At 39.5% G+C, this 57,671-nt stretch carries 53 protein-coding genes (1 of these 53 running past the window's edge); 15 read left to right on the top strand and 38 right to left on the bottom strand.

What is annotated here, in order from left to right; translation table 11 throughout:
* Together P6N53_RS08990 and P6N53_RS08995 are read left to right on the top strand one after the other, a co-directional pair.
* A partial coding sequence (locus P6N53_RS08990) for a hypothetical protein (RefSeq protein WP_373323026.1) occupies positions 1–499 on the top strand: 499 nt, incomplete at its 5' end.
* A gap of 342 nt (positions 500–841) precedes the next feature.
* Positions 842–3,589 (top strand): AAA domain-containing protein, encoded by a 2,748-nt coding sequence (locus P6N53_RS08995; protein WP_304542511.1) that lies wholly within the window; start codon positions 842–844, stop codon positions 3,587–3,589.
* Positions 3,590–4,452: 863 nt separating this feature from the next.
* Here P6N53_RS08995 and lgt read toward each other — a convergent pair.
* The 3 genes from lgt to P6N53_RS09010 all read right to left on the bottom strand — a co-directional run bounded on the left by lgt (position 4,453) and on the right by P6N53_RS09010 (position 7,173).
* Complete coding sequence (gene lgt, locus P6N53_RS09000; protein WP_304542512.1) at positions 4,453–5,238, bottom strand: prolipoprotein diacylglyceryl transferase; 786 nt, start codon at positions 5,236–5,238, stop codon at positions 4,453–4,455.
* Between the two features lie 137 nt (positions 5,239–5,375).
* Complete coding sequence (locus tag P6N53_RS09005; protein ID WP_304542632.1) at positions 5,376–6,686, bottom strand: 4Fe-4S binding protein; 1,311 nt, start codon at positions 6,684–6,686, stop codon at positions 5,376–5,378.
* Positions 6,687–6,714: 28 nt separating this feature from the next.
* Positions 6,715–7,173 (bottom strand): hypothetical protein, encoded by a 459-nt coding sequence (locus tag P6N53_RS09010; protein ID WP_304542513.1) that lies wholly within the window; start codon positions 7,171–7,173, stop codon positions 6,715–6,717.
* A gap of 191 nt (positions 7,174–7,364) precedes the next feature.
* Here P6N53_RS09010 and P6N53_RS09015 point away from each other — a divergent pair, with 191 nt between their 5' ends.
* Positions 7,365–8,399, top strand: a complete 1,035-nt coding sequence (locus P6N53_RS09015) for a GGDEF domain-containing protein (RefSeq protein ID WP_304542514.1) — start codon at positions 7,365–7,367, stop codon at positions 8,397–8,399.
* Between the two features lie 159 nt (positions 8,400–8,558).
* Here the strand turns inward: P6N53_RS09015 and P6N53_RS09020 are convergent, their stop codons facing one another.
* Positions 8,559–8,933 (bottom strand): hypothetical protein, encoded by a 375-nt coding sequence (locus P6N53_RS09020; RefSeq protein ID WP_304542515.1) that lies wholly within the window; start codon positions 8,931–8,933, stop codon positions 8,559–8,561.
* A 274-nt stretch (positions 8,934–9,207) separates the two neighbouring features.
* On the opposite strand from P6N53_RS09020, the gene sigI reads away from it, so the two are divergent.
* Together sigI and P6N53_RS09030 are read left to right on the top strand one after the other, a co-directional pair.
* Positions 9,208–9,918 (top strand): RNA polymerase sigma-I factor, encoded by a 711-nt coding sequence (sigI, locus tag P6N53_RS09025; RefSeq protein ID WP_304542516.1) that lies wholly within the window; start codon positions 9,208–9,210, stop codon positions 9,916–9,918.
* Positions 9,919–9,935: 17 nt separating this feature from the next.
* The gene (locus P6N53_RS09030) at positions 9,936–10,880 is read left to right on the top strand and encodes an anti-sigma-I factor RsgI family protein (RefSeq protein WP_304542517.1); all 945 of its coding nucleotides are present in this window, start codon (positions 9,936–9,938) and stop codon (positions 10,878–10,880) included.
* Positions 10,881–10,967: 87 nt separating this feature from the next.
* Here the strand turns inward: P6N53_RS09030 and P6N53_RS09035 are convergent, their stop codons facing one another.
* Entirely contained in the window at positions 10,968–13,436 is a 2,469-nt protein-coding gene (locus P6N53_RS09035; protein ID WP_304542518.1) for a heavy metal translocating P-type ATPase, read from the bottom strand.
* Between the two features lie 281 nt (positions 13,437–13,717).
* Positions 13,718–13,852: a hypothetical protein gene (locus P6N53_RS09040; protein ID WP_304542519.1), complete on the bottom strand. Its 135-nt coding sequence runs from the start codon at positions 13,850–13,852 to the stop codon at positions 13,718–13,720.
* Between the two features lie 300 nt (positions 13,853–14,152).
* Between P6N53_RS09040 and P6N53_RS09045 the strand changes: the two genes are divergently transcribed.
* Both P6N53_RS09045 and P6N53_RS09050 read left to right on the top strand, forming a co-directional pair.
* Positions 14,153–14,497 carry a hypothetical protein gene (locus P6N53_RS09045; RefSeq protein ID WP_304542520.1) on the top strand — a complete coding sequence of 115 codons (345 nt, stop codon included), beginning with the start codon at positions 14,153–14,155 and terminating at the stop codon, positions 14,495–14,497.
* 370 nt (positions 14,498–14,867) lie between these two features.
* Entirely contained in the window at positions 14,868–15,602 is a 735-nt protein-coding gene (locus tag P6N53_RS09050) for an AAA family ATPase (RefSeq protein ID WP_304542521.1), read from the top strand.
* A gap of 17 nt (positions 15,603–15,619) precedes the next feature.
* On the opposite strand, the gene ybaK is transcribed toward P6N53_RS09050, so the two are convergent.
* The 4 genes from ybaK to P6N53_RS09070 all read right to left on the bottom strand — a co-directional run bounded on the left by ybaK (position 15,620) and on the right by P6N53_RS09070 (position 21,314).
* Positions 15,620–16,231, bottom strand: a complete 612-nt coding sequence (ybaK, locus tag P6N53_RS09055) for a Cys-tRNA(Pro) deacylase (protein WP_441315722.1) — start codon at positions 16,229–16,231, stop codon at positions 15,620–15,622.
* A gap of 138 nt (positions 16,232–16,369) precedes the next feature.
* Positions 16,370–18,757 (bottom strand): S-layer homology domain-containing protein, encoded by a 2,388-nt coding sequence (locus P6N53_RS09060; protein WP_304542522.1) that lies wholly within the window; start codon positions 18,755–18,757, stop codon positions 16,370–16,372.
* 201 nt (positions 18,758–18,958) lie between these two features.
* Positions 18,959–20,416, bottom strand: coding sequence for a sensor histidine kinase (locus P6N53_RS09065; protein ID WP_304542523.1), 1,458 nt, complete (start codon positions 20,414–20,416; stop codon positions 18,959–18,961).
* Between the two features lie 211 nt (positions 20,417–20,627).
* Positions 20,628–21,314: a response regulator gene (locus tag P6N53_RS09070; protein WP_304542524.1), complete on the bottom strand. Its 687-nt coding sequence runs from the start codon at positions 21,312–21,314 to the stop codon at positions 20,628–20,630.
* 233 nt (positions 21,315–21,547) lie between these two features.
* Here P6N53_RS09070 and P6N53_RS09075 point away from each other — a divergent pair, with 233 nt between their 5' ends.
* Positions 21,548–22,171, top strand: a complete 624-nt coding sequence (locus P6N53_RS09075; RefSeq protein ID WP_304542525.1) for a trimeric intracellular cation channel family protein — start codon at positions 21,548–21,550, stop codon at positions 22,169–22,171.
* Between the two features lie 190 nt (positions 22,172–22,361).
* Here P6N53_RS09075 and P6N53_RS09080 read toward each other — a convergent pair whose 3' ends face one another.
* The 3 genes from P6N53_RS09080 to P6N53_RS09090 all read right to left on the bottom strand — a co-directional run bounded on the left by P6N53_RS09080 (position 22,362) and on the right by P6N53_RS09090 (position 25,398).
* The gene (locus P6N53_RS09080) at positions 22,362–22,958 is read right to left on the bottom strand and encodes a hypothetical protein (protein ID WP_304542526.1); all 597 of its coding nucleotides are present in this window, start codon (positions 22,956–22,958) and stop codon (positions 22,362–22,364) included.
* A 233-nt stretch (positions 22,959–23,191) separates the two neighbouring features.
* Positions 23,192–24,718 carry a sensor histidine kinase gene (locus P6N53_RS09085; protein WP_304542527.1) on the bottom strand — a complete coding sequence of 509 codons (1,527 nt, stop codon included), beginning with the start codon at positions 24,716–24,718 and terminating at the stop codon, positions 23,192–23,194.
* On the bottom strand, positions 24,715–25,398 hold the full coding sequence (locus P6N53_RS09090) for a response regulator transcription factor (protein WP_304542528.1): 684 nt from the start codon (positions 25,396–25,398) through the stop codon (positions 24,715–24,717). Before P6N53_RS09090 ends, P6N53_RS09085 begins: the two co-directional genes overlap by 4 nt.
* Positions 25,399–25,671: 273 nt before the next feature.
* On the opposite strand from P6N53_RS09090, the gene P6N53_RS09095 reads away from it, so the two are divergent.
* The 6 genes from P6N53_RS09095 to P6N53_RS09120 all read left to right on the top strand — a co-directional run bounded on the left by P6N53_RS09095 (position 25,672) and on the right by P6N53_RS09120 (position 32,668).
* A complete protein-coding gene (locus tag P6N53_RS09095) occupies positions 25,672–25,860 on the top strand; it encodes a hypothetical protein (RefSeq protein ID WP_304542529.1) in 189 nt (62 codons plus the stop codon).
* 614 nt (positions 25,861–26,474) lie between these two features.
* The gene (locus tag P6N53_RS09100) at positions 26,475–28,295 is read left to right on the top strand and encodes a flagellar assembly protein A (RefSeq protein WP_304542530.1); all 1,821 of its coding nucleotides are present in this window, start codon (positions 26,475–26,477) and stop codon (positions 28,293–28,295) included.
* Positions 28,296–28,306: 11 nt separating this feature from the next.
* The gene (locus P6N53_RS09105) at positions 28,307–28,777 is read left to right on the top strand and encodes a universal stress protein (RefSeq protein WP_304542531.1); all 471 of its coding nucleotides are present in this window, start codon (positions 28,307–28,309) and stop codon (positions 28,775–28,777) included.
* 172 nt (positions 28,778–28,949) lie between these two features.
* Entirely contained in the window at positions 28,950–30,569 is a 1,620-nt protein-coding gene (locus P6N53_RS09110; protein WP_304542532.1) for an ATP-binding protein, read from the top strand.
* Positions 30,562–31,176, top strand: a complete 615-nt coding sequence (locus P6N53_RS09115; RefSeq protein ID WP_304542533.1) for a response regulator transcription factor — start codon at positions 30,562–30,564, stop codon at positions 31,174–31,176. The genes P6N53_RS09110 and P6N53_RS09115 overlap by 8 nt, the downstream gene beginning before the upstream one ends.
* A 19-nt stretch (positions 31,177–31,195) precedes the next feature.
* Positions 31,196–32,668 carry a PAS domain-containing protein gene (locus P6N53_RS09120; RefSeq protein WP_304542534.1) on the top strand — a complete coding sequence of 491 codons (1,473 nt, stop codon included), beginning with the start codon at positions 31,196–31,198 and terminating at the stop codon, positions 32,666–32,668.
* 41 nt (positions 32,669–32,709) lie between these two features.
* On the opposite strand, the gene P6N53_RS09125 is transcribed toward P6N53_RS09120, so the two are convergent.
* The 13 genes from P6N53_RS09125 to P6N53_RS09185 all read right to left on the bottom strand — a co-directional run bounded on the left by P6N53_RS09125 (position 32,710) and on the right by P6N53_RS09185 (position 45,030).
* A complete protein-coding gene (locus P6N53_RS09125; RefSeq protein ID WP_304542535.1) occupies positions 32,710–32,856 on the bottom strand; it encodes a hypothetical protein in 147 nt (48 codons plus the stop codon).
* Positions 32,857–32,868: 12 nt separating this feature from the next.
* On the bottom strand, positions 32,869–33,996 hold the full coding sequence (locus P6N53_RS09130; RefSeq protein WP_304542536.1) for a YeiH family protein: 1,128 nt from the start codon (positions 33,994–33,996) through the stop codon (positions 32,869–32,871).
* Positions 33,997–34,128: 132 nt separating this feature from the next.
* Entirely contained in the window at positions 34,129–34,845 is a 717-nt protein-coding gene (locus P6N53_RS09135) for a winged helix-turn-helix domain-containing protein (RefSeq protein WP_304542537.1), read from the bottom strand.
* Between the two features lie 170 nt (positions 34,846–35,015).
* The gene (gene mdh / locus P6N53_RS09140; RefSeq protein ID WP_304542538.1) at positions 35,016–35,942 is read right to left on the bottom strand and encodes a malate dehydrogenase; all 927 of its coding nucleotides are present in this window, start codon (positions 35,940–35,942) and stop codon (positions 35,016–35,018) included.
* Positions 35,943–36,065: 123 nt separating this feature from the next.
* Positions 36,066–36,791, bottom strand: coding sequence for a fumarate reductase iron-sulfur subunit (locus P6N53_RS09145; RefSeq protein WP_304542539.1), 726 nt, complete (start codon positions 36,789–36,791; stop codon positions 36,066–36,068).
* 15 nt (positions 36,792–36,806) lie between these two features.
* Entirely contained in the window at positions 36,807–38,627 is a 1,821-nt protein-coding gene (locus tag P6N53_RS09150) for a fumarate reductase flavoprotein subunit (RefSeq protein WP_304542540.1), read from the bottom strand.
* Positions 38,624–39,259, bottom strand: a complete 636-nt coding sequence (locus P6N53_RS09155; protein ID WP_304542541.1) for a succinate dehydrogenase/fumarate reductase transmembrane subunit — start codon at positions 39,257–39,259, stop codon at positions 38,624–38,626. The genes P6N53_RS09150 and P6N53_RS09155 overlap by 4 nt, the downstream gene beginning before the upstream one ends.
* A 209-nt stretch (positions 39,260–39,468) precedes the next feature.
* Positions 39,469–41,016 carry a phosphoenolpyruvate carboxykinase (ATP) gene (locus P6N53_RS09160; protein WP_304542542.1) on the bottom strand — a complete coding sequence of 516 codons (1,548 nt, stop codon included), beginning with the start codon at positions 41,014–41,016 and terminating at the stop codon, positions 39,469–39,471.
* A 130-nt stretch (positions 41,017–41,146) separates the two neighbouring features.
* Entirely contained in the window at positions 41,147–41,701 is a 555-nt protein-coding gene (locus P6N53_RS09165) for a Fe-S-containing hydro-lyase (protein ID WP_304542543.1), read from the bottom strand.
* 12 nt (positions 41,702–41,713) lie between these two features.
* Positions 41,714–42,556 carry a fumarate hydratase gene (locus P6N53_RS09170; RefSeq protein WP_373323028.1) on the bottom strand — a complete coding sequence of 281 codons (843 nt, stop codon included), beginning with the start codon at positions 42,554–42,556 and terminating at the stop codon, positions 41,714–41,716.
* A 267-nt stretch (positions 42,557–42,823) separates the two neighbouring features.
* Positions 42,824–44,191, bottom strand: a complete 1,368-nt coding sequence (locus P6N53_RS09175; RefSeq protein WP_304542545.1) for a sigma-54 interaction domain-containing protein — start codon at positions 44,189–44,191, stop codon at positions 42,824–42,826.
* Positions 44,192–44,275: 84 nt separating this feature from the next.
* Positions 44,276–44,668 (bottom strand): DUF3147 family protein, encoded by a 393-nt coding sequence (locus tag P6N53_RS09180; RefSeq protein ID WP_304542546.1) that lies wholly within the window; start codon positions 44,666–44,668, stop codon positions 44,276–44,278.
* Positions 44,669–44,670: 2 nt separating this feature from the next.
* Entirely contained in the window at positions 44,671–45,030 is a 360-nt protein-coding gene (locus P6N53_RS09185; RefSeq protein WP_304542547.1) for a DUF3147 family protein, read from the bottom strand.
* Positions 45,031–45,307: 277 nt separating this feature from the next.
* Here P6N53_RS09185 and lexA point away from each other — a divergent pair, with 277 nt between their 5' ends.
* Positions 45,308–45,946: a transcriptional repressor LexA gene (lexA, locus tag P6N53_RS09190; protein WP_304542548.1), complete on the top strand. Its 639-nt coding sequence runs from the start codon at positions 45,308–45,310 to the stop codon at positions 45,944–45,946.
* Between the two features lie 25 nt (positions 45,947–45,971).
* Here the strand turns inward: lexA and P6N53_RS09195 are convergent, their stop codons facing one another.
* The 12 genes from P6N53_RS09195 to mutL all read right to left on the bottom strand — a co-directional run.
* Positions 45,972–46,382 (bottom strand): MerR family transcriptional regulator, encoded by a 411-nt coding sequence (locus P6N53_RS09195; protein WP_304542549.1) that lies wholly within the window; start codon positions 46,380–46,382, stop codon positions 45,972–45,974.
* Positions 46,383–46,550: 168 nt separating this feature from the next.
* Positions 46,551–46,874 carry a DUF4387 domain-containing protein gene (locus tag P6N53_RS09200; protein WP_304542550.1) on the bottom strand — a complete coding sequence of 108 codons (324 nt, stop codon included), beginning with the start codon at positions 46,872–46,874 and terminating at the stop codon, positions 46,551–46,553.
* A 1-nt stretch (position 46,875) separates the two neighbouring features.
* Complete coding sequence (locus P6N53_RS09205; protein WP_304542551.1) at positions 46,876–48,243, bottom strand: acyclic terpene utilization AtuA family protein; 1,368 nt, start codon at positions 48,241–48,243, stop codon at positions 46,876–46,878.
* 70 nt (positions 48,244–48,313) lie between these two features.
* On the bottom strand, positions 48,314–49,594 hold the full coding sequence (locus P6N53_RS09210; protein ID WP_304542552.1) for a TRAP transporter large permease: 1,281 nt from the start codon (positions 49,592–49,594) through the stop codon (positions 48,314–48,316).
* Positions 49,595–50,104: a TRAP transporter small permease gene (locus tag P6N53_RS09215; RefSeq protein WP_304542553.1), complete on the bottom strand. Its 510-nt coding sequence runs from the start codon at positions 50,102–50,104 to the stop codon at positions 49,595–49,597. It lies immediately after the preceding gene.
* A 69-nt stretch (positions 50,105–50,173) separates the two neighbouring features.
* Positions 50,174–51,196, bottom strand: a complete 1,023-nt coding sequence (locus P6N53_RS09220; protein ID WP_304542554.1) for a TRAP transporter substrate-binding protein — start codon at positions 51,194–51,196, stop codon at positions 50,174–50,176.
* 276 nt (positions 51,197–51,472) lie between these two features.
* Complete coding sequence (locus P6N53_RS09225; protein ID WP_304542555.1) at positions 51,473–52,714, bottom strand: methionine gamma-lyase family protein; 1,242 nt, start codon at positions 52,712–52,714, stop codon at positions 51,473–51,475.
* A gap of 45 nt (positions 52,715–52,759) precedes the next feature.
* Positions 52,760–53,719: an AAA family ATPase gene (locus P6N53_RS09230; RefSeq protein ID WP_304542556.1), complete on the bottom strand. Its 960-nt coding sequence runs from the start codon at positions 53,717–53,719 to the stop codon at positions 52,760–52,762.
* A 162-nt stretch (positions 53,720–53,881) separates the two neighbouring features.
* Entirely contained in the window at positions 53,882–54,124 is a 243-nt protein-coding gene (hfq, locus tag P6N53_RS09235; RefSeq protein WP_304542557.1) for an RNA chaperone Hfq, read from the bottom strand.
* A gap of 50 nt (positions 54,125–54,174) precedes the next feature.
* Positions 54,175–55,119, bottom strand: coding sequence for a tRNA (adenosine(37)-N6)-dimethylallyltransferase MiaA (gene miaA, locus P6N53_RS09240; RefSeq protein WP_304542558.1), 945 nt, complete (start codon positions 55,117–55,119; stop codon positions 54,175–54,177).
* Entirely contained in the window at positions 55,106–55,900 is a 795-nt protein-coding gene (locus P6N53_RS09245; RefSeq protein WP_308447269.1) for a class I SAM-dependent methyltransferase, read from the bottom strand. The genes miaA and P6N53_RS09245 overlap by 14 nt, the downstream gene beginning before the upstream one ends.
* Positions 55,901–55,908: 8 nt before the next feature.
* Positions 55,909–57,671 carry the 3' portion of a DNA mismatch repair endonuclease MutL gene (mutL, locus tag P6N53_RS09250; RefSeq protein WP_304542560.1) on the bottom strand. The gene runs 82 nt beyond the window's last position, so 1,763 of the gene's 1,845 nt are visible here — the last part of the coding sequence; the start codon falls outside the window, past its right edge; its stop codon occupies positions 55,909–55,911.

Raw genomic sequence — 57,671 nt, forward strand, 5'->3', positions numbered from 1 at the left:
AGCTTACGCAAAGAGTAAGGCTGAAGAATACTCTGTAGAGAAGATATGCGAGTTTATTGTTGAAGACATTAATCAATCTGTAAGGGTTGAAAGAGATTATGACATTGTTATTCTTGGTGCTGTGGGAGATGTGCTAGGAAATTCAATTGTAACAATACTAAAACTTAAAAGTACAATTAAAAAGAGAGGATACATAATTATTGATGATGCCTATAGTGGTGAGGGTTCTGAAGAAAGGTACCCTTCAAAGAAGCAATGGCATCAAGTCTTTCAGCAGACAGGAGTTAAGCTTATTGCTGAGAAGGCAATTAATGATTTTGAACTGGTTAAAATTAATAGAATAAATCAAGCCCATATTGTTAGGCGAGCCAATGAATTAAAGATACTTTATCCTGAGCAAATGAACATTTTTGAAGGATACATAAGAAGTCAACAGGCTGAATGTGAAGAGTTGGAAAGTGAAATTACAGGAGTCACTTGGCTCTTGCAGGTTATTTAGGCGTGTCAAGGGGACGGAGTTATTGGCAACACAGTAAACTACCCGCTGATTCTTGGAATAGGAGATCAATCTGATATGCACCAAAATGAGAACCTTACTTAGCTTTACCAACTAAGGTTTTATTTGCAGATACGGTGAACGTACCATAAGTGGGTTTATAATAACTTTACATAATCCATATACCTATTAGGCTAATAATGGGAAGTATAGAATAGGATTTTGTAGATATAGCAATAATGCTGAGCTAGGGTAACAACAGCTGGCGAACAGTACGCAGTTCAGTCAAATGCTCATTATTAGCGATAACATATAACTTAGAACTTTTGACAAAGGACAAATAATATGAACATAAAAGAAGTAATGGTTTTGGTTAAGGGAGAAGATAAAACCGAAGAAATCAGTAATATCTACTATGACCCCGAAAAAAAGAAAGTTAAAATTACCTATCGAAAAGTAAGTACCAGCTACCCATATAATCAGAATGATGTGGTTATTATTAATAAGCCGAAAGTAATCGAACAAGATGTCCAAATCGCCTATGTGGATGGCATACCTGTCTATAAACCTCGACTTATTCTGGATTTTGGAGAACGCATCCGAATCATCCAATATAACGGTAAATCTTGTACAGTAAAGCCACAGTCATTTTCGTTGGTCAAGGATGGAGCCGTCAATCAGGATGCCCAACAAATACTGACCTATCTAAGGGAAATCTCTCAATATACTTCAGACAACCCTGAAGAAGAGGCTTTCTTGAAACGAGAAATGGAGCAACTTACTTTTGTTCACCCAGAAAGTGTACTGAGCCGCTACCTGAACCAACAGGGAATCGAATCGCGAACTCCCAACACCAACAGTATCATCTTTCCATTCCGCTTTAACCTGAGTCAAAAAGTTGCAGTTGAAAATGCTCTTACAAGCTCTATTTCAGTTATCGAAGGACCACCTGGTACTGGCAAAACCCAGACAATCCTGAATCTTATTGCAAACCTCGTAGCTGTACAAGGAAAAAGCGTAGCGGTTGTGTCTAATAATAATGAGGCAGTTAAAAACGTCATTGAAAAAATGGCAAAGCAGGGCTATGGCTTCCTAACGGCCTTGCTAGGCAAAAGTAGCAATCAGGATATCTTTTTTGCCAATATGCCTGTAGCTCATGTGGATGAATGGGATTATGAAGAAGATAAGGAAGAATTGATTCAGCAGATTGATGCCTGGAACATGAAGTTAAATCAGCTATTGAAGGTAGACAGAAAGCGGGTGCGGCTTTGTCAGGAGTTGCGGGCCTGGGGGTTGGAACAGGAGCATTTTGAAGAATACTATGCCCGACAGGATGTCGAGGAAATCGGCAAGCTTCCCCTGTTTAGGGCAACTCCTGATCGAATCGTTTCCTTCCTGGCCGAAACTTCTCTGGCAAAAGAACGGAATCAATCCAGCAAGTTTCTGTATAAGTTAAAACTACTCTTCAAATATGGAGTGTTTGATCACAAAAAGCTACAGCAACAAGAATTGTCCATTTTATTGTCACTTCAGAGGGAATTTTACCGGCAGCAGATCCGTAAGGTAGAAAGCGAGATAAGGGTTCTTGAAAGTGAACTGGACGGCGCCTCGTTTGATGTGCTGATCGAGAATCACCAGCAGTATTCTGAAAAATTGTTCCGCAAGTGCCTATATCAGAGCCATAGTGGACTGAAAGAGCCTGACTTTTCCAAAAAAAGTTTCAAAGTAAGGTTTCAGGAGTTTATTCAGACATTCCCGATCATCCTCAGTACAACCCACGCATTGCGTCGGTCCATTCCACAGAATTACCTATTAGATTATGTTATTATCGATGAGGCTTCTCAGGTAGATATTCTCACTGGCACACTTGCTTTTTCCTGTTGCCGAAATGTAATTATTGTAGGTGATATGAAGCAACTTTCCCAGATTACCAACGAGAAAATCGAGCCAATGGTGAAAACATCGCCGCCTAATCCTGTATATAACTATTTTCAGCACAATATCCTGTCATCAATTATTAGTATCTATGAAAGTAGCTTGCCCCGCAAAATACTGCAGGAGCATTATCGCTGCCATCCTCAGATCATTGAGTTCTGTAACAAGAAATATTATGATGGGGAGTTGATTCCATATACCAACACGAAACTAGCGGAGTGGCCCTTGGTACTTTATAAAACCGTTGAAGGAAATCACATGCGGCGAGTTACTAGGGGTGAAAAAAAGGGGAACTATAACCAGAGGGAGCTTGATGTCACGGTTGAGGAAATCCTGAAAAATTCAGCTCTTGCTGAGAATCGTGAGAATATCGGCTTCGTTACCCCTTATCGCAAGCAGGCCAACAAGGCAGGGCAACTGCTACCCAGTGGCATCGAAAGCGATACGGTACATAAATATCAGGGCCGGGAAAAGGACATCATGATTATGTCCACCGTACTAGACAGCACCCGGGATGGCCAGAAGGGGCTTACATTTGTGGATGACCCGCAGATGGTCAATGTGGCTGTTTCCCGAGCTATTAGGCAGTTTGTGTTGGTGACGGACCGCGACCTTTTTTTCAAGAGAGGCAAGGATATAGGCGATTTGATTCGCTACATCCAATACAGCACCCTTGACGAGAACGTAATTGATAGCAACATCGTATCGGTCTTTGATCTGCTTTACCGTCAGTATGCCAGTAAGTTGATTCCGCTGAAAGCCAAGATGGATCAAAGCGTCCGGTATCAGTCGGAAGAAGCTCTACGTGTGCTGCTGGAGGAGATCCTCGCGGAGCCGCAAAATAATCGGTATAGCTATGTGTATGGGATGTTGTTGCGGAATCTGCTGAACAACGTGGCTTTGCTTACTCCCGAAGAGTTGAATTTTGTCAACAACAGGGCATCGCTTGATTTTATTGTGTATAATAAGCAGGATAAGGCCTGCGTTCTTGTGGTTGAAGTAGATGGTTTTGCCTTCCATGAAAATAATCCAGTTCAGAAGCACCGTGATATGTTGAAGGATATGATTCTGGCGAAATACGGAGTACCATTGTTACGTCTGCCTACCAATGGCAGCAGGGAGCGGGAGAAGATACAGAAAATTCTAAGTGAGCAGTAACTAAGGCAATTTGCATTTTATGCAACTAGAAATAAGATGAACAATCGGCAGTTTAAAATTTTCGTGATTAGAACTTTGTCCCCCCAATTTCTAACTCTATTTCTGTATAAAAATCGGGGTTTGACCCAAATAATATTAACTTCCCATAATCCATATCGGGAAGATGTGGTTGTGATTAATCAAGAGTGAGTGGTAGTTTACATAATCATATTATCGGTTAACTATCTGAATTAGGTTACATAAGAGACCCTATATTTTTTACAGATATGAGGTCAGAGTACCAATCAGAAGGTTGCTTATCCTAATAATTATAGCGGACCAATATTTAGCTGACTAACATAAATGGTAGACAGATTAGCATTTTTATTGTAAGGATACTAATCCAGAAAACCAGCGAACTGGTTATGGCACCATAGACCCAAAGCGAACCTATTAGTTGTGTCTTGCAAGAAGTATTACAACAAACCATGTTTTATAGATAGCCAGTCATATATGTGCAGGAAAGAACCCATTAGGAGCTCTATTTTCTCCCAGGTTAACATAATATACATTATCGGAACCACTGTGATTTTATTACAATCATATATCGTTTCTTGTAGACTATTAAACTTATTATGTTCCGTTAGGTTTGCCAAAACTCCAGATATTTATCAATCAACTGTGCTTATATATAATACTAGTGAGTCTTGAAGCAAAATGATGTGAGGCTGTGCTATTTATATTTAGCACAGCCTCCTCCCTGTTGCGTCACTGACGTGAAAGCCTTGGAATCCTGCGAGAAATTCCCTGGCATGTTCTTCGTGTATTCATTTAATAGGTAATCATTTGATGGTAATAGCACAATACTATAAACTATGCACTCTTTAGTCAAAGGATATCAGGTTTCTCTTATTTGTTTTGTACCATTTATAGGTAAGTAATCCAAGGGCGAATAGGGTTGTGCCCAAAGTGGTCATCTGGGCTGCCTTTAAACCACCGAGAACTATCAAGCTGTCAGCTCGCCAGAATTCAATAATAAATCGGTTTAAGGAGTAAAGTAAAAAGTAGGTCAATGCCACTGAACCATCAAAGGGTTTACCTCTAATTAATCGAAGCAAAATAAATAAAATACCAATATCTACTACACCTTCAATAATTTCTGCTGGAAACAGCGGTTGGGCTCCATAGGCTGAGTAGGCAGGAGTTCCTTCTTTATATATAACACCGATTGGTAGACTTGTGGGTATGCCGTAAGCATCACCGTTTAACAAACAACCAATTCTACCTATTCCTTGCCCCAAAATTAATCCAGGAGCCAATATATCAGCAAACTTCCAAGACGGAAGTTTATGTTTACGCACAAACCAAATGCAAATAATTAGGCCTGCCAACACCCCTCCTTGGATAGACAGTCCCCCATCCCAGAATTTTAATGCATCTAAAGGATGGGAAGAAAATTTTTCCCAACCAAAAATGACTTCCCATAGACGGGCACCAAGAATCCCTCCAAAGAAAGCATATATTGTAAAATCTACAACCCTTTCAGGATCTATATTTTCCTTTTTAGCAAGCCTGATTGCTAACCATAGGCCAGCCATAACGCCCAGTGCCACCATTATACCCCAGGCCCTTACTGGAATATCGCCTATATAGAACAGAATAGGATACAATATATACCCACCCCCTCTTTAAATTCTTATTCAATTCTTTAATCTCTTCTTCGAACTTTTGCTATCTACGCTCATATTCTAAATTTATCAGTTGGATTAAAAACAGGTTACCCATAAGGCAACCTGTTTTTGGATTCTTACATTCTGTGAGACATTGGCAGTAAGAACAGATAGATGTTGAAGGCTACCAGTCCAAGCATTAGGATAGTAAAGGGAACCACTGAACCAACAATTTGCTCTTTCTTGTAGCTGGCCTTAGCGATACGATAAGCTGTATAGATTGAACCAATGGTACCCAGTGCTAACAGAGCATACTGCAGGAATACAATGGTCTCCATACTCACCAAAGCTGGTGATGCTCCCTCGTGCTTAATTCCGAAGAGGGCCAGACCAGTATAGATAACTGATTTCCCCTCGGCCAACAGGTGAAATAGATTGTGAGCCATGTGACCGGCAAAGTCTATCGGAATTAAAGCATAACCAAATCTGGTTATATTCATCAGAGGTGTGTCAGAGTTCTTTAAGGATGCAACCCAACTAGTTAGATAAACTAATAACGCTGGAATGGCCATTGCAATGATAAAGGCAGCTGTAAAGATAACACTAAAGCTATCAGTACCAAGCATTTTGCCTAAGAACTGCTGAATATCTGTCCAAACCTCTAGCATAGTAATGTTCTGCACCAGTACAATTCCTAAGATAACAATAGCTAAGAAAGATTCCTCAAGTTTAGGCTTGCGAATGAACCAAAGCTCTTTAGAGGGTACTCGTGCCGAAACACTGATAGAATCGTTAGGGCAGTTTTTGACGCAGTATCCGCAGAAATTACACCTGGCATTATTATCCATTGTCTTTGGAAATTCAAACATTGGACAACCAGGAGCCTTTTCTGAACCCTTATAACAGGCACTAACAGTACACTTCGAACACTTCTCGGGTGTTCCTCTTAGCTCTAGAGCACCAGCTCTTGAATAGTTACCTGCTAAGCCTCCGATAAAGCACAGGTAGCGGCACCAGGTTCTTCTTTCGAAAAATGCCCCGGTAACAATTACCCCTGTAATAAGCATTAATAGCAAAATTCCGGAACCCCTGGGGGACTCTACGATACCATATACATGATCCGCCCAAGTGATAAGAATAAACATGGCGTCAATTATCCAGATGCCGTATTTTTGTAAGAATTTTGGTACCGCTCTCTTATTCCCTACAAATTTCTGTATTATGTCGCTTAAGGTGGCAAAGGGACAGATAGCACACCAGAAACGTCCTGCCAGCAGGAAAACAAGCGGTATAATGGGCCACCAGACAATCCAGGTCATGGCGGTACCGAAATTGTTGTGGGAATCCGCAATTCCGATCAATAATTCATATAGAATAACTGCAAAAACTATTATGGTCGGCCACTGGAAAATACCAGGGTACCATTTGCTTTTTAGTATTGATTTCATAAATTGATTACCCTTGTTTTGGTTCAACTTAATTCACCCCGTTTCTAACGGTTTTAAATTTAAGAACAGCCGCAATGATTATTACCAATAGATTGAATGCTCCGAAGCCGTAAATTGCTGACCAGTTAGGTGGGGCGTTAGGATCACCCTTGCTTTCCCCGTGACCCTCGCTATTAGAACCATGCCCATGACCGGCATTATTTGTGTCATGCCCGTCATTGTTGGCTTCATGGTCATTAGCAGAATCGTGTCCTCCACTGGTAGTACTATGGTCATGAGAAGAAGTTACTCCCTGATTATCAATAATCCCATGATTATCATGCGAAAGTTCTTCTTGCACTTTGGTGCTATTTACATTACTCATATCGTGTCCGGCATGTGGATTGCCGGAACTATCCGGTGAAGCAAGCACATTACCGGCCAACGGTCCTGCCACCAATAACACGACCATAATAAAACCAAATAAACCAAACCATCTTGAACTCACGTTTTTCACCCTTTCTATAAAAATACCTAGCTCCTTATCAAGCCTTGTCTATCTAGGAGTATAATACAGGGAAATGTTCACATCCCTGTTACAAAAGTAACACCTTTTTGTGATAATTCTTAATGAACCCCTCTATAAATACAAAGCTGTGTCGAATAATTAAGGAGACTACATGCGAAAGGTGAAACTCCATGAAATTGAATAACCCCTTTTCGGAGAATACTTCCTATCATGAGGAAGATGTTCTTACCCGTACCCGGCAATTGGATTTCATTATCGGTCGGTTCAGAATTGCTATTGCCCTTTTTATAATTCTTGTAGAGCTTTATCAAGGCAACACCAACTATATATCAATAGCGGGCTATGTTCTCCTTTTTCTTTATTCCTGCTTATGGTTGTTGTTTCAGACGGCTAACTCTTCGCCCCAAATGGGTACATGGGGCTATTTGCATTTGAGCATAGACCTTCTGCTTATGAGCACCTTCACATTGCTTAATTCAAAAGTTACTACTAGTTATCACGACGGCCTATATATAATCTTGGTATTGATCTATCTAATGCGCTTTGGAAAGAAAGTTGCAATCGTTTTCTCTCTATTCGCTTCGGCAGTTATCTTTTTTGTATGTTTTAGTAAGCACTTCGAGCATAACATTGCCCATTATATATTAATAGGGACACTTTTAACTATCATCTACTTTGTGGGAAATATCATGGATATGGAAAAAAGCCATAGAGAGAAATTAGCATTTCTCTCCACTCATGACGAATTAACTGGAGTTTACAATTTTAGGCACTTCCAAAACCTATCAGTTTTTGAAATTGACCGGGTCAATCGGTTTCAAAAACCTCTATCTTTAGCCCTCTTTGATATAGATGATTTTAAAAGTTTCAACGATAATTTTGGTCACGATGCAGGTAACTTAGTTTTAAAAACTGTAGCCAAATTAATTAGAGAGCAAATCAAAGAAACAGACATCCTGGCCCGCTTTGGTGGCGAAGAATTTGTGCTTTTAATGCCGGAAACTGATAAAACTAGCGCAATCAACTTGGCGGAAAATATTATAAAAGTAATCTCTCAGCATAACTTCCCCAACCAACGAGTTACCATTTCTGCAGGCTTGGCCGTATATTCCCAAGAAGCTACAACTGCAAATAAATTATTTAAGCTGGCAGACGATTTTCTATATCAATCCAAAAGAGAAGGCAAAAATTGTGTACGTTACTAATTCTTTAAAAAGGTTATTAAGAACATTTAGGGAATAAGAAAAAACTTATTTATTTAGATGAAAGAATTTTAATATTAAAAAGGAACAGGTTCCAAACTTGCCTGTTCCTTTTTCTTATACTTATGAAATTCACCACAACAGTTCTTCTATGAAATACCGTCAGTTATTTTGCCTAGAGTTCTGATATCCCATATTTCGGTTGCCCATGTGACCACTGCCTAACATGGAGGAACTGTTCTTAGGTTGGTGTCTCATAGCCTGGTTATTATGAAACATATGTTGGTGGTCAATTTGTTCATTGCTCTGCATCATATGTTGGTTTTGGCCCATATATTGGTTCATTTGTGCGGGCATTTGATTATTCATGGGCACGTCTTGGGTGTTTAGCTGTCCCGACATCATTTGCATTTGCACCTGTGGCTCCTGGAGTTGCCTGGAATCTTTATTTATTGGCAAAGCATAGGCCGCCCCCACCATTGAAGCTCCAAACACTAAAGTAGTAACCCCGGTGATAATAGTTTTTTTGTTAAACATTTATAAACCCTCCTATTATTATGGAAGTCCCTTTTAATGTACTCCCTTTTTCCTTTTCACCTAATAATTCGTAGAAGAAAAAGAATTTAGGTGGGCTCGATAAATCAATATTTTTATTCTTTTAAATTTAACAATAATGTTAAACCTTTGTGACCGTTCTGTGAATTTTAATCCTTACAATTAAAATGCAGAAAAGTAGCCTATTTTGCTTTTTTATTTCTTGCCCACATAAAATGCGGTGCTTTTTACGAATACAATATTAGTGGAGGATACGATGTTTAATTTTACGCTCAAGGGGTTGATACAAAGAGCAAAAAACGGTGAAGAAAAGGCCCGGGAAGAACTCATTCGAAACCACCGGGATTACATCATCAAGGTCAGTTCCCGCATTTGTAAACGGTATTTATGCTGGGAAAATGATGACGAATTGAGTATTGCCCTACTTGCCTTCAACGAGGCTATAGATTGTTATGAGTTTAACCAACGAGCTTCCTTTTCTTCCTTCGCATATACCGTAATCCACCACCGTCTGACGGATTATTTCAGAAAAAATCCGGCCAAGTATGAAATGTTATTGGCAGAGGAACAAGGCTGTTCCGAAGATAGGATCTTTAGCATACTGGAACAAAAATCGCATCATTCCTATCAGGATCGTATAAAGCAGGAAAACATGGCTGAAACCATTGAACTGTACCAGCAACAGTTAAGAAGTTATGATATTACTTTAGAGGATTTAGTTCGCTGTTCGCCCCGGCACCGGGATACCAGGGAAAAGTTAATGCAAGTAGCTATGACCGTAGCCCATGATCCGGATCTACTTGGTTTCTTAAAAAATTATAGCAAACTGCCAGCCAAAATATTGGTTGAAAGAACGGGTTTAAGTAACCGTGTGCTAGAAAAGGGCCGTAAATACATCATTGCTACAGTAATACTGCTAACAGACCCAAACCTATCGGTTCTAAAGAGATTTACTAAAATTAATTAACCAAGAGGTAATTTTAAATGACAAAGGTAAAGGCTGTAGTTTTGGCTTTAAGGAACAATCATAAAAACGCACTGGTTTATACTGAAGAAGGTCAATACCTTAATACTAGGATAAAACCGGATCCTCTGGTTGGTTCAACTGTGCTTGTCGAAGTCTCCCCACTGATGTTTTTTAATAAAAAATTACTAGCGGTGGCCGCCGCAGCATTGCTAATTCTTTTCACCGGATTGCTACCTAGCTTTAACACCCCCCCGGCATCGGCGGCCTATTTAAATATCGCTTTATATCCCGAATTGGAAATATGGTTTAACCAAGAAGGTATGGTGACGCAGGTAGAAATAGCTGAGTTAGATGACAGTTCTTATACAGATACTCTGTTGGGTAAAAATCTTTACGATGCTTTAGGGCAATTAATTCAATACTCAAAGGAGCAAGGTTATCTAAAAACAAATAGTCAGGATATTATCATCAGCAGTTTTATAAAACCAGATAACATTAATATTCCTAACATAAGCGAAACCCAGTTAAAGATATTCATTCTTGATGAATTGAAAAAATCTGCTTATCAAGGATCTATGATTGTAACAAGTCCGAGTGAAACTGTTATGGATTCAGCTAAAGCTGCACAAGTTTCCCTCGGAAAATATCTTGTTTATGAAAAATGCCTGGAAAAGAACTTGCCTTTAAGTCTTGATAACCTGCGAGAGAAGGATGTCACCAGTGCATTATCCCTAATGGGTATAGATGCAAAGGATTTATTTGGAGCGGATTATATAGAAATTAGTGAGCACTACGGTAGTAAGTCAGTTGAAACCATGCAGAATAATCAGCACCTGAATAATATGAGACAAAATCATCAGATGAATCACAACAGTAGTAGCATGCCTATGGAGCAACCTGGAAACGGTCATCATAAGCATCCCGTCACGCAGGCTCCTGATCTAATGCCTAACCACAACTAAGATTCTATTCTAGCTATGGCACGAACTCGAACAATGAAAAAGCCAGGGAGCATATCATTCACAATGCTCTCTGGCTTTTTGCCAACTTTAATCCATCAGTTCAGCAGCAGGCTTAAAGGCTTTTAATCTCATAGTGTTTAGAACAACAGAAATTGAACTAAACGCCATAGCTGCAGCAGCAAGCATTGGATTTAAGATAATTCCAAAGAAGGGCCATAATAAACCAGCTGCAACTGGAATGAGTACAATGTTATAGGCAAACGCCCAAAACAGATTCTGCCATATCATAACCATAGTAGATTTTGAAAGTCTAATTGCCGTAGGAACACCCCGCAAATCGCCTCGGATAAGGGTAATATCTGATGCTTCCATAGCTACATCAGTACCTGTTCCAATGGCTATACCTACATCTGCCTGTGCTAATGCTGGAGCATCGTTAATACCATCCCCAACCATAGCCACAACCTTTCCTTCCTCTTGCAGTTTTTTTACCTCTTGTGCCTTATGTTCCGGTAAAACCTCTGCAAGGACACGATCAATTCCGACTTGACGGCCAACTGCATCAGCAGTACGCCTGTTATCTCCGGTTAGCATGATTACTTCAATGCCCATCCGTTTTAGTTCTTTGATAGCTCTCAATGATGTTTCCTTCACAGTATCAGCAACAGCAATAACCCCTATTGCATTTCCATTTATAGCTATAAACATTGGTGTTTTACCTTCATCGGCTAATTTATCCGAAACATTTAGCATATTATCAGAGAAATCAACATTCTTAGATTTCATTAATCGTAGGTTTCCTATGAGTATAGCCTTACCTAATACCTTTGCTAAAATTCCGTGGCCAGGAATTGCTTCAAACTCCTCAGGTTCAATCAGATGAAGTCCTTTTTCCTTAGCACTTTTAACAATTGCTTCGCCTAGGGGGTGTTCTGACCTAGTTTCAACCGAGGCTATCAGATGCAAAACTTCTTCCTTCTGGAAATCGTCAGTAACAATAAGGTCTGTAAGAGAGGGCTCCCCTACAGTAATAGTACCAGTCTTATCAAACACGATAGTCTTAATCTTATAAGCAGATTCCAAGCTTTCTGCACCCTTTATCAGAATCCCGTTCTCGGCACCTTTACCTGTGCCTACCATGATAGCTGTGGGGGTAGCTAGGCCTAGTGCACAAGGGCAAGCAATAATTAGAACGGCGATGAAAGTAGTTAACCCGAAGATTAAGGATGGCTCCGGACCAAAGGCCCACCATAGTATAAAACTTATGATTGCTGTAATCACTACAGCTGGAACAAAGTAGGCGGAAACCACATCCACAAGCTTTTGAATCGGAGCTTTTGAACCCTGTGCTTCCTCAACAAGCTTTATAATCTGTGCTAACATAGTATCTTTTCCAACTTTTGTCGTTCTAAACTTAAAGACCCCTGTTTTGTTAATAGTAGCACCAATAACCTCATCACCTATTGATTTTTCTACAGGCATACTTTCCCCTGTAAGCATAGATTCATCTAGCGATGAACGACCACTTATAATGTCGCCATCCACAGGAACTTTTTCGCCTGGGCGAACTATTACGATATCTCCCAGAATTACATCTTCAATAGGAATATCTATTTCTTGATTTTTTCTTATGACTCTGGCAGTCTTAGCCTGCATCCCCATTAATTTGCGAATTGCTTCAGATGTTTTACCCTTAGCTTTTGCTTCTAATAACCTACCTAGTAAAATCAAAGTCGTAATTACTGTTGCCACGTCATAATACAATTGATATGGAAAACCTAAGTTTGTTAAAAAATCAGGAAACAATGTCATGGCAGCGCTATAAAGCCAGGCCGAAGTTGTACCCATTGCTACCAAAACATTCATATCACTAGTACCATGGGATAAAGCTGCATAGGCTCCCCTATAGAATCTCCATCCAGATATAAACTGTACTGGAGTAGTTAGAAGTAGTTTTGTTAAAGGCATTACTAACACTGCTGGAACCCATTGACCCCACCCCTCCATCATATCTGGCAGGGAACCAATTAATACAATTGTTGTTAAAACTGCCCCCAAAAGAAAATCAAATCTTAACTTTCTCATTTCTTTTTCTCTCTCTAACTTTTCCCGGTCTACGGCAGTCTCCATTTGGGCCTCAAAAGCCTGGTAACCGAGTTCAACAACCTTACCTTTGATGTCTGATAGAGAAATGACATCGCCATCATATTCTACTGTAACCTTTTCTGTAGCTAGGTTAACAGATACAGAAGTTACTCCCACTAACTTTTTAACAGCACTTTCAATACGCCTTACACAAGAAGCACAAGTCATACCGCCAATGGGTAATGTCGCTTTCTCAACTTGTGATGAGTAAGCCTTATAACCCATTTTTTCTATAGAAGCAATTATTTGTTCCGCCTTTATAGTTGACTCATCATAATTAATAGTAACCTTCTCAGTGCTAAGATTTACATTAGCCTCTCGAACACCTTTTATTATTTCAAGACCTGTTTCCACCCTCCGAACACAGGATGCGCAGGTCATACCTTTGATTTTTAGCGTTAATTGTTTCAAATCAATAATACCTCTTTATTCATAATTTAAAATTAACCGCATCAATATTTCCAGACATAATTTAGTATTACCAAAAAACAATAATACTTCTAACCTATATATCTAGAAATCTTTATAATAGTAACTAAATAACAAGGGGTATGAAATATAACTCTAATTAAAAAGACCTGTGGCTAAGCCACAGATCCTTAATGATTCGGCCCCTTGTCCTTTGAAAATCATCCTGAGTAATTTCCCCTTTGGCCAGCCTGATTTTTTAAACATCCAATGGCTTATTTTGGTTAGTTTTTTCTTTCAATTACTCGTACTCCTACGGTCAATATAGCCCATATCACCAAAATTATAGGTAAAGCCATACCTATAATCATCACAAGGGACCAGAAAAAACCTGTTATTCCTCCTGCAAATGTCATCATAGTGTATCCACTCCTTTATAATAGGATTAAATTCTAACCTTAGGATAACAAAGAACTTTTACAAAGCCATAACAACAGTTTCACAGTTTTGTAACAAGTGCTTCTTCGTTTATTCAAAATAATAAATATAAACAAAATGTGATATTGATGAAACAGATTTGTTAAATGTATTTGCTATAGTAATAACTGTAAAGAAAAACTTTCGATGGGAGGTGGACAAAATGGTTACCCTGCACATAATTCCCCCTACATTGGTTCCTGTTAAATAACCTTAAAAAATATGAATTGGAGGAATAAAGAATGAAATTTAAAATCACATTAGGTATTGCCATTATAGCCCTTGCTGCATTGCTGGTTCCCAATGCCTTTGCAGCCATAGATAATCAAGGAGAAAACACTAGCCAAAATGATAATCAACAGTTTATAAACCAGATGTTTGATCAACATAAAGCCTGGCTGGATCAAGCAGTAAAAGGTGGTAAAGTCACTGAAGATCAGGCTACTACCTGGAACGAGCATTTTGAGCAAATGAAAGAATTTCACAGCAAAAACGGTATCTCTCCTATGATGAACGGTGGTATGATGAATATGATGGGAAATGGTTCAGGTTTATGCCCAGGTTTTGGTAACAACGGTACCCAGTAAAAGTCAATATTATGATGTATTAACTAAAACCTCTAGTTTAGAAGCAAGAACACAGCATTAGTTGTTGTTCTTGCTTCTGAATTTAAATGAAATAGTATTAAAAGTCCTGTGGTTTTGAAAACCACAGGACTTTTAATACTATATACCGGCCATCTTTCTGCATTCATTAGCACATCGCTGAAAATGACTGTCCAGCCCATAAAGGCTACCACTTCTTGGCAATTGTTATATGGTTAATTTTTACGGTTCTATGCCCAATTGACTGTTTTGTTGTAAAAAACCACATAAAAAAGGCTATTCTAAAAATATGTAGAAGTTAAAACTACAAGGACATGGAACGTTAAATATTCTATAGGGAAGTGTATTTCATTTGTTTTTGCGTAAAGTAACTTTATTAAAAGAAAATATTACAGATTTCAAAACTTATCCCTTCTTTATTCCTGCAATAAAAGAAATGGACACGTTGAATTTCAATAGCCATGTAACCTTTTTCGTAGGGGAAAATGGTTCTGGAAAGTCTACTTTGCTTGAAGCAATTGCGTATCAGTGTGGCTTTAATACCGCAGGTGGTGGTAAAAACAACATACATGATGTGGATTCATCCCAAGCTGCATTGGGAGATTACATTCGTCTCTCTTGGCTACCAAAAGCCACTAAAGGATTCTTCTTAAGGGCGGAAAGTTTTTATCATTTTGCTTCTCATCTTGACCAAATAAACAAGGACGATCCCATTTTCAATTATCAAGGCTATGGCGGTAAGTCGCTACATCGCCAATCTCATGGAGAGTCCTTTATATCACTGCTTTTAAACCGATTTGGAGATGCTGGGATATACCTGTTAGACGAACCAGAGGCAGCGTTATCCCCTGCACGCCAACTAGCATTTATGAGAATTATTCATCAACTGGCATGCGCTGGGAATTCTCAATTTATTATAGCTACTCATTCTCCGATTCTTCTGGGCTACCCAGGTGCAACAATCTTTAGTTTTGCTTCCTCCATTGAAAATATCATGTATAAAGATACGGAGCATTATCAAATTACTAAAGGGTTTCTAAATAGCCCTGAGAGATATTTAGTAGAGTTGTTTCGTGATGACGAGTAAGGGTAGCAATCTCTGTTTTAGAGCTTTGAACAAATAATATCTGCTAAGCCGAATCTAAAAGTCTTTTTTAATTCTTCAAGACTCATCTCTACCTGATAGCCAATTTTCCCAGCACTAAATATAATTGTTTCAAAATTTGTTGCCGACTCATCAATGGTAGTAGTAAATTTTTTTTTCATCCCAATAGGTGAGCATCCTCCATGAATATACCCTGTTATAGGCAATAAGTCTGTCGCTTTCAACATTTCAATGGCCTTTTCGTTGACACAATCAGCAGCTTTTTTAAAATCCAATTCATCTGCTACTGGCACAAGAAAGACATAGTATTTATTTGTTTTCCCTACAGTTACCAATGTTTTGAACACTTGTTTTGGATTCTGATTTAGTACACTTGCAACCTCAATGCCACTAATAGCATTTGTATTGGCATAAGTATGACTTTTATATTCTACTTTAGCCTTATCTAATATTCTCATCACATTTGTTTTATAAGCCATATTCATCACCCTATAAATATAATTAGTCTTTACTTTCTCTTTTCTCAATAAACCTGTCATACTCTTTGAAAATACCTTGGTAGTTGCAGAAAAAGCCCAGCGTAGTGCTGGACTTTTTCTATACTTATCCATTATCAATCGTAGGCATAATTACACTCTTTCTGTAAGTATACCCTTACACAATCTAAATTGCCACCTGCTTTTTTATAGTTAAATCTTAATAGGTACCCAATGATGCCGAATGTTTATGTTCCAGTATAGCCCATTGTTTTATAGATTGTGTTTTGCTTTTTCCGCAATATCTAGTAGTCTTGCCAGCATTACTGTTGCTTCAGCTCTTGTGGCATTCTTGTTTGGCTCAAACTTAATCTTTTCTTCAGAGATTATCCCTTTGACAATCCCCATCGCACTAGTAGTTGCAACACTCTGTCTCGCCCAAAGGGAGATTGACCCTGCATCAAAGAACAACTCCATGGAAGCATCATTTTGACCTAGGCTGATCCCCATATTTTCTATTGTATTAGAAATCATAGCTGCCATTTGCTCTCTGTTTACATATTGATTGGGTTTGAAGTAACCACCATCATAACCACTTACAATTCCTGCATGGAACGCCTTGGCAATACTTTCGTAATACCAGTCTTTTTCTGAAACATCGTTAAATGTATTTATCGCCTTCTCGTTTAAACCCAACAATCTTGATAACAAAATCGCTAACTCGGCCCTTGTGATGTTCGCATTTGGTCTAAAGGAATCGTCGTTGTAGCCGCTAATTATCCCCCTTGCAGCCATTAATTCAATATCTTTTTCTCCCCAGTGTCCTTTTACATCAGTGAACTTTCTTTCTGGTTTTTTGAGAACAGCATATTTACTAAAATGAGGTGTGATAAAAATAAGTTCTTGACTGTCAATATTATGAATTGCTTGCATCGATTCCCAATTAGAATCACTTTCATTGTAAAAAAAGACATCTAACCAGTTGTGGCTTTCTCCTAACCATATGTCAGATTTTACAGGTAAGGAGACTCTTACTGACTGGTTAAGGGGGTTCTTTTGAGTTATTTCATCACTCTTAATTTCTACAGTTATTTCAAATATACTACCAATCAATTGATAGTTACTTTGGCTAACCAGTTCTTTCGCTGTGACATCAGACAATCCTTCAACTCTAAATTCTAACGAGTCTCCTTCCAATAGATTTATGGACCCTGGGTTTAGTGTTATATTAACATCCTGCATGGAAACAACCATATCTTTTCCGGAATCTACCAACAGTTTATACTGTTCTCCAGTGATGTTAAGACTATATTTTCCTGCTGGTGCAAAAAGTGTTACTGTTCCCTGAGAAAGATTAATAGCTTCTTTTATTTGCTGGTCTGTAAAGGTTGTATTAATTGTGCTTGCATTAGTCTCACCTGTATTGATTCCTGATGATCCGCTACCTCCTCCGGAACTTCCTCCCGTTGAACGGTTAGAAATACTTAAGTTCAATGTTTGACTGTAAGTATGGCCCAGGGTGTCTGTAACGGTAACTATAAAAGAATAGTCCCCACTAATGGCGGGAATGCCGGAAATAACTCCCGTCATCGTATCCAATGTTAGGCCTTCTGGTAAAGTACCCCAGGTAATTGCCCATGACAATGGTACTTTTCCACCAGTTGCATTCAGTTCTGTAGAATATGTTGTTCCCTCAGCTCCGTTTGGCAGTGATGTTGTTAGTATTTCCAGCTTAAAGACCATCTCGATGGGTTCAAGAATAACCCCTCCCTCTCCCACTTCGATTACATCGGGAGCAATATAATCTTCAAAATCATTTGCTTTAATTGTCATATGATAAAATCCTGGCATAACCTTATATGTAAATTCAGTAATATCACCATTAGATATTACCCTAAGAGGCATAACTTTTATATCTTTATTCTCCGGCTTCAAGAAAACGGAGGCGATTACCCCTTCTGGTAAACCAATGATAGTTCCAAAAACCCTAGCTACATGTATATCTTCAACTCTAATATCATCCTCCACCTTTATAGGTTTCATTACGGCAGTGGCACCGTTAATTAACACACAAAGGGTATATTCACCGGCGGGTACATTTGAGAAACTGAAATCTACTTGTCCTATCTCAAAATCTTGTGAAACAACCATTTCTCCGGTACCTTTGTTCAGCATGACCTTAACGGAATCTTCTTCTGTGATTCCATAGATATAACCGATGACTGAATAAGTTGCAATTTCTTCTTCCTCAATAACCTCGGTTAGTGTTTCTTCTACAGTTTCCATATATGTGCCCTCTTCTATGCTGGGGTCACCACCAGTAGAGTTATCAGTTTCCTGATTCAAATCAATGCTATCCAAGTTGTCATCTTGGTAGACTGCTTGCTGTACAGATGTAGCTTCAGTATCGCCACCTCTTTGTTCAGTCGGAATAACTTGTCCAACTTCTTCCGCCTGTACTTGTTTAGTGATGCTAAATGAGAAAATGTTTAATAGTAAAAGAAGTGACATAACAATAGATACTGATCTTATGCGGGAATATAGTTTACTCATAGACACATGCCTTCCTCCTTTTTTGTTTTCAAAGAACAGAACATATTTTATTTTCTTGCTATCCTCCTTAAAGTTATATTTAATCATTACATAAATTTTAGCATCCAATTTTCACAAAACCTTTTCAAAGCTATGACATTAATGTGATATTTAAAACAACACCTAACAATAAGAAAAATGGAATGAGTAAATACTGGTCTGATGTTGCCCCTTGCTTTGGAACAAATTAATAAGTTAATCTGCATAAGTCCTGAAAAAAATAATAAAGCACGAACACACCAAAGTGATGTTCGTGCTTTATTATTTTTACTACTCAGCTCGATTAATGGGCAGTACAATGTTAAAGGTAGTACCCTCATTTATTTTACTTTCCACATTAATCTGTCCCCCATGTCCTTCTACAATCCTCTTAACAATAGCCAACCCAAGCCCGGTGCCACCCTGATGTCGGGTACGGGATTTATCACCTTTATAAAACCTTTCCCAAATCATAGGCAAATCCTCTGGCTTAATTCCTACACCATTGTCGCAGACACGTAGGTGAACTTGATTCGCCTTGCTGGTAACATAAAGAGAGATCTTACCCCCATGGGGTGTATGACGGATTGCATTATCAATAAGATTTATTAACACCCTTTCTATGCGGTCACTGTTACAAGCAACAAAAGGCAGCTTCCTCTCAATATTAATTGCAAAATTTATGTCTTTCTCAATAATTAGTTGAGTAAGCTTTCGGTGTACGCCATTAATGATTTCCCGAAAATCACAGGGTTCTACGTCAAAATCAAAGTGGCCTTCCTCCATACGCTTTAAATCCAGCATCTCATTCACAAGCCTTTTTAGTCGATTTATTTCCTCTAAAATATTACTAAGATACTCTTCCCTTTCTTTTTCTGTCTTCACTAAACCATCCACCATGGTCTCAGTAAATCCCTGCATAATAGTTAAGGGTGTTTTGATTTCGTGGGCCACGTTGCTAACAAACTCCCGCCTAATTTGCTCTTGCTTTTCCAATTGGCCAATCTTTTCTTGCAGTCGAGATGCCAGAGTATTAAGAGAGTTGGACAGCAAACCCATTTCATCGTTAGATTGTATATCTACTCTGTTCTGATAGTTACCGCTAGCCATTGCTAGGGCAACTGTATTCATTTTGACCAAAGGTTTGGAAATAAACCGGGAGAAGAATAAACTTAAAAGAGCTGCTATAATAATACCCCCAGCTGCAGTATAAATTGTTAGCATCTTTAAACCTTTTAGTTCGTCCGCCAGGGGTTCCAGGGGAGCGTGAATGATGACAGTCCTGCTAATGTTATCATGATCCTTAAAGGGTATGCCCACTGATAAAACATCGGTTTTAAAATATGGATTATTACCCTTGTATACAACTGTATTTCCGTTAAATAGCTGTTCTAAATCCTTAGTGCTCAAAGGTCCATGATGGGGATTATTCATATCCATAGGCATATCCTTGGTACTGATGCCCATACCCTGGCAGCTCATAACTATACCCTTTTCATTTAATATCATTACATTTGCATTATAGAGCTCGGCAATCAGGGACACCTTATTATCCAATACTAGTGGATCCTGCTCAGTTCGGGCAATATTCGATACCTTGTTGCCTAGGCTCTTTAGCTGCTTTGCCTGCTGATTGTAATAAAGCCCCTCCATAAAGCTGCTCTGGACTGCCCCGACAATGCCGATTACTACAAGCACCAAAATGGTCATAATTACCCATAGTTTGGTGACGATGTTATTTATTTTCATGCTCCCCACCTCAAATCAAAATTTGCTACACCAGAATACTGTCGATAATAGTTAGAATGAATTACATTTGATAAAGTATCCTAGTGTTCTATAGTAACGCTAGTTATGTATATTTGTCAAAACATTCAAATGAATATCACAAAAATGTTAAAGATGGGTTAAGTTAAAATCAGCCAGCACAACTGCTGGCTGATTTTAACAATTTCAATGTTTATTCCACATCAATTTTATAGCCAATGCCCCAGACGGTCTTAATATAATTAGCTGCACCGGCAGCACGAAGCTTGTCCCTAAGTCGGTTGATGTGAGTATCAACTGTCCTAACATCCCCAAAATAGTCAAAGCCCCAAACCATCTCCAGAAGTTGTTCCCGGCTGTAGGAACGCCCCTGGTTTCTGGCTAGAAGTGCCAGTAGGTCAAACTCCTTTGGGGTTAAGGTGATTACTTTATCCTGGATCGAAACCTCCCGGCTAATTAGATTTATGCTCATACCGGTGACATTGATAAGATGTTCTTCCGCCTTCTCATTAGTAACCATTCTGCGCATTACAGCCTTAATGCGAGCAATTAATTCCCGTGGGCTAAAGGGCTTACCCATATAATCATCTGCCCCAAATTCCAGACCCAGTATACGGTCTACTTCATCATTCTTTGCAGTTAACATAATAATCGGAACCTTAGATGTCTTACGAATTTCCTGGCAGACAGTTACGCCATCCAATTTAGGCATCATCACGTCGAGTATAATTAAATCCCAAGACGAAACGCGAAACATGCTAAGGGCCTTCTCTCCATCTTCAGCTTCTCCCACGTCAAAACCTTCATTTGTTAAGTAGATGCGAATAACTTGTCGAATTTTGTCCTCATCATCTACGACCAGTACACGTAACCGGTTCATAGAAAGCCTCCTTCTTTTTCCAAAGCCAATAGTATTATTATCTATAGTAAAGCTATATTAAAGCCTTTGTCAAAGTATATAAGGATTATCACAAAAATGTTAAACTTACCATATTATTTTTGTGGCCATTCCGGTAAGAACAAACATCGTTGTAATTCAATTTCCCTTGTCATATAATAAATTCATTTAAAGATTTGGGTGTTGATTGATTTTATAAATGAAAGGTGTCTACTATGACTATTATGTATTCACTAGACCTATTGGGATCCTTTGCCTTCGCATTATCTGGTGCTATCTTGGCAATTAGAAAAAATATGGATCTATTTGGTATTTTTGTCCTTGCCTTTGTAACTGCCATTGGCGGAGGTACAACGAGGGATCTTTTATTAGGTGACACGCCTGTCTTCATTCTTACTGAGCCAATCTATATTTACATCTCAATTATTGCATCCCTTTTAGCTTTCCTTTTTTATAGGGCATTGATTAGAATTAATTCAGTAATTCTTTTAGCAGACGCCTTAGGTCTGGGTACCTTTGTATGTATTGGTGTGTCAAAGGCATTGGCAGCAGACGTTTCCTTTGCAGGGGCAGTGATATTAGGCTTAATCACCGCAGTGGTTGGTGGGATCATCAGGGATTTGCTGGCAAATGAAATACCGGCTGTACTTATGAGGGACTTTTATGCCATAACCTGTATTGGTGGTGGAATCATCTATGTGCTCCTTCACAACCATGGCATACCACAAAATTTTGTTATGTTATCATCGGCCGGTTTTGTAATCTTATTAAGGGTTTTAGCCATTAGATTTAACTGGTGTTTAGTTAGAGTCCACTCAAATACAACAGGGAGTTTATAAGATTTAGCCATAAATTCAAAGGACGGCTTTCTGAAAGTAGAATTTCCAGAAGCAGCCGTCCCAATTTAAAATATTTAAACTAGCTGGTCAACATTTTGACCAATTTCATTATTTAAATTACTACTACCCTCCCATAGGGAACTATCAGTCCCGCTGGAAGCTGATAATATATTCATTAGTACCTCCTTGCTTACATCCCAGGTGGTGGGCCACCCATTGGGCCGCCAATTCCTTCTCCCTGCCTATTACCTTGTTCTTGCTGAGTAGCTCTATTTTTGTTATTACCTATTACTTGGACAAGGGTGATTGTCTCTTCATCTTTCCAGATTCTTAATGTACTTTCAGCTGTAATCTTGGTAATTTCAATTTCCTTAGGTTCTCCATTTTGCAAAGAAATAATTGGTACCCCAACAGGTATCATTAAAGTTTCTGTCTCCTCTGCAAAAGCAACCTCAAATCCACCGCCACCGGGCCTATTTTCACTAGGTCTTGGAATATTATCACCATTAGGTGCTTTTTCAGCAGCATCCTCCTTTGGTTCCGGTTTTTCCTGTCCGTCCAAAGCTTTGTAAATAGTAACTTCATTCCCCACAATCTCTTTAACCTTGCCTATTAGGTTTGGTTTTTCCTTTGGTAAAGTAATATTCTTAATCACCTCGCCCTTTTGTGGCTGGGCCTCTGAAATGCCACCACAACCACTAAGGCTTAGGCATATCAAACTAAGTATAACCAATAGCAGCACAGCTTTACATTTAGTTAAAGCTGGCAAAAAAACAATTTTCATCATAACATCTCCATTCCTTCATAGGATATTTGATTATTTGTCTTAATTACTCATAGTTTCACCTCTCAGCCAGTATTTGTAATTTTAAATCCCATAATTATCTTAATTCAGATTTATGAGTCTACACTGAATGCTTACTGAAAACCAGCTTAAGCTAACCTTAAGGCTTCCTTAAAATATAGAAAGGCACTTACAAAGGTCAGCATGTAAGTGCCTTTCTGATATTATATTAAAGGTTATAATCCAGGAAGCTGAATACAAAAAGTAGTTCCTTCTCCTTCTTTGCTTTCAACAGTAAGTAAACCCCCATGGGCATCTACTATGGACTTCGTAATAGATAGGCCTAGTCCAGCTCCCCCGTATTTACGTGTTCGGGAAGTATCAACACGGTAAAAACGTTCAAAGATGTGGGGGAGGTGTTTTACGTTTATCCCTGGTCCATTATCCTGAACAGATAACCTGTAGCCCATATCTGTTTTGACTAGTTCAATCCTTATCTTTCCCCTATCAGGATCGGTATGCTGCACAGCATTATGGAACAAATTTAAAATAACTTGTTTCATCTTATCTCGATCAAATTTACATTTGATGTTGGACTGTATCTGTAAATCAAGGGTTCTGTTACCTGCCAAGATTCTGAACTGGGGCTCCATTTCATTGACTACTGTTTCTAGTTGGCCTTCTGCAAGTTCAATGTGAGAGGTACGATCCATTTTGGCAAGGAGTATTAGATCCTGTACAATTTTATTAAGACGCTCCGATTCACCATGCATGCTCTTTAGTGCTTTGTGAAGTTGTTCTGGCTGATTGGCTGCACCTCGTAATAATACTTCTAGAAATCCATGAATTGAGGTTAAAGGGGTTCGAAGCTCATGGGACGCATCGGCAATAAAACGACGCATTTGTTCCTTTGTTTCTCTTTCTGTTTCAAAGGAAGCTTCTAATCTCTCCAACATTCCATTGAAGGATTCAGATAAACCATCAATTTCTAATTGGCCCTGTTGTGTTGGGAAGCGTTTTGCTAAATTACCGGCATCTATCTGTTCCGTCGTATCCACCATATTATATAATGGCACCAATGTTCTTCTAAGTATTGGTAAAAAACCAAATAATCCAAATAACATGGCAGTGAGGGAAAGGAACAAAAAGGTGAGCAACTGACGAATGAGCAATTCCTTCAGAGGGCCAGTCAAGGTGCTTATCTGAACAATTCCAAGGATCTGACCCCTTTCAATTACAGGCTGCAGCACAATTAATTGTTCAGCTCCACCAGCATGGATAATCTTGTAATCCGGACCGGGACTTCTCTTCAGTATATCCAAACGCTCTGGCCTATCAACCCTTGGCGAATCTTGACTGCCGGGCCGATCGTGTTCCGGTTTCTTCAATGCATTTAAATATACTTGTCTATCAAATCTCGGAGGTTCCGCACTACCAGGACCCATGGATAATATGGCGTAGCTGCCCTGCACATCTATAAATGCCAAACTGGTCTCCGGAAAAAATATTCTTTGAGAGTATTTAGCTTCATTTTCTAAGTTAATACCAGGATATTCCCAGTTAAAATGAGGTATCGAACGGACTTGACTAATCAAACTGCTGGCTTTATTTTTGTAGATGACATCCTTCATAAAAATATATTGCAGCAGCCCTATAAGCACTAGCATAACTGCAAGGATTAATAATGTTCGGGATAGAAGTTGGATCTGGAGTGAGTTGGCAGCAAATATGGTATTAAACTGATGATTTTTTTTGGACATCATGAGACATCCACCCGATACCCTGCCCCCCTCAAGGTTCGTATCAACCTGTGTTCTTTATCATGCAATTTTTCCCTTAATAACCTTATGTAAACCTCAACAATGTTTTCCTCTCCAGCAAAATCATAGCCCCATACTTTATCTAAGATCATGGTTTTACTTAAAACTAATCCATGATTAAGGACTAAATATTTTAGAAGCTCATACTCTGTGGGAGAAAGCTCTAAAATACGATTTTCCAACCTTATTTCTTTACGACGATCATCTATCTGAAAGGGTCCGATCACCACTTCTCCAAATAAGTTAGGGAATTGGTTTCTTATTCTAGCATAGATCCTAGCCAGTAATTCCTCAAAGCTAAAGGGTTTTACCATATAATCATCCGCCCCTAGATTTAAGCCTTTTACCCGATCATCCACCTCGTCCCTAGCAGTCAGCATGATAATTGACACATTATCCATTTTTTTGATCATTCGGCATACTTCAAAGCCATCCATCCCCGGCATCATCACATCTAATATAACAACATGGGGCTGGAATTTCTTCATTAATGTAATGGCTGTCATGCCATCAAGGGCTGTCCCTATCTCAAATCCTTCGTTTTGTAGACCTAACTCTAAAAATTGCAATATATTTGGTTCATCATCCACTATAAGAATTTTTATACCCTTTAGCTGCTGCATTCCTTACACTACCACCTTCATAGATTCAATATGCCTATAATTATCTGCTAATTAACTTAATGGAGACTGAATGAAAACTGAAAGTTTGTTGAATATATTGTATTATAAACTATATTTTACCTGTAACAAGCAAATTAGATTGTTAATTACATTACATAGCTTCCGTCTAATTACAGTTCTTCCACTAGCTTTGACTTTACGTAACTAATTATTTACTGTATTATTGATTTTACCGTCATCATAAAACTTTGTTCACAGATAGGAGGTTTTAGGATGTTAGGACATCTAAACTATATTAAGGATGCTGGCACCACAAACCTGTTGACCCATGTCAAACTTTCCAGCAAGCAAAATGAAGCACCACTGTTTTCAAAATTTTACACAGTAACTACTTTAAAAAGAGAAAGTAATGTGATTAAGAGATTTAAGTCCTTCTTAAAAGTTGATAAATTAGTAAACTAGAAAAGGTCTGACACGGGTCAGACCTTTTCTAGTATTTTTATGGCACTATTTTCTACTCCTATTAATTTGTTCTAGCTTATAGCAGAGAATTAATTAAATAATTCATTTGATCCATATTAGCTTCTGTTGATTCTATTGACAAATACCTTTCTAATACATTAAATATCAGAAAGGATATGCCAACTACCAAGGAAATCTTTAATAGTGAATATATAAAAACCATAAATAAATCAATCATAAACATCTACCTCCCATATATAAGACCTATGCCCATGAATACAAAAAGCACTGAGTCCAGTCTCTTCCTGGTTTTTCAGTGCTTCATTGCCTGTGTTTTAATAAGTTTATAGGATCTTCATTGCTCCTGCTTAAATTCTAACAGCATAACTATTTCTCATCAATGGTTTAGACATAGATATACAGTATTTTTCAGAGCTTGCCTGTTATATTTTACCATTTTATACTCTCAACCTGCTTATGTTAAAATTAAAATATAGTTAAATTAGTAAACCGGGACCATTGGCCCATGTTAAGTGGATATATGTCCTATTTATATCCAGGATAAAATTACCTATGATAGAATTAGCAAGATTTATCAGAACGGGGGTAATGAAATGATAGATAACTTTGATAAAAAAAGTATAAGCGGATCAATCCCCCTCAATAACCCCGATAATGAATCCAATAGTAAACAAAGGTCCGTTGCATGGGTCAATGGGGGAAAAGTTTACGTACAAACTACCAGCCCAGAAGATACAGTTACAATTGTCCCCTGTCCAGAAATACAGCTATTCGTGAACGGAGAACAAATTACAAAACCTGTGGAATTAACCACGGCTGATGAAATATCCGTAAATCTTCCAGCCTTTACTGAGCCGGGTTTTGTTAGGGTCCATGTATCTCCTGATAAAATGTCCGCCTTTATAGATATTAAACCGGATGTTCTTAACAATTATCAGTTAGAAGATTCACCTCCCGCCCCAAAACTCTTTTTAAAAGTCAAACATATCAAAACTACTACGATATCAGAAACAACAGAGTCCCTAGCAACCTTACTTAATAAAAGCAACATTAGCTATGGTATTGATCAGGAAAGAGTAAATGATATCATTAGAAACACTTCTAACGGAATGGTTCTAGTGGCTAGTGGGTTGCCCCCTTCCCCACCCATTGATGACACTATAGATATTGTTTTTGATAAAAGAAAATCAATAGCTAATTCCTCTGAGACTATTAATTTTAAAGAAATGCAATCTATTCCATCTGTTTCCAGTGGTGATGTTCTAGCCATTAAGATACAGGGCCAACTAGGCAAGCCGGGTAAAAATGTATTAGGTCAGGAAATAAGAGTTAATGAACCTAAAAGAATAAACCTGTTATCTGGCTTCGGCGTTCAAATTATAGAAGATGGCATTAAAGCCATCGCTCAAACAGAAGGACTGCCTGTTGTCCAAAAGTCTGGTACAAATTATATTATTTCTGTAGATCCGGTTCTTAAGATTCCTGAAGATGTTAATGTGAAAACCGGTAATATTCGCTTTAAAGGAAATGTAACAATTCTTGGTTCAGTGGAAAATGATATGAGTGTTAGTGCCAGTGGTGATATTACCGTATCAAATATCATTACGAGATGTACTATAATTGCAGGCGGGAATGTTACTGTAAAGGGTAATATAGTTAATTCAGAGATTATTAGTGGTGGTTTTTTCGTCATTTGCAATACCCTCAAGCCCCCTCTTCAAGAATTAGGTAAAGCTCTAGAAAATCTCCTGCTAGCCGGGGCTATCATGTATGACAAATTACCACCCAATACAAATATCAACTTTGGCAATGTTCTGGTTCTTCTTATTGAAAAGAGGTATACTAATTTTATTGGGCTGCTGGATAAAATTCAAAAAATGTTTAAAGAACTTGACATGAAGCTTTTAGGTGAGTATGACCATAAGCTTCAGAAACTTGTTAATAATCTTCATTTAATTAAACTTGTTCAGTATCAAACCCCCGCTGATTTTGAAGCCACCATAAACGAGCTAAACTCATTTTTCTACTATGCAGCAAGGCACGAGAAAAACAGGAGCTTGGTAGATGTAAATGTAGTACTAAATTCTGTCATCAAAAGTTCCGGTGATGTTATGGTTCAAGGCGCGGGTTGCTTCAATACACATATTATTGCCGAAGGCAATGTTACTGTTAATGGAGTTGTCAGAGGAGGCGTCATTGAAGCTAAAGATGATATCTTCATTAAAGAACTTGGATCGGAATTTAGCTCAAAGTCAGTGGTTATAACAGCCAAGGATAAAAAGATTAAAATTACTAATGCCTTTGAGGGCGTAAAGGTACAGGTTGGTAAAATGCAAAAGGTATTAGAGAAAAAGATGACAAATATAGAAGTAAGTCTGGATGAAGAAGGATATTTGCAAATTAAGAATTTCTAAAGAGGTAACCAATGTCGGCACGAATATTATTTATAACTGATGGGTCTCCCTCATCAATGGCCGCTGCTGAAACAGCCATTGAATTTGCTTCCTTTAAAAATGCTATTCTTCATGTAGTATTTATTCTGGATCAAGGCTGGCGGAATCTGCTGGGTGACGAGTGGATGAGCTCCTCATCCACTCGAATAAGTTTCCAGGATTGGCTTGAAATTGGCCTAACAGAGCAGGCAGAAAGCATATTAAATAATACCATAGAACTAGCAGGAATAACATCTGTCGAAACCATTGCAGAGGTAAAGGTTGGCAAGACTGAAACAGTGATATATGATACCGTATCTATGATTAAACCCCTGCTCTTAGTTCTGCCAAACCCCTATTCCACCGCCCCGGGTGCAGCAGGTGGATTATCCTACAATATAAAGTCATTAACGAAGAAGATAACTTGTCCCATCTATCTCGGCCCCAAATTACCAATAGCTTAGATTAAGGTTAGTATTGAATAATACTCAACCTTTTTTATTTGTCAATTATTTTTGTCATTAATGGCAGAATACAGATTAACATAATCTAATCTTTGCTGCTGAATATAGATCTGATATACTTGTATATATACTATGTTCTATAATAATACATTAAAATGATGGAGATAGTTGCATGTCAATAGATAAAAAACTTCTTAATATAATATTAGTTTTCCTTTTAATAGTAATTATTTCTTCTGGAATACTGTTTAAAAATTTCTTTACTAGCTTTAGTCAAGTTGGTGAACTGGAAAAATATTACTATAATTTCAACAGTTATAATGATCTATCCTCTGACATTTTACTAATGACCATAAATTTACAAGATTACATTTCTTACTCAGAAGGTGAATACTTAGATATTTATTTTAAACATAGTTCATTAGCTATAAAAAAAGAGTTAGAATTGCTAAATAGTGCTTCCCTCGATAATAAACAAGAAATATTAGATATGATTGAAATGACTAAATCATATATTTCCTTTGTTGATAAGGAAGTCATTCCTGTAATAAAATCAAATGAGTATTCTACTGAAGATTTAAAATCCTTGCACCTTAGAAATAAAGTGTTCTCCCAGGAATTAACAGAGAAATTACGTGCTACAACTAGCGCCAATCATATAAGGTTTGATCATTACTTTCAAGGTACGATTATAAAAATGAATGGCAATATAATGCTTTTATTAGTTATATTGTTATCTGCCCTCATAATACTTCCCTGGTTCATGTTTAAGACTTTTCACCCTTTCTTAAGTCATTGTTTTTACTTAGATAAGCTAGCACACTATAATAAATTTGCCTCAATATTTGTTGATAATAAGGGTTATATAAAACACATTAATAATTCTGCTAAAGAATTGTTTGGCATACTTCCAAGTTCAATACAAGATCGAAATATTCAAGATATACCAGGTCTATTTCCCCATCTGCAAAGCATCACCCAGCCTTTGCTCCAAGTACTTTTACAAGATAAGGAAATCTCAAAGTATCGTATTAGTTATGCCTTGGATGGTCGGAATATTGATTTATCAGTAGATTACTCCCCCATCATGATCTTAAATAAATCAGCCGGAGCAATGCTTGTTGCAGTTGTGACAGATACGCAAAAAGACAAGCCATTACTTTTAGATACTTTAGAAAAGGAAAGAAAAAGAATATCCATTGAGATCCATGATTGGATCGGGCGATATATGTCCACTATCATTCATTCTCTCGATTATATATTGCGACTTAACAAAAACGCTAATATTAAAGGTGAGCTCTTGGATAGTCTCCTAGATCTTCGCTCCCACTGCCAGACAGCAGCCATTGAGATGAGAGGAATTATGAATGATATTCACCCGTATTTAATAGATAAAGTAGGTTTAATATCAGCCCTTGAATCATATGTACTAACTTTTGAAAAACTTAATAAAATTAAGGTATACATCTTATACCAGGACCGTGCGCTAAGGATTAAAAAGAAGGACGAGATTATTATCTATAGAATCATTCAAGAGGGACTAAGCAATATTACCAAACACGCTAAGGCCACCGAGGTGGATATTAGTTTCACCGTTTTAAATGACTTGCTAAAAATAGAGATTCAGGACAATGGGGGTACCGATGGAGATTTTGTCGCAGGTAAAGGTTTATGGGGTATGAAGGAACGTGCCAGCCTTATTGGTGGTGAAATTTCCTTTGGTCAAAATGATTCTGGTTTCTGTGTCACCCTTACAGTTCCTATTATGCCGGGAGGGCAGCTAAATGAGTAATATAAAGGTTATGCTGATTGAAGATCATAATGTCTTCCGGGAAGGTCTCAAAAAACTATTGGAGCTTGAAGACAATATTTCTGTTGTGGCTGAGGCTGGCTCTTGTAGTGAGGCATTAGAGAAGGTAAATTCAAATGTCGATGTAATTCTCCTGGATATTGGTCTACCGGACGGAGACGGCCTGGATTTGTCCAATGAAATAAGAAAACTATACCCCCATATAAAGCATGTTGCACTTACTACCTACGATGATGCCATTTTCATTAAGAAGGCTATGGAATGTGGAGTAAAGGGGTTCGTTCCCAAATATGCCTTCTTTGATGAAATTAAATCAGCTGTGGTAATGACTTATAATGGGCGTTCCTATCTCTACCCGGGCCTTAATACCCACACCCTTTTGAACCTTTCGGACCCTGGTCTATCAGATAAGGAAATTCAAATATTACAGTTACTCGCCAGCGGACAAAACCAAAAGGAAATTGCCAATATTCTTTTTATGAGCCTTTCAACCTTTCGGAGAAGACTTAGGGATATATTTTCCAAGTTATCGGTAAATTCCGTGGAAGAAGCTCTAACAATTGCTGTTAAAAAGGGTCTAATTAAGTAGGACAAATATGGAGGATATGATGAAACAATCTCCACAGAGCAAAAATATGTTCCCCATGTTTGTTATTATTTCTTTTATAAGCGTTTTTATCTTGTTTGGTGTTATGGAGTTTAGGCACACAAAAAGTGTATTAAATGATTATGAGAACAGTATTCAGCAGGTGGCCATCAATAAAACAAATTTGTTTACTGAAGATCTTAAGGCTATAAGCATAAGTGCGGCTAAAAAGGTTGAAAGTGAAAATGATATTGACGAATCAATAGCTAGAATACCTTCATATGATCATCGCATTACAAACGTTTATTTACTTGACAAGCATGGGAATATTAAGTCCAGTCTTTTTAAGAATTCTTTTGTTGATGATGTTGTTAATAATCTATTTAGAAAGGAACTTGAGCATGGCCCTTCAGATATTATTACCTCTGAGGTCCATACTGATTTAGACTCTCAGTTCAAGGTAATTAGTATTCTAGTTCCACTACAAACAAATGATAATGCCCTGGTTATTTGCTTTAGGTTTGATCAATACCAAAAAGAAATGCTGCAGGAATTTATGGATAACAACTACAGCATTGCAGTATTTGATAAGAATAATTATCCCATCATTTGGCCCTTTGATGAAGCATCCCTGGAAGACTTTGTACATTTACAGGACAGCTATTTCTGGGGCAACATAAAATATAATGTCAAGTACACCATCATTGAAAAAACAGACTGGAAGGTTTATTTTTTCTTTAGAGATAACAATTTTGAAACCTATAGAGCCATTACAATATTGCTTTTGGTATTTGCCCTTTATGCCTGCCTATATCAATTATTTGTAGAGTTCTGGGGAGTAAATACCGCAAAGACCTATTTTGAAAATATTGATTTTGCCATCTTTAATCAGATTAATGAAGGTGTTATAATTGCCAATAATTCTGGCCTGATACTTTTTGCCAATGAAGCTGCCCATAATATTTTTGCTAATCGTCGAAGCACGCTAAGAAATATAAAACTTAAGGAACTCTTCAGCAATGTTGACATTCAGGATGGTAATGATAAGTCTTTAACCCTATCCCTAAAGTTTGGTGATAAGCTATATAAAACCATTCACTCACCAATAGTTAAAACAAATAAAATATTGGGTTCGTTAACTGTTATCAGAAACAGTGCCAGAGAGGACAATGAATATGTTCATATTCTAGATAAACTTATAGAATCTATACCCCAGGGTATTTTATTCGTGGATAAAAATCATCAAATTTCCTTTGCTAACCTCATTGCAAAGTATTTATTCGGCAACTTGAATATAGGCACCAATGTTGGTGTAGTTGACCCTGAACTGGCTGAAAATATTTATAGTAACATTGATTCAGGCGGTCGCAAAAGGATAGAGTTAAAGTCCTTTGGATTAACCTGTGATATCGTTCCGGTATATGATGTGGATGGCATTTATGATGGAACCCTGGTACTGTTACTCCCTCCGGCGGGGGAATTAATTAATAACTAAAAAAGAACTGTACCATAATAATGCATGGTACAGTTCTTTTATTAATGTATTACTAATATTACTATAACTATAACAAGGGCAAGGGATAGGGCTACATAATCCTCTATTCTCTCTGTGGGGAATATTGTTAGGAGCCTATGCTTTTGTTTATTCTCCTCTGGCCCCTTTTGTTCTCCTAAGCCACTCATCACTGTACCTCCTTAAGGTCCTTCAGAAACAAATAATAGAACCACTATTAAGGCTAGCACTGCCTTTAACAGAGCTGCTGCCGAGCCAACTGCCAGGGGCTTCCCCCCTGCTTTTCTTAGTTCCTTTAGGGATATTTGCATTCCTAAACCCGTTAAACCGATGGCAAAAAACCAATTGTATAACTTTCGGATAGTAATAAGTTCTGGTGAAGGTGGCGAGGTATGACCTAAAAAACCAAAGGAAGTAAGAAATACCATAACTAAAAATCCTAAGACAAACACAGGGAATTTGCTCCAGAGCCCAGTATGAATATTTATATGTTCATCCGGTAGCTGAGCTGATTTACTTGTTACAGCTGCCAGGGCCAAAACAACAAAGGGTAAAAATAAGACCCTGGTAAGATTATAAATCTCACCGGTTTTCAAGCTAACAGAGGCATGTTCTGCAGTCCCAGGATCAAAGGCTAGACATGCTGCCAATACTTGTCCAGAACTTAATATACCTGTGCCGGCCCAGACACCAAACTGGTGAGGACTAAGGCCAATTATTGCACCTACTAAAGGAAATATAAATAAAGATGCCACACCAAAAGATAATATCGTTGCAATAGAATATACTACATCGGTGGTCCTAGCCCGTACTGCCGGTGCTGTGGCTACAACTGCCGAAACACCACACACGGCGGTTCCGGCTGCCAATACTGCCGATGATGCCGGGTCCATGCCATATCTATTGCCAAGCCAAAGGGTAAATATCATGGTGAAAATAATAAAGAATAATACCAATATTATGGCAGTGGCACCAAGCTGTGCTAAGTCAACAAAGCTGTAAAGTGAGCCTAGAAGTATGACGCCTAGTTTAATGAAAAGTCTTGAGGTTAACACACCTGGCAATAGCCAATTTGGTATTGTAAAAAGATTCCCTATGATCATGCCAATAAGGATGGATAATAGTATATAGTTTAAGCGGAGGTAATCAATAAAAAACAGCTTCGTATATTCATTGAATACGAATATTGACTCCAACCCCGGCCAGGGTATGCCTAGATCACTTCCACCCATGGTGAAAACAGCAATGGCAAACATGAGAAGAATACCTGGAATGGGTTTAATAATAAATGACATTATATTAAAATGCATTAATTCCTCCTGAAGCCAAACTTGGATTATTAATATTATAGCAGTATTCAATATTTCTCGACATATATTCTTGAAAAGGAAAATGCACAGGGAGCATACCCCTGTGCATTAATTTTATCATTTTATTTTGTATTAAGGTAATTTATTATTGCTATTGTCTACAAATTTATATCCAATGCCTCTAACTGTTTTAATGTACTGGGGATTAGATGGGTCATCCTCTATTTTCTGTCTGACATATCTTACATGAACATCCACTGTTCTTGTGTCTACATTAAACTCAAATCCCCAGACCCTATCCAGCAGCTGTTCCCTGGTAAATACTTTACCTGGATATGCCATCAAGGTATGAAGTAGTTTAAACTCCTTAGGTGTAAAATTTATCAGCTGATTATTAAGTAATACTTGAAACTTTTCGACATCAATTACTAATCCTTCTGATTTTAGTTCTCTGCTGCTTGTAAACTGGGGTTTTTCATTCTTCGTTCGGCGCAAATTAGCTTTGACCCTTGCATTCAATTCCCTGGGGCTGAAGGGTTTTGGTATATAATCATCAGCACCCATTTCAAGACCAACCACCCTGTCTAAAATATCGCCCCGAGCGGAAATCATAAGGATAGGTATTGATGAAGTATTATCATCATGGCGAAGCTTTCTGCAGACTTCAAGTCCATCTGGTTCTGGGATCATCACATCTAGGATTATTAAGTCCGGTAATTCAACTTTAGCAAAATGTAAGCCTTCTTCACCATTTTTTGCTAGGATAACCTGATGACCATCCTTTTCTAAGTTAAATTTAATTAACTCTAAAATATTATCTTCATCATCTATCACTAGTATTTTACCCACATTAAATCCCCTATCTCAGATATTCACTAGTTAAATTGTAATTATCATTTGTTAAAGCACACTGAACTAAGGGTTAATTTTGAGTTAAAATAAAGTTAAAGCTTGGTTCCTTAAAAACCAAGCTTTAATAAATTAAATTATAGGATGCTATTCCTAGACGAACATTAAGACTAGCTTAAACGTGCAATATTGCTTCGAACAGAATTAATAGAGTTCTTAAGGGCTTGCATTTCATTTTCACTTAAATCTATTTCAATGATCTTTTCCACACCATCTCCACCAATAATGGCAGGAACACCGGCAAATACATCCGACTCACCATACTCACCTTGCAGGTAAGCGGAAACTGGTAGAATCCTCTTTTTATCTTTCAGGATACATTCTGCCATTTGCATTACGGATGCACTGGGGGCATAGAAAGCACTTCCTGTCTTAAGGTAGTTTACAATCTCTGCTCCGCCTTTTCTGGCCCTTTCAACCATAGCTTCCAGTTTATCTTCAGGGATTAGGGTTGAAACTGGTATGCCACCAACATAGGTATATTTGACCAGTGGCACCATATCGTCACCATGTCCACCAAGAACAAAGGTGGTAACATCTTCAAAGGACACGTTTAGTTCCCGGGCAATAAATGTACGGAATCTGGCTGAATCAAGAACCCCGGATAGTCCAAATACACGGTTTGGCCCAAATCCACTGGCCTTGTAGGCAATATATGTACTTACATCAACCGGGTTGGTTACTACCAGGATATAGCAATTAGGTGAGTATTTTACGATTTGTTCTGTAACATTACGAACAATACCGGCATTTGTATTGAGTAGGTCATCCCGACTCATACCAGGCTTTCTAGCTATTCCGGCCGTAATAATAACAACATCTGAGTCAGCAGTATCCGCATAGTCATTGGTACCGATGATAATACTATCATAACCTTCAACCGGGGCAGCCTCCATTAAATCAAGGGCCTTTCCTTGGGGAGTTCCCTCGGCCACGTCGATAAGAACGATATCCCCTAATTCCTTAGCAGCGGCCCAATGGGCACAAGTTGCTCCAACATTACCGGCACCTACAATAGTGATTTTGTTTCTCTTCATTCTTTAAGGTTCCTCCCATTATTATATAATGCAAATAATTTAGCTCATTTAAATAATGTGCCTATTTAAATTTAGCACGCGAAGGGATGATTATCAACTATATTAGTAATTATTAACATCTGTTTATGACTTCAAACCTGCCATAGTGATCTTACGCCTCACAAAGGCCAGCTGTAATTGTAAGGGCAGTCCCATGGGGCAATTATCATCACAGGCCATCAAGCCCATACATCCGAAGGCCCCTTCGTCGGAACCAATGACTTCAAAATATTCCATATCAGAGCGCTCATCCCTGGGATCTACCATAAAGCGTCCTACCCGGTTAATGCCCGCAGCTCCAAGAAATTCCTCTCTGATATTGGCAGTTGCACAGCCAGCTATACAGCAGCCGCACTCAATACAACGCTCAGATTCGTAAATATTTAGGGCCACTTCATTATCCATGCGATCTTCTTGAGCAATGGGATCAAACTTTTTGTTGGTATGAATCCAAGACTCGGTTTTTAAAGACATGTGCCTAAACCAGGTTCCTGTGTCTACTGCAAGGTCACCAACTAGTTTAAATACCGGCAGGGGCATCAATGTGATTGTATCCTTAAAGTCTTTAGTTAAGGTCTTACAGGCTAGCCTGGGACGACCGTTTATTACCATAGCACAGGAACCACAAATTGCCGCCCGGCAGACAAAATCAAAATTAAGGGATGGGTCCTGCTCCTCTCGTATTTGGTTAAGGGCCACAAAGATGGTCATGCCGGTGCTTTCATTTAGTGTATATTCCTGCATTCTAGGGGCCGAAGACGGATCGTTAGGATTATACCTAAATATACTAAAAGTAAGTTGCCTACTCATAGCAGCCTCCTTGAGTTACTTTTTTCCTTGGTTAGCACTGGATTCACCGTAACCCCTGTCTCCAGGCGGTAATTCAGTAATCTTCACCGATTCATAATCTAATTTGGGTAAACTGCTGCCGGCTGGCCAGTAAGCCAAGGTTCTCTTAAGCCAGTTAACATCATCCCTTTTGGGGAAGTCCTCCCTGGCGTGGCTGCCGCGGCTTTCTGTGCGCTGTAATGCACCGTAGGATATACAGAGGGCTAGTTTTAACATCCCTGGCATCCTTAGGGCACTTGACAGCTCTGGATTAGCCCACTTACCATCTGACTTTAGACCAAGCTTAAGGGATCTGTGGTAAAGCTCTTGCAGCTTTGCCACTGCCTTTTCTAGGTCGGGTCCGTTACGGAATATTCCCACATAGTCCATAAGGGTTTGTTCCATTTCACGCCGGATCTGATATACGTTCTCTTTACCCTGTTTACCGCTGATTAAGGTATTGATTTTTTCCCTCTGCTGTTTAGCAAAATCCTGTACCTGTGTATAGTTATAGTTTAAGCTTGCTCCTAAGGTGTATTCTGCTACCTTCTTACCTACTATCATACCGCTGACCACTGTTTCAGCCAAAGAGTTTCCACCAAGGCGATTAAATCCATGCAAATCCCAGCAGGCTGCTTCGCCAACGGCAAACAACCCTTTAAGTCCGTAGGCAGCGCCATCAATATTTGTTCTTACCCCGCCCATACTATAGTGCTGGGTAGGCCGGACAGGTATTAAATCCTTTATGGGATCAATGCCGTTAAAGTTTCGACAGATATTTGCGATTTCCCGCAGGTTTGTATTGATATGTTTTTCCCCTAAGTGACGTATATCCAGCCATAGGTGTTGTCCATATTGGCTTTCTACACCCAGCCCCTTGCGGATATGCTGAATCATTCTCCGGGAAACCACGTCCCTAGAGGCTAACTCTTTCTTTGCAGGCTCATAATCAGGCATAAAACGGTGTAGATTCTTATCTAATAAATATCCTCCATCCCCCCGTGCGCCTTCGGTTATCAGAATCCAGACTGGCACCATGCCGGTTGGGTGAAATTGTACTGCCTCCATGTTACCTAATGGCACAATCCCCGTGTCTATGGCGATATACATACCACTACCTTCGTTTATAATCGCGTTGGTAGATGCTCCATAGAGTCTTCCATAGCCGCCAGTGGCAATAACCGTTGACTTGGCCAGATAGATACGCAGCTCACCACTGCGGAGGCAGCGAACCACCATGCCCTGGCAAGTTGTACCATCATGAATTAAGGAAATTGCCTCGGTTCTGTCATGGACGGTGATTCCCATTTTTATAACAACACTGTCAACAGCATACTGCATGGTATGTCCGGCGCCATCTGAAGTGTAGCAGGTCCGCCATTTGGCCGTTCCTCCGAAATCCCTGGCAGTTATTAAGCCTTCCATATCCTTTGTGTCTTCAATTTCCCGGCCATCGGGCAATGTTTTCTTTCCTGCCACCACCCTGTTCCAAGGTACTCCCCAGTAAGACATTTGCCTTACTGCAATAGGTACGGTATTTACAAACAAACGGGCAACCTCCTGGTCACAGCCCCAGTCAGATCCCTTAACGGTATCTGCAAAGTGAACATCTGGTCCATCACCTTTGCCCATGGCACAGTTTCCTAGGGATGCTTGCATCCCCCCCTGAGCTGCTGTGCTGTGTGAGCGCCTTGGAGGTACAAGACTTAATATTATGCAATCCAGACCGGCGGCTGCGGCTTCAATGGCGGCGCGCTCCCCTGCCAATCCAGCACCGACTATTAATACATCAGTGGTTATAATCTGATAGTTGCTCATAGGGCACCTCCCAATGCATTAAATACCCAGAGGGCTGCAAAGCCAAGTCCAAGAATTATAGTAGTTATTACCTTGCAAACAAAGCCTAAGGGCCTGCGGGGGAACCAGCCCCACTTTACAAACTGACGGTAGATGCCAAATCCGGCGTGATACTCACCCAAGAGCAGCAGAACTAGGTAAAACCACCAAAATGCTGTCATACGTTCAGTACTAATTGCTGCATCAATAGGCCATTGGGCCAGAACAACAAAGACGTGAATAGCTCCAAGGGCCAGAATACTAACCCCGGTAATTACTTGAAATATCCAAACCCAGGTATCTGTTCCCTTTAACATTTTGGCATGACGCCAAATAACTTTTTGCTCTTGATATCTGGTAGGAATACGACGGCCCGCTGATAACACATGCATAATTGCCACAATAATGATAAATGGAATACCTATGTAGGATAGATAATAGTCATCCAGTCCGGCAGCTAAAATATCATATACCTCAGTGCCGAGCAAAATGGTGGACACAAATATCATATGGGTCCACAGAAATCCTACCAGGGTCAGGCCGGTAAATAACTCAACTATGTCGTAGTAGAGTTCAGCCCGGGGATTTTTTGTGAGTAACCTCTGTGCTTGCATGACTTTCTCCTTTCGTGATTATCTTAATTAACAACCTCCGGGCATACCCGTAAAGTTGAAAATAACGAAGATTGCAAAATTTCAGTTACTTATAATGCCTACTGTCTTTTCTACATAAACGGGGCTGTACTATTAAGCTAGTTAGAGTATAACATGAATAGCGGAGCTATTTTCCGAATTATCTGATATATCCTGTGTACATGGAATATTTAGTCTATTTCAGGCGCTTCTATAGCCATAATAATTTCTTCTTTAAGTCCACTATATTTGGCAAGCCAATTTCTTCTTTCTTCACGAAGTCTTTGTACCAATTCATTATAGCTTTGCGGTTCATAATAACCCTTGGGTAAGTATTCCTTTATATTGAGTCCTGGGATTTCAACAGGTATATCATAGCCCCAATCTGAGTCTTTCTCCCATTTGATTGTTCCCTTGGCAATATGCTTCATTATTTCGGTGGAAATCTTAATAGTAACTTTTTTACCAGCTTGCTCTGGTTTGGCTCCAACTGCTCCGGTGTTAAGAATATAGCATTCCATATCAGGATTGGCCTTCAGTATAACCAGTAATCTATTCCCTTCTTCTGCTTCTGGTCCCATAATAAATGGATTGGTCCCAACTTCCCTTTTGGACTGTCCGGCCTTTGCAGGATCACCGGCAGAAGTTTCTATTGACTCTCCCAGCATAAAATAGGCTGCAGCCTGTTCAGGAGTTAGTTTGGCAACAGGGGGAATAATATCATTTCTTCTGGTAATAAAGATAATCTTATTTGCCTTTTCTAAATCTATCTTATCGTCCGTGCCAATAACCTCGCTTCGCAAAATAACCCCTCTACCATTGGAGGTTAATTCAACGTTATCAAAATCAATGGTTCCATCGTCCATGACTTTAACGTTTTCAAAAATTGCCTGTGGAGATATTGCAGCATTATATAACACATGTTGGGATTCATCTAAGCCTTCAGTCTTGATATAAAAACCATTTTCCGTGCCGAAGCAATAACCCTTAATGTTCATCAATACTACATCATCTTGCCTAATCATGACTTTTTCTGGTTCAATAAGTTCATGATCGTGCATGGTTAGAGTAGTTTTGCCTGTACCAGACAGACCGAACATTATAAATCCAACATCAACTAATTCATCCTGGCTGTTGGTTACCCTGAGGACTTTACTGCCGGCATGGAAGCCTAAACCGCCTCTTTGTTTAATATCAAACATTGCTTTGCGCAAAAAGGATTTTTTACACTCACCAAAATAGTCCGGACCTAGGATATAGGATATTTTTTCCACTGGGTGACAGAAAATAATTTTTTCCGGCCATTCAGGCACATAGATACTAACTAAATCAGGTTCAGCGTTTTTATCCTCTGGCTCAAAGGTCATACTGGTCCACTGCAATGGAATGCTGGCAAAATCCTTTGTGATATATAATCTGCAATGGTACTTAAAGCTTGTATGGGTGCATAACTGGCGGTCCATTTGGATAACTTCTTTATCTTGTAAAAATTGGTGTACCTGCTCTGCCAATGCCAGGGCCTTTTCAGGAGCCATGCCCTGCTGGTCAACACCTAGATTAAACCCATCTGCATCAACCACAAAGGTAACCTTTGCGCTTCTATTACGCATTTGAGAGATAAAACTAGCACTACCAAATTTAGTGGTTTTTTCTTTGTGCGCAGCCATTCTCCTTAGTTCTTCTGGTGAAGGATTATTGATAATATTGGCAGCCTCCACAAAACGTTTTAAATTCGCCATTTTTGGTATCCCCTTTCTTAATAACCCTGACTACAATTAGTGTATATTGTATACAATATACACTAAGGCGTCAACGTGAACCAGTCAGTTAACAAGAAATGCTCATATTAACGCCTGTATTTTATTGGTTTTATTCTATGGCATATAGTTTTCTACCAGCCTGATATAAATCTCCGCCGAATGCATCATTAACAACAATGGCTGGGAAGTCCTTAATAACCAATCTATAAATAGCCTCTGGACCCAATTCCGGATAGGCCACAACTTCAGCTTCAACAATACATTTGGAGATTAGGGCCGCAGCTCCACCGATGGCAGCAAAATACACTGCACCGTATTCTTTCATGGCCTTAATTACCGACTCACTGCGTGCTCCCTTGCCAATCATTCCCTTTAAACCCTTTTCTATGAGCCTAGGTGCATAGGCATCCATACGCCCTGAGGTAGTAGGACCAGCAGAGCCAATAACTCTCCCTGGAGGTGCTGGAGAAGGTCCAACATAGTAAATTATCTGTCCGTCAAGGTCCACCGGTAGATCTTCTCCCCTGTCTAATAGATCAACGAGCTTCTTGTGGGCTGCGTCTCTCCCGGTATAAATAACTCCGTTTATTAATACCTGTTGTCCAATTCGTAAATTATTTACTACCTCCATATTTAAAGGAGTATTTAAACGCACTCTGGTCACCTTATTACCCTCCTATATTTCAACGGATTTATGCCTTGCAGCATGGCAGTTTATATTGACTGCCACAGGTAAACTAGCAATATGAGCACCAAATATTTCTATATGTACACCCAATGCTGTGGTTCTACCGCCTAAACCTGCAGGTCCAATACCCATCCTATTGATTTTATCCAATAACTCCTGTTCTAGTTTAGCAATATCTTCTAGGGGGTGAGGTTTTCCAATCTGTCTGAGTAAAGCCTCTTTGGCCAGTAATGCGCATCTTTCCATAGTACCGCCAATCCCAACACCTATTACCAGGGGCGGGCATGGGTTTGGTCCGGCATTTTTGATAGTCTCTAACACAAAGCCTTTTACACCTTCAACACCTTCAGCGGGCTTGAGCATTTTAAGGGCACTCATATTCTCACTGCCGCCACCCTTTGGCGCAACAGTTATTTTTATTTTCTCACCAGGAACTATATTAGTATGTATTACAGCCGGGGTATTATCACCGGTATTTACCCTGTCCAGAGGATTGCCAACTATAGATTTACGAAGATATCCTTCTTGATATCCCTTCCTGACACCCTCATTAATAGCTTCGTTAAAATCACCATTAATCACATGAACATCCTGCCCCATTTCTACAAATACCACGGCAAAACCAGTATCTTGACACATGGGAATGGACTCGGATGAGGCTATATGTGCATTTTCCAGCAAAAGATTAAGTATTTCCTTACCACTTTGGGAGACTTCTGTGTTACAGGCCTTTTTAAAGGAGTCCAGAACATCATCCTCCAATTTATAGTTCGCCTCTTGGCAAATTTTTGCCACTGCCTCAATTATTTGCTGTACATCAATAGTTCTAATGCCGGTAACCTCCTTATTCAATCTATCACTTATTTTATTTACTATATTCTTGCAATATACGTGCCATAAGCACAAACAGTTACCATTACCTGGTAACCTTCCATTAACAGTTGCTTAGCAGGGGTGAATGGTCTTATTTTAACCTTAAATGGTAACATATTAATTAATGTGTTATCACATATATTTATCAGTTTCTAAATATTAGAAGCCCACACCCATTAGAACATGGTGGTGAGCTCTTTGATGTTTCTAATATTTAGAATTATTCTAAATATTAGAAGTTAAAATATTATATTTTTTGACTTTATTATACAAAGTAGCCAGGGAAATATTTAGAAACTTGGCTGCCTGCCGTTTACCTTCCACGCTGACTCCATATTTTTCAAGGGCCCTTGTAATCATGATTTTTTCAATATGATCAAGGGGCATTAATCCTAGTTCAGGCACATCCTGGTTGCCCAAGCCCATAGTTATATGGGGTGCTAATTCTTTGATGGTGATTAATTCTGAGTCCAGGGAGACCATAATTCTCTCCAGAACGTTTTCCATTTCTCTAATGTTTCCAGGCCAATTATAGCCGGACATTGCCCCAAGGGCCTCTGCAGTTAATCCCACCACCTTACGTCCTAGCTTTCTGTTAAGACTAGTGATAATGTGGTTTGCTAATTCTGGTAAGTCCTCAGTTCTCTCCCTTAGGGTAGGCAAATTTATTTCCACTACACTAAGGCGGTAATAGAGATCTTCCCTGAACTTCCCCTCCCTAACCAGTTGTTTAAGGTTTCTATTGGTTGCGGCAATTACCCTCACGTCGATACTAATAGTTCTATTGCTTCCTAAAGGCTCAAATTCACGTTCTTGCAGTACCCTTAGCAGTTTTGCCTGCAATAGTAAATTCATATCCCCTATCTCATCAAGAAATAGTGTGCCTGAATGGGCCAAGCTAAACTTTCCAATTTTGTCCTTTAAGGCGCCGGTAAAGGCACCCCTGGCATAACCAAAGAGTTCACTTTCCAAAAGGGTGTCGGGTATTGCTGCACAATTAATGGCAATAAAGGGATTATCTCTCCTGGGACCTCCATTATGAATAGCGTTGGCAAACACTTCTTTACCAGTTCCACTCTCACCTAGAATGAGTACCGTACTGCTGCTTCTAGCTGCCATCTGGGCGGTTTTTATACAATCTCCTATGGCAGCACTGCCCCCAACAATGTTTTCAAAGCCATATTTACTCTGGGTTACCTGACCATATTTATCGGAAAGATCCCTAATCATGTTGGTACTGCGCTTTAAGTCTTCTATAAGCTTAATAATATCCGTGATATGTTGAAATATAACCACTGCGCCTATGATCTCACCATTGACCACCATAGGTACAGCATTAGAAATTACTTCAGCATTACTACCCCCAACCTTTGTTCTGTGACCTGTAATGGACTTTCCTGTTTTTAAAGCTAAGGCCAAAGCACCCTCAGGTGATATATTAAAGATATTTTCTTTAGTTCTGGTTTCAAAGGGGATACCGGTTATTCGACAGAAGGCAGGATTTACATAAATAATATTCCCATCTTTATCTGTTACTTCAATGGCCTCTTGAACCGAATCCAACACAGCAGCTATAATACCAAGAGATAGCACCAAATCACCCCCATGATATTATTCGCCCGTCCTGCTTAAAAAACCTTTCAGAATCATATTAATACATTTTGTTCCTGAAATACTCTAAGCATGTGTTTTAACTTGTAATGGATTAGGCTTTTTCTTTGCCTTTTTCATCAAAACAAAAAAAGCTGTTGAACCAATCAGCCAGCATATGATACCGGCTACGATGGAAGGGGCTAATAAATTCATATTCTTTATGGAAAGCCATGTTGCTAAAACACAGATTAATCCCCCACACATTCCGGCAATGGCCCCATAAGCTACCTCCGATGCCTCGGTGCGGCCCTTTTCTGATCCGGCAATGATTACTGCGGAAATCATTACCGCTGGGAAGGCTGCAAATATCCCTGCCAAGCTCTTCCAGGGAATTATTATTAATAAGATATAGCAAAGGGCTACAGCTGAGCCTCCTAAGACAAATCTCACTGACAAATCTATGATGTTTTTGCTCATGATCATTGCCCCCATCCAAGATAATTTATTGAAAAAAATATGATTAAGGATACCAGCATCCATATTGCCAAAGAGGATAATATCCCTTTCCAGTGCCCCTGTCTGATTATGAAATAGCTGGCTGCAACCGCACATATCATATTGGCAATCATTCCAACTACTGCACCCTTTGATATTGATTGGGCTGCCAGCAAAGCTTGTTCTCCTTGGAACTGCCAGACAGAACCTACTAAGGCAGCCAGGTAAACAGCAGGAAAAGCAGCAAATATGCCACCCACCTTCCCCCCCACAGACCTTGCCACAATGGTGGACATTACCACTGCTATGCCGCCAAAGGCAAATCTGAGTAATACCCCGGACATTGAAATTGCCTCCATCTGACATCACTCCAATTGTTTAAATATTAAAACAACATCTATAAAATACAAAACCCGGGGTAATTACCCCGGAAATCGGTTATTCCATCTTATGGTCTGACCTTTGGCTTTATTGTACTCCTGTGTATTTCATCAAGCAACATCTATTTGCTAATTATAATAAATAATTTCATTTAATTACGAACAAGTGTTTTGCATATTGCCACCAAGATGTTATAATATACCAAAAGAAAACTCAGCGACCTTGAAAGGTGTGAATAATATGCTTAATTCCAGAGAGGAATCAATATTAAATATTATCATAGAAAATGTAAAGCAAAAGGGCTATCCCCCATCAGTTAGGGAAATAGGTGAATCAGTAGGGCTAGCCTCAAGCTCCACTGTACATACATATTTGAAAAAATTAGAGCAAAAGGGTTATATTCGGAGAGATCCTACCAAACCAAGGGCAATTGAAATTATTACGGATCAAGATAAGTCAGTTGATTCTACTTCAACTAGCAAGGGCAAGTTTAATGATGATGAAGAGTTAATCACAGTACCTCTTTTAGGACAAATTGCTGCTGGCGTTCCCCTGCTGGCAGTAGAAAATTATGATGAAACCCTTACTCTCCCCAGAAGTTTTACAGGTTTTGGTGATTTTTTCATGTTAACGGTAAAGGGAGATAGTATGATTGAAGCAGGTATTTTTGAAGGGGATTTAGTGTTGGTAAGAAGGCAGGAAACAGTAAATAACGGTGAAATTGCTGTGGCTCTTCTTGAAGACGAGGCAACCCTTAAAAGATTCTATAAAGAAAAGAATATGATCCGACTCCAGCCAGAAAATAGTAATTTATCTCCTATCTATACTAAAAATGTAAAGGTACTTGGTAAAGCAGTTGGTTTGATTAGAAAAATATAAAAAAGAGGCCATTAGGCCTCTTTTCTTATTGTTCAGAGTTAGCTTGACAACCATTTTTAAAGTGAGGGCAGACACTGCACTGGTCAGCTAAGTCCTCCAGCACAAAACAGTATGTACCCTGCTCTTTCCAACATGGTTTACTGGTATTAGCCCCATCACCCTTGTTATTGTTCCCGGAGCAATGCTTTGTAGTCCAACAAGGATACATGCTAATTATTTGTAGGACTCCAGCAATGTTGAGACCCTTATCATTGATTAACATATGAATAAATTGCAGTCTCTTTACGTCATTATTGCTGTACAGACGTTGTTTATTTCGACGGGAGGGTTCTACCAAGCCATGTTTTTCCCAAATACGCAATGTTTCTGGGTGAACCTTTAAAAGTTCCGCAATAACTCCTATATTAAACATTGGTTGATCATCATTACGAAACAAATCTGTATCTCCTCTCATAACAATTTTTTATATTTATATACATTATAAAGTCTCCAAACCAAATTTGTAAATAAGCTAAATAACTCAAAAATCTTAAAAAAATATTAAATATCTTCAGCGCATGGGACAAACCTCGAATTTTTGTAGATTTTGCCGATTTTAGTGTGACTAATCAATATTAAACTTCAGTTCCAATAAAGGCGCATGCTGCTGGGCCCCATAGACATCAGTTTCACCTAAAGCCCCGGATGGTATTGGGCGGACTATAGTAGCCTTAATGGCATTAGCAGGTGCAAATTCCACAATGCTGATTACTTGTTCTTCGTTTATCCCATAAAGCTCAGCAATTTTCGACTCAGTAATTACTTTTTCTTTACAAGCTGCATTAAATATTTTTTTATCATTAAAGATTATATCCAGGGTTAATTCATAGGGACCAGAGTTTTTACTTCTTATTACAGAGGCTACCTCGGAAAGACTAATTAACTTCATGCTATTTCCCCTCTCCAAAGTTAATAATATCTATAGGAAATAAACTAAGTGGATTCTCGACTTCCATGAGATGGTATATATTGAAATTATAAACAGCTCCGCCCTTAAAATCAGATGGTGAGTAAGGGAAGGCCAAGTTTCCTGCAGTGGCTACTCGTCCAGGATAACCATAATGTAACATGGTAGACCTGGCAAAGGAACATATGGTATTGGCAATTTCTTGTGTCTCACCAACTGCCTCTATGATAATGCCTAGTTCATGGCTATTAATAACTTTCTCCGGCTCAAGTTGAGCCATTACACCGTTTTTACCATATATATTGAAGTTCAAATAATATTCATAGTTATACTTGCTAAAGTTATCCTGAACTCTCCCGCGAACTGCTTCAATTATATGCTCCATCTTAGAAATCATAATTGGGTCCCTGCACCCGGCTATGGAAACAGTTCGGTAGCCAACTTTTTTTGCTCCCTCTAACTTTATGGTGTATTTTTCATTTGCTATATATCTGCTCCCCGCCACCTTTACGGACCTCTCAGTTTCCTCGGTGAAGCTTGTTTCCCTCAAGTCCAAAACTCCCCCTGGACCCGGTAATAAATATGGATTAGTTTTTTCATACAAGGTGTGGGCAGCTACGGATGTTGGGGTGCACTTTCTTTCCGTAGTTAGTGGCTCTACAATAAAGCAATCACTTCTTAATGTACCTAACAGACAATCACTGCCACTTCCAGGAGTTGCTGCAATTGCCCCACACTCAAGTATTTTTCCCATATGAATGGCCAAGCCTTTGTCAAAACCTGCATTTATGGCAGAGGCACTAAATACCGCCGGATCATAGGCCCTTCCCGCTAGGACAACCTTTGCCCCCTTATTCAATGCCTCGATAACAGGTTCTACACCCATTTGTCCCACGATACGCTCAGCAACCTGAATCTCATGCAGATTTAGCTCAGGTACTGGGTATAGGGGCGAAATCTTGCAATTATTAAAGGCCTCGATAACCTTATCTTTATCTATTTCCGAATTAATAACAGCTATGGGAAAGGCCCAATCCTTTTCCTCCGCCAATTCCTTAATGATCTCCAGATTCCAATCCAAGTGAGCTTTAGCACCACATCCCCCGGCAGTACCAATAACTACTGGTATTTCTTTTTGCAAACCGGCTGAAATAATCAGCTCTAGGTCTCGCTTTACAGCCATTCGATCAGTAAAAGACACTCCTGCCCCAAGATAATAGGGGCCTGGATCTGTAGAGCCTGCATCCACAGCAATTAAATGAGGATTCTTTTCCAGCCCTTTAATAAATGATTGTTCCGGGAATCCGTAGCCCAGTATAGCTGTAGGTGATAATACCCTGTATTCCTTCAAGATAAATCCCTCCAAAAATGTTTAGGGTGAGACCAAATTGGTCTCACCCTATTATATACCCATCTGCCAGTTATTTCATTAAGACTCTCGGGATATATAATGAAACATCCTCCCAAAGCACAAAGAATATTAGCATGACTACCATTATAAGTATGAAGGGTAGTACACCACGCACGACATTCTCCAATCTATCCTTGGCCATAGCACTTACCACGAATAGATTCAAACCAACGGGAGGAGTAATCATCGCCAACTCCATGTTCACAGTCATCACAACTGCAAATTGAATTAAGTCTATTCCCAAATGGTGAATCATTGGTAACAAAATAGGCAGGGTAATGAGTGTGATTGATACTGCCTCCAAAAATGTTCCCATGACAAAGAACATTATATTTGTGGCTAGGAAAAATAGGTATTTGTTTAGATGGTTCTCAGATATCCAGTTTCCAACTGCCATAGGAATCTGATTAGTTGTAAGAAAGAAGGAAAAAATCATGGCTGCTGCAATAATCATAAATATCATGGAGGATATATTAATGGATTCCTTTAGTACCCCCCTGATATCCTTTAAGTGCAGTTCTTTATAAATGAAAACCGATACTGCTATGGTATAAAAAACTGACAATACAGCCGCTTCCGTCGGCGTTACTATGCCGGTATAAATGCTCCCCAGAATGAAGATTGGCAAAAAGCCTCCTGGCAAAGCTTTTATAGTTGATTTCCAACGTTCAGGCCAAGAACTCTTTTCTCCGCGACCAAAGCCACCTCTAATAGAATATATGACTGCTGAGCTAATTAGTGCAAGGGTTAATATAGCCCCTGGAAGTAGTCCACCCATAAATAATTTTCCGATGGATTCCTCAGCTACCACGCCAAATATAACCATGGTGACACTGGGTGGAATTAGAATGCCCAGGGTTCCACCTACAGCCACAAGTCCCATGGCATAACGCTTAGGATACCCATTATCAACCATAGCAGGTAGCATAATTGCCCCAATGGCTGCAGCAGTGGCAGGGCTGGAACCGGATATGGCTGCAAAAACAGCACAGGCCAGGATTGTAACAACTGCTAATCCACCTGGAAGATGGCCTAACCAAGCCCTTAAAAAGTTAACAAGATACTTTGCAATACCACCCCTGGACATTAATACACCCGCAAACACAAAGGCGGGTATTGCCATCAAGGTAGGAGACAGTAGGGATGCAAACATCCTCTGGATAATCATGTATAGGCTGAAATCTGATGTAGCAGCTAATATAATGATGGCTGAAACAGCCAAAGAAATGGCAATAGGTACATTTAAGAGGAATAGTATAACAAATAGCAAAAACAATAGTGCAGTTGTCATTTAATGCTCCTCCCCCCTATCCCTTTTTAGCCATTCACTGCCGCCCTTAGGAATTAGGTAGTATAACTTCTCAATAAACCTAATACCTAACATTACACCACTGGCGGGCATGATTAAATTTACTATCCATAGGGGAAATTGGCTGTCAGTGGATTTTTGACCGTAAGTGATATAGGTTTGAACAAGCTCAACTCCGTAATATATAAAGAAAATAGCAAAGGCCAGACCTAAACTATTTGCAAAAATACTGACAAATCTCTTTATATTGATAGGCAAAAAATTATAAAGCATGTCAACTTTAATGTGGTGATCATTACGTAAAGCTACTGCAAGTCCAGCCATGGTTCCCCACACCACAAAGTATACAGAAAATTCATCCAATAATGATTGGGGCATATTAAAAAAGTACCGTAATACTACATTTATAAATACCATAGTTAAACCTAGAAAAAGCATGCCACCTGAGAAGTAATCTTCAAAAGCCGTATAATATTTATTAATATTTTTCAATAGACTCCCCCCCACATGATAAAAATGGGGACGGAATAAAAACCACCGCCCCCATTAAGAGCTAATTATTTACTTACTAGCCTTGGCTGCGTCAATGTACTCTTTGCCAATTTTTCCTTCATACTCAGCATATAGGGGTTCTAATACCTTAATAAACTTCTCCCGGTCTGCTTCAGTTAGCTCATAGAACTCCACCTTGCCGGAGGCTTCAATATTCTCCCTGCTCTTATCATTGAGTTCATTTGCAAGCTTAGTTGCAAACTCAGTAGCCTCCTGCATGGATTCATTAAAGATATTTTGTTGTTCTGGAGTTAGGCTGTTCCAGAACTTGGTGTTAGTAAGTACAACATAGTCTAAACGTCCGTGTCCAGAAACAGTTAAGTACTTCTGAACCTCTTGATATTTCTGAGTATCTGTGTTATTGAAGGTATTTTCCTGTCCGTCAACTGTTCCATTTTGCAAGGCCTGATAAACTTCAGCAAAGGCCAGAGTTTGGGAACCAGCACCCAATGCCTTAAATTGTGCGTCCAATAAACCGCCGCTCTGGGTTCTAAACTTCAGTCCTTTAAAATCCTCAGGAGTCTTAAGTGGTCGTTTATTGTTCGTGAAGTGTTTTGCACCGTTTGGCCACCAGGCAATACCTAGCATACCCTTTGGTTCTAAGCTATGCATAAGCTTCTGACCCATTGGGCCATTATAGAAGTTCATGGCTGCTTCGTCGCTGGCAAATAAGAAAGGCATATCAACTAATTGGAAAGAAGGTTCAAAGCCTACCAGTTTGGTTACTGAAGGAGCAATTATTTGTATATTATTGGCCAAAAGAGCCTCTAATTCTTCTTTATCACCCACTAATTGAGAAGAAGGGAACACCTGCACTTCCATTTGTCCACCGGATTTTTGTTCTACCAATTCCTTGAATTTTAGAGCAGCTTGACCCTTGGGAGTTGTTTCCGCAACTACGTGGGAAAATTTAATTACCACTTTTTCTGCTTTTTTTTCACCGTCGTTGCTACTTCCGCCACCGCAACCCACAAGGGACAGTGCTAAAACTGCAGCAACCAATACACTGATAATGGTTTTAAACTTTCTCAATCTAATACCTCCTCATTTTATATTTAATAATTTTGAATAGTATGAATACGGAGCCCAAAATCACCCCCAAGCCCGAAATGGTGTATACAATATACCAACATAATAAGAATATTTAGTTAATTTGTATGTCTCAATGATAGTATGTTATGTCTTATTAACCAAGAAAAAAACCGCAAACGGTAAAATTTTGACCCCGAGTGGTTTTCGAAACTCTTGCTTAAATAAAAACACACTGCCTTTTTATTGTTGGCAGTGTGTTTTAAAATCGTGAAGGCGTTACTTCACCTGCATTACAGCCTTAGCAGCTGATATAACACCTAATCGAACATATTCCTTTGACATTCCTCCCTGTAGATACACCGAATAGGGTGCCCTCAAGGGAGCATCAGCAGTTAGCTCAAGGGATGCCCCTTGCACAAAGGTTCCTGCTGCCATTATTACATCATCTTCATAGCCAGGCATATAGTTTGGTTCCGGTAGAACGTGGGCATCAACTGGCGAAGCACCCTGTAGCCCTCTGCAAAAAGCAACCAACCTCTCTGGAGACTCTAAGGCAATGGCCTGAATAATGTCAGAGCGTTCTTCATTATAGCCCGGTGATACTTTAAATCCGAGCCGTTCAAATAATCTGGCGGCAAAGGCTGCTCCTTTTATGGCTTCGGCCACGGTATGGGGTGCCAGAAAGATGCCTTGAAATAATAACCTTTGATGCCCAAGGGATGGTCCAACTTCAGCCCCAATCCCAGGTGCTGTCCATCTATTTGCCGCCATTTCTACCAGTTCTCTCTTACCCACCACATAACCACCAGTGGGGGCAATGCCACCACCCGGATTTTTTATTAATGACCCTGCAATTATGTCTGCCCCCACAGCCGGTGGCTCCAAGGTGTCAACCAACTCACCATAACAATTATCAACAAATATTAGAGCCTGGGGAGCAGCTTTCTTTATAAATGATGTCAGTTTCTTTAGTTCATTAAGGGTTAATGATGGTCTCCAAGCATACCCCCGGGATCGTTGCACCAAAACCACCTTGGTTTTACTGGTTAAGGATTTCCCTATCTCAGCATAGTCCAGAAGGCCCTGTTGGCTTAATTCCACTTGCTTGTATGTTACGCCTAAATCCTTTAGCGACCCTGGCGCATCACCCCTTTTTCCTATGAGTTCCTCAAGGGTATCATAGGGGGACCCTTGGACAGCAAGCAGTTCATCACCCGGCCTAAGGAGTCCAAATAACGTTATTGCTATGGCATGGGTTCCAGATACTATTTGCCCCCTGACCAGAGCTGCTTCCGCACCAAACACATGGGCATAAACTCTTTCCAGTGCTTCTCTCCCGGCATCATCATAACCATAGCCGGTAGAACCCTTCAAATGATAATCTGAGACCCTGGCTAAGTGAAATCCTTCCAGCACCCGGGCATGATTTACCATAGCCTTAGCTTCTATCTCCCGATAAACATTTTGTACCTCTCCTTCTACTTCCAACGCCAGCTTGTCCAATTGATGTGTGTTCATTATTCCTCCACTAATATTCTAAATTAATTACAGTGCCCTGGAGAGTTATAAATCCTCCAGAGCCCCTGCTAAATCTTCTTTATTGATAGCCATTAAATCTTCCCTGGAGATATTTTTCCCCCCCACTAACCTAACAGCCTGATGCCTCATAGCCCTTTCTATAAGATTCCTTACCAAACGGGCATTGCCGCTATGCTCATGGCGCCTGGTCTGATTATCTAACATTTTTATAAGTTCTTCCCTGGCTAATGGAGAAAGAATATATTGACGTTGGTTTAACATTAAATCTGCAATATTCATTAGCTCATCAATGGAGTAATCAGAGAAAGTTATATGTATAGGAAACCTAGATCTTAAACCAGGATTAATCTCCAAGAAATAATCCATTTCCTCCTGATAACCTGCCAGAATAATAATTAGGTTATCTTTATTATTTTCCATACTGGCTACCATTGAGTCAATGGCTTCTTTACCAAAATCTTTTTCTCCACCCCGGGCCAGTGAATAGGCTTCATCGATGAAGAGTATTCCCCCCAGAGCCTTTTTAATCTGATCCCTGGTTTTTGATGCAGTATGCCCAATATATTCACCTACCAGATCCGCCCGCTCTACCTCAATCAAATGACCCTTGGGGAGCACCCCAACCTCTTTAAATAGTCTGCCAATGATTCTTGCCACCGTGGTTTTACCAGTACCTGGGTTACCCTTGAAAATCATGTGTAAAACCATTGGCTCATATATTAATTTCTCCCTTTGCCTAAGCTTTTGTATTTCAACAAAGGCCTGTATTTCCTTAACTAATTTTTTTACACTATTTAACCCCACTAATTGGTTTAATTCCCCTAGAATCTCTTCTGCAGCTTTTTTACTCAGTTCTTCTCCCGGCTGTGCCTTGTCCTGATCGCCAGATGTTTTACCTAGCATGGCTGGTTTCTTAAGTAAATTAGCAGGCTTTGGGGGCTCACTGCGACTTGGCGGTCTTTGCCACATCCTTATTTTAACCAATTGGACTATCACCTCCGAGACGAAACGGTTAAAAACACCCTTTCACATTATACGCTCGGACATGATAATAGTTACCTAATAAGAATAGTCTTAAATAAAATCTCCTTAGAACTGATATAAAAATGAAATGCCCCTCCACAGGGGAGAGGCAAATATTTTCCTTTAGAGGGGCTTACTCTCCGAAAAGGAGGTATTGACAGGTCTAAGCGGACTAATGGTGGAAATGGCGTGCTTATAAACCATTAGCTGTTTACCGTCACTCTCCAAAATGACTGTAAAATTATCAAACCCTTTAACCATACCCTTTAATTGGAATCCGTTAATAAGGAAAATGGTCACTGGAATATTTTCCTTTCTCACCTGATTGAGAAAAGCATCCTGTAAGTTTATTTGGGCTTTAGTCATTAGAGGTACCTCCAATTGGAAAATTTTTTCTAATATATATTTAAAGATTTCTACACTATTGATAATTCTCCTGCTATTTGTTGACCTATTTCATTGGCTACTTCTTTTTTATTATTGAACTTTTCTAATTCAATCCATTTTATTCTTTTATCCGCCCGGAACCAGGTTAGCTGCCTTTTAGCAAATCTTCTTGTATTTCTTTTAAGTAATTCTAAAGCTTCTTCCAGGGAAGTTTTACCTTCCAGATATAGGGCTATTTCTTTATAGCCTAAGCCCTGCATAGCAGTTCCCATATTCCCATATTTACCCATGAGACCCTTAACTTCCTCAACCAGTCCCAGCTTTACCATTAGGTCAACCCGCTGCTCAATTCTTTGGTATAGTAATTTCCTATCCATAGTTAATCCAAACATATGCAATTCGTATTTGGGCTCTGACTGCTTATTATTTTCTGACTGGGAAATTGGTTTACCTGTCTGGTGATATACCTCCAAGGCCCGAATAACTCTTCGCAAATCATTGGGATGAAGACGTCCCGCTGTTATTGGATCTACCTCTGCCAGTTTGGCATGCATGCCAACTGGTCCAATATTTTCCGATTCTATTTTTAATTTTTCTCTGATACCATCATCCTTTGGTGCTTCAGAAAAATCATAGTGGTCTATTACCGCCCGTACATATAGTCCGGTGCCCCCTACCAGCAGGGGAAGTCTTCCCCTATCTGAAATACCAGAGATGGACTGCTCCGCTAATCTTTGATACCTAGCAACACTGAATTCTTGATCCGGTTCCACAACATCCATTAAATGATGTGGAATGCCTCCCATCTCTTCTTTGGTGGGTTTAGCTGTTCCTATATCCATCCCCCGGTAAACCAGCATAGAATCGGCAGATACTACCTCACCCCTTACCATCCTGGCAAGTTCAATGGCGACATCGGTCTTTCCGGCAGCAGTTGGTCCCACTATAACAATCAGGGGTTTAAGGTATTTCATTGTCCGCCACCACCTTATGAATTATGCCGTAGGCCACCGGTGAATATCTTCCTCCCTGAATGGTATGAAAATTTAATCGCTTAAATTCCTGACTGAACCTATTTTCTTTCATTACTACCCTATGCTTAGCCACCCTTCTGGCTTCGTTGACAGCATCCGGTGATAGGGGATTACTATTGGCAAAGGGCCTAAGGGGAGCCATGGAACTTGATTGTTCCCTGGGCTTCCTAAACATAGGGTCAAAGTAAACTATATCAAAGCAATTATCCGGTAGTTGCCTTAAATATTCTAAGTGGTCACCCTGCACCACATTTATTCGGCGCATGGCATCTAGCAATTCTGGTCTCTCGCCATGATAATTTTTTAGTCCTCGACTAACGATTTCAGCTACCGCAATGGAGGCCTCAATTCCCACCACTGTTCCTAGGGAACCTGCAATATAGCTGGCCACAATGGCATCAGAGGCAATACCCAAGGTACAATCAAGTACTGTTTTTCCTTCGGACAATGCCATTGCACTAATCATTTGGTCAGTTTTCCCAGCCTGTAGCTCCTTTATACGTAATTTGGCTAATCCTGGATGAAAAAACAATTCCATCCCATTGGTTACTAATGACAGCCTGTTATTATTCACTAGTATGATACTTTCAGCACTGGCCCTTTGTCTAATTGACTCTAGGGATTGCTTTTCTCTTGGGAGATATGGCAGCTTTAACTTGTTACTAAGTTCCAGGGCCAAGTCCTCCACCTTTTCAGAATTCCTTAAGCCCGTGGTGATCACAAGATTATTCATCGTTTAAAACGTTTGTTCATCTCCTCATGGGAAATATTTACCAGGGTAGGTCGTCCATGGGGGCATGTATATGGCTGTTGGCATTCGGCCAGCCCCATTAGTAATGCTCTTATTTCTTCATTCCCCATATGCTGCCCAGCCTTAATTGCATCCCGGCAGGCCAGGGCTGCGGCCAGTCTATTTAATATCATAGTCGGCTCCAGTCTTTGTACCGAGTATTCCTGAAGTCTGCTTAGTAAATCTAGAAATATTTCTCCTGGATTGATGGCTGCAGCAGATGGAATTCCCCTTAGCAAAAAAGTATCCCCACCAAAGTGTTCAAGTATAAAACCTAACTCACTGAAGGAAAGAATATTTTCAATCACCAGTTGTACTTCGTGATTCGGCAGATTCAGGGTTATAGGTTCCAGTAAGATTTGTGATTCCACCGTGGCTAATTGCCTTTGGTATTTCTCATAGAGCACCCTTTCGTGGGCGGCATGTTGATCTATGATATATAAGCCTCCCGTACCCTGGGCCAGCACATAGGTAGGCAAAAACTGTCCCACTGGTAAAAGGCTAGGGAATACTTCAGCCGCTTCATAGCTGCCCACACTTTCATACATACCGGAGCTGTTTGAACTCTTTCTAGTCTCAAACAGGGGCTTTTGTTCATAGGTCCTAGGTGTCATATTATCTATAGGTGGCTTTAAGGAGGGTAGGCTCATTTGTTTAACAAAATTCATTGCTTCCCCCTCATTCTTTACAGGACCCATTCTTTCCCCGTTACTGCTTTGAAGGCTTTTTGCCTCCTGATCTGCTTTAAAAGGATTTGTTCTGGAGGGCAACACTTCCCATAAGCCAGGAATAGCAGTAGGTAAACTTAGTGGTTCACTTAAAGCCCTCTGTAATTCCTCTGCCAACTCCTTCTCCCGTGCCAGACGAACCTCCATTTTTGTTGGATGGACGTTAACGTCTACTTGAGTTGGGTCAAGGTCAATATGTAATACAGCAATGGGGAATCTTCCTGAGGGGATTTGGGTTTGATAGACTTGCTGCAATACAGAAGCTACTAGTCCACTCTTAACATATCTTTTATTAATAAAAAAACTCTGGTATTGACGTGACGCCCTGGTCAATAGAGGTTTGCTTATTAAACCTCTAACGGTAAGATATTCGCCCTTGTAATCAACCTCAAGCATGCTCTTGACATTTTCATAGCCAAAGACGCAGGCAGCGGCATCTTTAATAGAGTCGTTCCCAGGGCTATGGAATACAGTCTTTCCACTTAGCCGCAATTCAAACTTTACATCAGGACGGGCAAGGGCCATTCTCGATAATAAATCGCTTACTTGCCCGGTTTCTGCAGCCTGTGTTTTAAGGTATTTTCTTCTGGCTGGGGTATTAAAAAATAAATCCTGGACCTCTATGGTTGTTCCAACCGGACAGCCAATTGTTGAAGCTTCCTTTAATTTCCCTGCCTCTACAGATATTTGTATACCTTCCAGCTGTTCATGATGTCTTGTGGTCAAGGCAACCCTGGTAACCGAGGCAATACTGGGAAGGGCCTCTCCCCTGAATCCCAGGGTGTATATACTATTTAAATCTGCTGATTGATTAATTTTACTGGTTGCATGTCTCTGAAAACAAAGGTGTGCATCCTCCGGGGTCATGCCACAGCCGTTATCTACCACTTTAATACAGGATAGCCCCCCCTGGAGCAGCTCAATAACAATCTTTGTTGCTCCCGCGTCCAGGCTGTTTTCAACTAATTCCTTCA

The organism is Desulforamulus aquiferis, assembly GCF_030577015.1.
Taxonomy (GTDB): domain Bacteria; phylum Bacillota; class Desulfotomaculia; order Desulfotomaculales; family Desulfotomaculaceae; genus Desulfotomaculum; species Desulfotomaculum aquiferis.

Coding starts and splice junctions, on each gene's coding strand:
- P6N53_RS09015 (WP_304542514.1), top strand. CDS start 7,365: ATGAAATTGAATAACCCCTTTTCGGAGAATACTTCCTATCATGAGGAA.
- P6N53_RS09085 (WP_304542527.1), bottom strand. CDS start 24,718: ATGATGTCCAAAAAAAATCATCAGTTTAATACCATATTTGCTGCCAAC.
- P6N53_RS09130 (WP_304542536.1), bottom strand. CDS start 33,996: ATGCATTTTAATATAATGTCATTTATTATTAAACCCATTCCAGGTATT.
- P6N53_RS09110 (WP_304542532.1), top strand. CDS start 28,950: ATGTCAATAGATAAAAAACTTCTTAATATAATATTAGTTTTCCTTTTA.
- P6N53_RS09095 (WP_304542529.1), top strand. CDS start 25,672: ATGTTAGGACATCTAAACTATATTAAGGATGCTGGCACCACAAACCTG.
- P6N53_RS09080 (WP_304542526.1), bottom strand. CDS start 22,958: ATGATGAAAATTGTTTTTTTGCCAGCTTTAACTAAATGTAAAGCTGTG.
- P6N53_RS09120 (WP_304542534.1), top strand. CDS start 31,196: ATGAAACAATCTCCACAGAGCAAAAATATGTTCCCCATGTTTGTTATT.
- P6N53_RS09185 (WP_304542547.1), bottom strand. CDS start 45,030: ATGTCCGGGGTATTACTCAGATTTGCCTTTGGCGGCATAGCAGTGGTA.
- P6N53_RS09150 (WP_304542540.1), bottom strand. CDS start 38,627: ATGAGCAACTATCAGATTATAACCACTGATGTATTAATAGTCGGTGCT.
- P6N53_RS09210 (WP_304542552.1), bottom strand. CDS start 49,594: ATGACAACTGCACTATTGTTTTTGCTATTTGTTATACTATTCCTCTTA.
- P6N53_RS09160 (WP_304542542.1), bottom strand. CDS start 41,016: ATGGCGAATTTAAAACGTTTTGTGGAGGCTGCCAATATTATCAATAAT.
- P6N53_RS09020 (WP_304542515.1), bottom strand. CDS start 8,933: ATGTTTAACAAAAAAACTATTATCACCGGGGTTACTACTTTAGTGTTT.
- mdh (WP_304542538.1), bottom strand. CDS start 35,942: ATGAAGAGAAACAAAATCACTATTGTAGGTGCCGGTAATGTTGGAGCA.
- P6N53_RS09105 (WP_304542531.1), top strand. CDS start 28,307: ATGTCGGCACGAATATTATTTATAACTGATGGGTCTCCCTCATCAATG.
- P6N53_RS09065 (WP_304542523.1), bottom strand. CDS start 20,416: ATGAAAATAAATAACATCGTCACCAAACTATGGGTAATTATGACCATT.
- P6N53_RS08995 (WP_304542511.1), top strand. CDS start 842: ATGAACATAAAAGAAGTAATGGTTTTGGTTAAGGGAGAAGATAAAACC.
- P6N53_RS09145 (WP_304542539.1), bottom strand. CDS start 36,791: ATGAGTAGGCAACTTACTTTTAGTATATTTAGGTATAATCCTAACGAT.
- P6N53_RS09040 (WP_304542519.1), bottom strand. CDS start 13,852: ATGATGACATTTGCAGGAGGAATAACAGGTTTTTTCTGGTCCCTTGTG.
- P6N53_RS09075 (WP_304542525.1), top strand. CDS start 21,548: ATGACTATTATGTATTCACTAGACCTATTGGGATCCTTTGCCTTCGCA.
- P6N53_RS09030 (WP_304542517.1), top strand. CDS start 9,936: ATGACAAAGGTAAAGGCTGTAGTTTTGGCTTTAAGGAACAATCATAAA.
- P6N53_RS09180 (WP_304542546.1), bottom strand. CDS start 44,668: ATGAGCAAAAACATCATAGATTTGTCAGTGAGATTTGTCTTAGGAGGC.
- miaA (WP_304542558.1), bottom strand. CDS start 55,119: ATGAAATACCTTAAACCCCTGATTGTTATAGTGGGACCAACTGCTGCC.
- P6N53_RS09090 (WP_304542528.1), bottom strand. CDS start 25,398: ATGCAGCAGCTAAAGGGTATAAAAATTCTTATAGTGGATGATGAACCA.
- P6N53_RS09225 (WP_304542555.1), bottom strand. CDS start 52,714: ATGAACACACATCAATTGGACAAGCTGGCGTTGGAAGTAGAAGGAGAG.
- P6N53_RS09005 (WP_304542632.1), bottom strand. CDS start 6,686: ATGAAATCAATACTAAAAAGCAAATGGTACCCTGGTATTTTCCAGTGG.
- P6N53_RS09115 (WP_304542533.1), top strand. CDS start 30,562: ATGAGTAATATAAAGGTTATGCTGATTGAAGATCATAATGTCTTCCGG.
- lexA (WP_304542548.1), top strand. CDS start 45,308: ATGCTTAATTCCAGAGAGGAATCAATATTAAATATTATCATAGAAAAT.
- P6N53_RS09155 (WP_304542541.1), bottom strand. CDS start 39,259: ATGCAAGCACAGAGGTTACTCACAAAAAATCCCCGGGCTGAACTCTAC.
- P6N53_RS09070 (WP_304542524.1), bottom strand. CDS start 21,314: ATGAACCGGTTACGTGTACTGGTCGTAGATGATGAGGACAAAATTCGA.
- P6N53_RS09045 (WP_304542520.1), top strand. CDS start 14,153: ATGAAATTTAAAATCACATTAGGTATTGCCATTATAGCCCTTGCTGCA.
- P6N53_RS09200 (WP_304542550.1), bottom strand. CDS start 46,874: ATGAAGTTAATTAGTCTTTCCGAGGTAGCCTCTGTAATAAGAAGTAAA.
- hfq (WP_304542557.1), bottom strand. CDS start 54,124: ATGACTAAAGCCCAAATAAACTTACAGGATGCTTTTCTCAATCAGGTG.
- P6N53_RS09125 (WP_304542535.1), bottom strand. CDS start 32,856: ATGAGTGGCTTAGGAGAACAAAAGGGGCCAGAGGAGAATAAACAAAAG.
- ybaK (WP_441315722.1), bottom strand. CDS start 16,231: ATGGATAAGTATAGAAAAAGTCCAGCACTACGCTGGGCTTTTTCTGCA.
- sigI (WP_304542516.1), top strand. CDS start 9,208: ATGTTTAATTTTACGCTCAAGGGGTTGATACAAAGAGCAAAAAACGGT.
- P6N53_RS09100 (WP_304542530.1), top strand. CDS start 26,475: ATGATAGATAACTTTGATAAAAAAAGTATAAGCGGATCAATCCCCCTC.